The 57,671-nt window shown below is 35.3% G+C and carries 52 protein-coding genes (1 of these 52 running past the window's edge); 20 read left to right on the forward strand and 32 right to left on the reverse strand.

The window, feature by feature from the left end; all coding sequences use genetic code 11:
- The first annotated feature begins 45 nt into the window (after positions 1-45).
- Positions 46-1,407 carry an oxygen-independent coproporphyrinogen III oxidase gene (gene hemN, locus AC000W_RS01255; RefSeq protein ID WP_474745342.1) on the forward strand — a complete coding sequence of 454 codons (1,362 nt, stop codon included), beginning with the start codon at positions 46-48 and terminating at the stop codon, positions 1,405-1,407.
- Between the two features lie 25 nt (positions 1,408-1,432).
- Positions 1,433-2,254 (forward strand): universal stress protein, encoded by an 822-nt coding sequence (locus AC000W_RS01260; RefSeq protein WP_474745344.1) that lies wholly within the window; start codon positions 1,433-1,435, stop codon positions 2,252-2,254.
- A gap of 64 nt (positions 2,255-2,318) precedes the next feature.
- Here AC000W_RS01260 and AC000W_RS01265 read toward each other — a convergent pair whose 3' ends face one another.
- From AC000W_RS01265 to AC000W_RS01320, 12 genes are all read right to left on the reverse strand, one after another.
- Positions 2,319-3,581, reverse strand: coding sequence for an NAD(P)/FAD-dependent oxidoreductase (locus AC000W_RS01265; RefSeq protein WP_474745345.1), 1,263 nt, complete (start codon positions 3,579-3,581; stop codon positions 2,319-2,321).
- A gap of 94 nt (positions 3,582-3,675) precedes the next feature.
- Positions 3,676-3,951 carry a heavy-metal-associated domain-containing protein gene (locus AC000W_RS01270; RefSeq protein ID WP_474745347.1) on the reverse strand — a complete coding sequence of 92 codons (276 nt, stop codon included), beginning with the start codon at positions 3,949-3,951 and terminating at the stop codon, positions 3,676-3,678.
- A gap of 3 nt (positions 3,952-3,954) precedes the next feature.
- Positions 3,955-5,367 (reverse strand): MBL fold metallo-hydrolase, encoded by a 1,413-nt coding sequence (locus tag AC000W_RS01275; RefSeq protein ID WP_474745348.1) that lies wholly within the window; start codon positions 5,365-5,367, stop codon positions 3,955-3,957.
- A gap of 135 nt (positions 5,368-5,502) precedes the next feature.
- The gene (locus AC000W_RS01280) at positions 5,503-6,894 is read right to left on the reverse strand and encodes a Gfo/Idh/MocA family protein (protein WP_474745350.1); all 1,392 of its coding nucleotides are present in this window, start codon (positions 6,892-6,894) and stop codon (positions 5,503-5,505) included.
- A gap of 91 nt (positions 6,895-6,985) precedes the next feature.
- The gene (locus AC000W_RS01285; protein WP_474745352.1) at positions 6,986-7,690 is read right to left on the reverse strand and encodes a sulfite exporter TauE/SafE family protein; all 705 of its coding nucleotides are present in this window, start codon (positions 7,688-7,690) and stop codon (positions 6,986-6,988) included.
- Between the two features lie 2 nt (positions 7,691-7,692).
- Complete coding sequence (locus AC000W_RS01290; RefSeq protein ID WP_474745353.1) at positions 7,693-8,139, reverse strand: FixH family protein; 447 nt, start codon at positions 8,137-8,139, stop codon at positions 7,693-7,695.
- Between the two features lie 54 nt (positions 8,140-8,193).
- On the reverse strand, positions 8,194-9,609 hold the full coding sequence (gene ccoG, locus AC000W_RS01295) for a cytochrome c oxidase accessory protein CcoG (protein WP_474745354.1): 1,416 nt from the start codon (positions 9,607-9,609) through the stop codon (positions 8,194-8,196).
- A gap of 52 nt (positions 9,610-9,661) precedes the next feature.
- A complete protein-coding gene (locus AC000W_RS01300) occupies positions 9,662-10,612 on the reverse strand; it encodes a cbb3-type cytochrome c oxidase N-terminal domain-containing protein (protein WP_474745356.1) in 951 nt (316 codons plus the stop codon).
- Entirely contained in the window at positions 10,609-10,797 is a 189-nt protein-coding gene (locus tag AC000W_RS01305) for a CcoQ/FixQ family Cbb3-type cytochrome c oxidase assembly chaperone (protein ID WP_474745357.1), read from the reverse strand. The genes AC000W_RS01300 and AC000W_RS01305 overlap by 4 nt, the downstream gene beginning before the upstream one ends.
- Before the next feature lie 3 nt (positions 10,798-10,800).
- On the reverse strand, positions 10,801-13,002 hold the full coding sequence (gene ccoN / locus AC000W_RS01310) for a cytochrome-c oxidase, cbb3-type subunit I (protein ID WP_474745358.1): 2,202 nt from the start codon (positions 13,000-13,002) through the stop codon (positions 10,801-10,803).
- Between the two features lie 2 nt (positions 13,003-13,004).
- Complete coding sequence (ccoS, locus tag AC000W_RS01315; protein WP_474745359.1) at positions 13,005-13,211, reverse strand: cbb3-type cytochrome oxidase assembly protein CcoS; 207 nt, start codon at positions 13,209-13,211, stop codon at positions 13,005-13,007.
- A 72-nt stretch (positions 13,212-13,283) separates the two neighbouring features.
- On the reverse strand, positions 13,284-15,659 hold the full coding sequence (locus AC000W_RS01320; RefSeq protein WP_474745361.1) for a heavy metal translocating P-type ATPase: 2,376 nt from the start codon (positions 15,657-15,659) through the stop codon (positions 13,284-13,286).
- A gap of 99 nt (positions 15,660-15,758) precedes the next feature.
- On the opposite strand from AC000W_RS01320, the gene AC000W_RS01325 reads away from it, so the two are divergent.
- Positions 15,759-16,454 carry a Crp/Fnr family transcriptional regulator gene (locus AC000W_RS01325; protein WP_474745363.1) on the forward strand — a complete coding sequence of 232 codons (696 nt, stop codon included), beginning with the start codon at positions 15,759-15,761 and terminating at the stop codon, positions 16,452-16,454.
- Positions 16,455-16,461: 7 nt separating this feature from the next.
- Positions 16,462-17,172, forward strand: a complete 711-nt coding sequence (locus AC000W_RS01330) for an SDR family oxidoreductase (protein ID WP_474745802.1) — start codon at positions 16,462-16,464, stop codon at positions 17,170-17,172.
- Here AC000W_RS01330 and AC000W_RS01335 read toward each other — a convergent pair whose 3' ends face one another.
- From AC000W_RS01335 to AC000W_RS01345, 3 genes are all read right to left on the reverse strand, one after another.
- Positions 17,173-19,887 (reverse strand): PD-(D/E)XK nuclease family protein, encoded by a 2,715-nt coding sequence (locus AC000W_RS01335; RefSeq protein ID WP_474745364.1) that lies wholly within the window; start codon positions 19,885-19,887, stop codon positions 17,173-17,175.
- Between the two features lie 71 nt (positions 19,888-19,958).
- On the reverse strand, positions 19,959-21,299 hold the full coding sequence (locus AC000W_RS01340; protein ID WP_474745365.1) for an OmpA family protein: 1,341 nt from the start codon (positions 21,297-21,299) through the stop codon (positions 19,959-19,961).
- Positions 21,300-21,513: 214 nt separating this feature from the next.
- Positions 21,514-24,645: a UvrD-helicase domain-containing protein gene (locus tag AC000W_RS01345; protein WP_474745367.1), complete on the reverse strand. Its 3,132-nt coding sequence runs from the start codon at positions 24,643-24,645 to the stop codon at positions 21,514-21,516.
- A gap of 113 nt (positions 24,646-24,758) precedes the next feature.
- Between AC000W_RS01345 and AC000W_RS01350 the strand changes: the two genes are divergently transcribed.
- The gene (locus tag AC000W_RS01350; protein WP_474745368.1) at positions 24,759-25,367 is read left to right on the forward strand and encodes a superoxide dismutase; all 609 of its coding nucleotides are present in this window, start codon (positions 24,759-24,761) and stop codon (positions 25,365-25,367) included.
- A 659-nt stretch (positions 25,368-26,026) separates the two neighbouring features.
- Here AC000W_RS01350 and AC000W_RS01355 read toward each other — a convergent pair.
- The 4 genes from AC000W_RS01355 to purN form a co-directional block, all read right to left on the reverse strand.
- Positions 26,027-27,925: an amidophosphoribosyltransferase gene (locus AC000W_RS01355; RefSeq protein WP_474745370.1), complete on the reverse strand. Its 1,899-nt coding sequence runs from the start codon at positions 27,923-27,925 to the stop codon at positions 26,027-26,029.
- A 44-nt stretch (positions 27,926-27,969) separates the two neighbouring features.
- Complete coding sequence (locus AC000W_RS01360; RefSeq protein WP_474745372.1) at positions 27,970-28,899, reverse strand: PfkB family carbohydrate kinase; 930 nt, start codon at positions 28,897-28,899, stop codon at positions 27,970-27,972.
- 64 nt (positions 28,900-28,963) lie between these two features.
- The gene (locus AC000W_RS01365) at positions 28,964-29,599 is read right to left on the reverse strand and encodes a ribonuclease H1 domain-containing protein (RefSeq protein ID WP_474745374.1); all 636 of its coding nucleotides are present in this window, start codon (positions 29,597-29,599) and stop codon (positions 28,964-28,966) included.
- Positions 29,599-30,165 (reverse strand): phosphoribosylglycinamide formyltransferase, encoded by a 567-nt coding sequence (gene purN, locus AC000W_RS01370; RefSeq protein ID WP_474745375.1) that lies wholly within the window; start codon positions 30,163-30,165, stop codon positions 29,599-29,601. The genes AC000W_RS01365 and purN overlap by 1 nt, the downstream gene beginning before the upstream one ends.
- A gap of 160 nt (positions 30,166-30,325) precedes the next feature.
- Here purN and AC000W_RS01375 point away from each other — a divergent pair, with 160 nt between their 5' ends.
- The 7 genes from AC000W_RS01375 to AC000W_RS01405 all read left to right on the forward strand — a co-directional run bounded on the left by AC000W_RS01375 (position 30,326) and on the right by AC000W_RS01405 (position 37,215).
- Positions 30,326-30,559, forward strand: a complete 234-nt coding sequence (locus tag AC000W_RS01375) for an acyl carrier protein (RefSeq protein WP_167962949.1) — start codon at positions 30,326-30,328, stop codon at positions 30,557-30,559.
- 107 nt (positions 30,560-30,666) lie between these two features.
- A complete protein-coding gene (gene fabF / locus AC000W_RS01380) occupies positions 30,667-31,917 on the forward strand; it encodes a beta-ketoacyl-ACP synthase II (RefSeq protein ID WP_474745377.1) in 1,251 nt (416 codons plus the stop codon).
- A 6-nt stretch (positions 31,918-31,923) separates the two neighbouring features.
- Positions 31,924-32,661, forward strand: a complete 738-nt coding sequence (gene rnc, locus AC000W_RS01385) for a ribonuclease III (protein ID WP_474745379.1) — start codon at positions 31,924-31,926, stop codon at positions 32,659-32,661.
- Between the two features lie 99 nt (positions 32,662-32,760).
- The gene (locus tag AC000W_RS01390) at positions 32,761-33,228 is read left to right on the forward strand and encodes an IPExxxVDY family protein (protein WP_474745381.1); all 468 of its coding nucleotides are present in this window, start codon (positions 32,761-32,763) and stop codon (positions 33,226-33,228) included.
- A 3-nt stretch (positions 33,229-33,231) separates the two neighbouring features.
- Positions 33,232-34,674 carry a pyruvate kinase gene (gene pyk / locus AC000W_RS01395; RefSeq protein WP_474745383.1) on the forward strand — a complete coding sequence of 481 codons (1,443 nt, stop codon included), beginning with the start codon at positions 33,232-33,234 and terminating at the stop codon, positions 34,672-34,674.
- A gap of 127 nt (positions 34,675-34,801) precedes the next feature.
- A complete protein-coding gene (locus AC000W_RS01400; protein WP_474745385.1) occupies positions 34,802-36,400 on the forward strand; it encodes a solute:sodium symporter family transporter in 1,599 nt (532 codons plus the stop codon).
- Between the two features lie 2 nt (positions 36,401-36,402).
- Positions 36,403-37,215, forward strand: coding sequence for an inositol oxygenase family protein (locus AC000W_RS01405; RefSeq protein WP_474745387.1), 813 nt, complete (start codon positions 36,403-36,405; stop codon positions 37,213-37,215).
- Positions 37,216-37,246: 31 nt separating this feature from the next.
- Here AC000W_RS01405 and dinB read toward each other — a convergent pair whose 3' ends face one another.
- Complete coding sequence (gene dinB, locus AC000W_RS01410) at positions 37,247-38,347, reverse strand: DNA polymerase IV (RefSeq protein WP_474745389.1); 1,101 nt, start codon at positions 38,345-38,347, stop codon at positions 37,247-37,249.
- A 32-nt stretch (positions 38,348-38,379) separates the two neighbouring features.
- On the opposite strand from dinB, the gene AC000W_RS01415 reads away from it, so the two are divergent.
- Together AC000W_RS01415 and AC000W_RS01420 are read left to right on the forward strand one after the other, a co-directional pair.
- Positions 38,380-38,853 carry a CYTH domain-containing protein gene (locus AC000W_RS01415; protein WP_474745391.1) on the forward strand — a complete coding sequence of 158 codons (474 nt, stop codon included), beginning with the start codon at positions 38,380-38,382 and terminating at the stop codon, positions 38,851-38,853.
- Positions 38,850-39,335 carry a YciI family protein gene (locus tag AC000W_RS01420; protein WP_474745392.1) on the forward strand — a complete coding sequence of 162 codons (486 nt, stop codon included), beginning with the start codon at positions 38,850-38,852 and terminating at the stop codon, positions 39,333-39,335. The genes AC000W_RS01415 and AC000W_RS01420 overlap by 4 nt, the downstream gene beginning before the upstream one ends.
- An 8-nt stretch (positions 39,336-39,343) precedes the next feature.
- Here the strand turns inward: AC000W_RS01420 and AC000W_RS01425 are convergent, their stop codons facing one another.
- From AC000W_RS01425 to AC000W_RS01465, 9 genes are all read right to left on the reverse strand, one after another.
- Positions 39,344-40,363, reverse strand: a complete 1,020-nt coding sequence (locus AC000W_RS01425) for a phenylalanine--tRNA ligase subunit alpha (RefSeq protein ID WP_474745393.1) — start codon at positions 40,361-40,363, stop codon at positions 39,344-39,346.
- A 102-nt stretch (positions 40,364-40,465) separates the two neighbouring features.
- A complete protein-coding gene (locus AC000W_RS01430) occupies positions 40,466-41,224 on the reverse strand; it encodes a tetratricopeptide repeat protein (RefSeq protein ID WP_474745394.1) in 759 nt (252 codons plus the stop codon).
- Between the two features lie 3 nt (positions 41,225-41,227).
- On the reverse strand, positions 41,228-43,009 hold the full coding sequence (locus tag AC000W_RS01435; protein WP_474745395.1) for a BatD family protein: 1,782 nt from the start codon (positions 43,007-43,009) through the stop codon (positions 41,228-41,230).
- The gene (locus AC000W_RS01440) at positions 43,009-43,851 is read right to left on the reverse strand and encodes a tetratricopeptide repeat protein (protein WP_474745397.1); all 843 of its coding nucleotides are present in this window, start codon (positions 43,849-43,851) and stop codon (positions 43,009-43,011) included. Before AC000W_RS01440 ends, AC000W_RS01435 begins: the two co-directional genes overlap by 1 nt.
- A gap of 1 nt (position 43,852) precedes the next feature.
- Positions 43,853-44,899 (reverse strand): VWA domain-containing protein, encoded by a 1,047-nt coding sequence (locus AC000W_RS01445; protein WP_474745398.1) that lies wholly within the window; start codon positions 44,897-44,899, stop codon positions 43,853-43,855.
- Between the two features lie 3 nt (positions 44,900-44,902).
- Positions 44,903-45,901 (reverse strand): vWA domain-containing protein, encoded by a 999-nt coding sequence (locus AC000W_RS01450; RefSeq protein ID WP_474745400.1) that lies wholly within the window; start codon positions 45,899-45,901, stop codon positions 44,903-44,905.
- On the reverse strand, positions 45,902-47,551 hold the full coding sequence (locus AC000W_RS01455) for a BatD family protein (protein WP_474745401.1): 1,650 nt from the start codon (positions 47,549-47,551) through the stop codon (positions 45,902-45,904). It abuts the gene before it with no gap.
- Positions 47,552-47,557: 6 nt separating this feature from the next.
- Positions 47,558-48,424 (reverse strand): DUF58 domain-containing protein, encoded by an 867-nt coding sequence (locus AC000W_RS01460; protein WP_474745403.1) that lies wholly within the window; start codon positions 48,422-48,424, stop codon positions 47,558-47,560.
- An 85-nt stretch (positions 48,425-48,509) separates the two neighbouring features.
- A complete protein-coding gene (locus AC000W_RS01465; RefSeq protein WP_474745405.1) occupies positions 48,510-49,511 on the reverse strand; it encodes an AAA family ATPase in 1,002 nt (333 codons plus the stop codon).
- Positions 49,512-49,672: 161 nt separating this feature from the next.
- Here AC000W_RS01465 and AC000W_RS01470 point away from each other — a divergent pair, with 161 nt between their 5' ends.
- Positions 49,673-50,431, forward strand: a complete 759-nt coding sequence (locus tag AC000W_RS01470; RefSeq protein ID WP_474745407.1) for an SDR family NAD(P)-dependent oxidoreductase — start codon at positions 49,673-49,675, stop codon at positions 50,429-50,431.
- Positions 50,428-51,564 carry a DUF5929 domain-containing protein gene (locus AC000W_RS01475; RefSeq protein ID WP_474745409.1) on the forward strand — a complete coding sequence of 379 codons (1,137 nt, stop codon included), beginning with the start codon at positions 50,428-50,430 and terminating at the stop codon, positions 51,562-51,564. Before AC000W_RS01470 ends, AC000W_RS01475 begins: the two co-directional genes overlap by 4 nt.
- On the opposite strand, the gene AC000W_RS01480 is transcribed toward AC000W_RS01475, so the two are convergent.
- The 3 genes from AC000W_RS01480 to AC000W_RS01490 are packed head-to-tail and all read right to left on the reverse strand — an operon-like array spanning position 51,561 to position 54,086.
- Complete coding sequence (locus AC000W_RS01480) at positions 51,561-52,076, reverse strand: GNAT family N-acetyltransferase (RefSeq protein WP_474745410.1); 516 nt, start codon at positions 52,074-52,076, stop codon at positions 51,561-51,563. The genes AC000W_RS01475 and AC000W_RS01480 overlap by 4 nt on opposite strands.
- Before the next feature lie 32 nt (positions 52,077-52,108).
- Positions 52,109-53,116 (reverse strand): DUF2971 domain-containing protein, encoded by a 1,008-nt coding sequence (locus tag AC000W_RS01485; RefSeq protein ID WP_474745411.1) that lies wholly within the window; start codon positions 53,114-53,116, stop codon positions 52,109-52,111.
- A gap of 22 nt (positions 53,117-53,138) precedes the next feature.
- The gene (locus AC000W_RS01490; protein WP_474745413.1) at positions 53,139-54,086 is read right to left on the reverse strand and encodes a carbohydrate kinase family protein; all 948 of its coding nucleotides are present in this window, start codon (positions 54,084-54,086) and stop codon (positions 53,139-53,141) included.
- 120 nt (positions 54,087-54,206) lie between these two features.
- Here AC000W_RS01490 and AC000W_RS01495 point away from each other — a divergent pair, with 120 nt between their 5' ends.
- The 4 genes in view from AC000W_RS01495 to AC000W_RS01510 are tightly spaced (at most 58 nt apart) and all read left to right on the forward strand, a layout consistent with a single transcriptional unit that may run on beyond the window.
- Positions 54,207-55,343: an SPFH domain-containing protein gene (locus AC000W_RS01495; protein ID WP_474745414.1), complete on the forward strand. Its 1,137-nt coding sequence runs from the start codon at positions 54,207-54,209 to the stop codon at positions 55,341-55,343.
- A 58-nt stretch (positions 55,344-55,401) separates the two neighbouring features.
- Positions 55,402-56,484, forward strand: coding sequence for a TFIIB-type zinc ribbon-containing protein (locus AC000W_RS01500; RefSeq protein ID WP_474745415.1), 1,083 nt, complete (start codon positions 55,402-55,404; stop codon positions 56,482-56,484).
- Entirely contained in the window at positions 56,481-57,206 is a 726-nt protein-coding gene (locus tag AC000W_RS01505) for a metallophosphoesterase (protein WP_474745416.1), read from the forward strand. The genes AC000W_RS01500 and AC000W_RS01505 overlap by 4 nt, the downstream gene beginning before the upstream one ends.
- 29 nt (positions 57,207-57,235) lie before the next feature.
- Positions 57,236-57,671, forward strand: the start of a protein-coding gene (locus AC000W_RS01510) for an acyl-ACP desaturase (RefSeq protein ID WP_474745417.1). It continues 569 nt past the right edge of the window; the window shows 436 of its 1,005 coding nt (coding positions 1-436); it begins with the start codon at positions 57,236-57,238; the stop codon falls past the right edge of the window.

Raw genomic sequence — 57,671 nt, forward strand, 5'->3', positions numbered from 1 at the left:
TGTGATAATATGGAGCTTACTTTGTGTAACATAAAAGTAAAATCTATGTGCAATTTAGTCCAAAAGTATAATATCTCAGGACCTAGGTATACTAGTTATCCAACAGTTCCATATTGGGATATGAGCACTTTTTCTGGCAAAAAATGGGAGGAAACTTTAAAATATAGTTTTAAGGAGAGTAATGAAAAAGATGGCATTAGTCTTTATATCCATTTACCATTTTGTGAGAGTATGTGTACTTTTTGCGGTTGCCATAAGAGAATTACAAAACGGCATGAAGTTGAGATTCCCTACATTCAATCAGTATTGAAAGAATGGAATTTGTATTGTAGTCTTTTTGATGGTAAACCAAAAATCAAAGAACTTCATTTAGGGGGCGGCACACCAACGTTTTTCACTTCTGAAAATTTAATTATGTTGGTTGGCGGTCTTTTTGAGCACGCCACGAAGGACAAAGATGCTGTTTTTAGTTTTGAAGGACACCCAAACAATACAACAAAAAAGCATCTACAGACATTGTATAATGTGGGTTTTTCTAAAGTTAGTTTTGGAATACAGGATTATAATGAAGAAGTTCAAAAAGCAATCCATAGAACACAGCCTTTTGTTAATGTAAAAAATGTTACGCAATGGGCTCGTGAAATAGGGTATACATCTATAGGGCATGATATAATTTTTGGACTTCCTTTTCAAAAAACAAAGCATATAGAAGAAACTATTACAAAAACAAAGGAACTATTACCAGACCGATTGGCATTTTATAGCTATGCTCATGTACCATGGCTAAAAGGAAATGGACAACGGGGATATAAAGATGAAGATTTGCCAACCCCCAGCGAGAAAAGAAGGCAATATGAAAGAGGTAAAGAACTTTTAATTGATGCTGGCTACCATGAAATAGGAATGGACCATTTTGCTCTTGATAAGGACACCTTGTTTGAATCTATGATGAATGGCAGTTTACATAGAAATTTTATGGGCTATACGTCATCCAAAACGCAGTTAATGATTGGGTTGGGAGTTTCTAGCATAAGTGACAGTTGGTACAGTTTTGCTCAGAATGTAAAGGGTTTGGAAGAATACAATCATTTGGTGAATAACAATATAATACCTATTTATAGAGGTCATATTCTTACAGAGGATGACCAAATAATAAGGAGACATATCTTGAATTTAATGTGCAACTTTAAAACTTCTTGGCATCAAGAAAGTGAAGGTTTTTTTGGGTTGCAAGAAGTTCTTACAAGGCTTAAGGAAATGGAAAAAGACAACCTGATACAAATTCTGGAAAAGGAAATAGTAGTTAAGGAACAGGGAAGGCCTTTTATTAGAAATATATGTATGGCTTTTGATTTATTATTACATAAAAATCAGCCAGAAAAAAGGTTGTTTTCTATGACTATTTAAAGATTAACCTAAAATAATTTATACTATGAAATCAATAATTGTCCCAGTCGATTTTTCTGAACAATCAGAAAACGCTTTAAAAGTGGCAGCATCAATGGCCAAAGAGCATAAGTCAGAAATCATTGTTCTCCATATGCTAGAGCTGTCCACAGCTATGATTTCTTCTGCTGAAGGAGTACATATAGATCAATCGGTTTTTTTTATGAAACTAGCAGAGCAACAGTTTGATACTTTTTTGGATAAGCCCTATTTAAAGGACGTGCAGATTACCCCAATTATAAAGCATTATAAGGTTTTTAACGAGGTAAATGAAATTGCGGAAAAGCATAGTGCAGATTTAATAATTATGGGCTCCCATGGGACTGATGGGCTAAAGGAAATGTTTATTGGCTCCAATACAGAGAAAATGGTACGTTATTCCAATATTCCTGTTTTGGTGATAAAAGAGGACATGCCCAATTTTAAAATAAATAACATTGTTTTTGCCAGTAATTTTGAACAAGAAAACCTAATGGCCTATGAAAGGGCTGCTGATTTTGCCAATACACTTTCTGCAAAATTAGAATTGGTATATATAAATGTTCCTGGAGATAATTTTTTAAGTACGCAAGATGCCTATAAAAAGATTTCCAAATTCCTTAATTGGGTAGGTGTAGGGAAGTCTGTAGAAATTTATAATGATTATAGTGTAGAAAAAGGAATATTAAATTATAGTGATATGGTAAATGCAGACCTTATAGCCATACCCACACACGGTAGAAAAGGACTGTCACATTTCTTTATGGGAAGTATTGGAGAAGATATTGCCAACCATTCTAAAATACCAGTGGTAACTTTTAAAATTTAGTTGTTTATAGGTTAATAACGGGAATAGGGGATGCTTTTTATGGCATCCCTTATTTTTTAATTACCTATACATCTTTTCCCTTCATCATTTTATTCCAATACAAATAGGGAAGGCCATATTTTTTGAGCATCCATAGACGCCAATGTTCTTTGGCGCTATTGAACACCAACATTAATTTTAATTTGGGGTCGGGGATAAAATTATTTTTATAATCGAATTCTGCCAATACCATTTTACCATAACCGGTCACCAATGGACAAGAGGAGTAGCCATTATATGACTTATTTGTTGCCTCTTGACTTTTTAACAGCTTAAGAATATTATCTACTACTACCGGAACTTGTTTTCTAATGGCCGCTCCTGTCTTGGCAGTTGGCAAAGCCGCTACATCTCCAAGACCAAATATATTTTTATAGGAATTGTGTTGTAACGAGTGGTGGTCTACATCTAACCAACCAGCATCATTTACCAAAATGGACTCTTTTACAAATTTTGGAGCTGTTTGTGGTGGTGCTAAATGAAGCATATCATAAGGCATCTCAATTATTGCTTCTCCAGACATGGTTTCACCAAGAGAATTGTCTTCTGTAATTACACATTGATTTTCCCCTTTGGCAGTATTTTTAAAATAGATGATTTTCTTATCAGCATCAATTTTAAAAGGAGCGTAGAAAGGTTTAAAGTGAATGCCATAACGATCAATGACCTTCATTAAGGTATCTTTAATGGGCTTCACCCCAAAAATCACAGTTCCAGGAGTCGCAAAAATCACATTGGTTTTACGTGCTATTTTATTTTTTCTAAAATAGTCAGCCGCTAAATAGGCTATTTTTTGTGGTGCACCTCCACATTTTATAGGAGTTGTGGGTTGTGTAAAAATAGCATTTCCACCTTTAAAGTTTTTTATTACCTCCCAAGTATGTCTAGGGTTGGTATAATTACTACAGACTACACCTTTTCCTAATGCTTCTGGCAACCCTTCAATCAAGGAAAGATCCATTACAAGGCCAGGGGAAACAACCAAATAATCATACGTAATATTCCCATTTGATTTTGTGGCCACACTATTGTTTTCTGGGTCAAAACCTGTGGCATAATCCTTAATCCAAGTTACTTCTTTTGGAATAAGGTCTGCCATTGGTCTAGCAGTTTTATCATAGTTATATGTGCCAGCACCTACCAAAGTCCAAGCTGGTTGATAATAATGAGTTTCTGAGGGCTCAATAATGGCAATGCTTAACCTATTATTTTTTTTGAGCAGTTGCGAAACAGTCATTATGCCTCCTGTTCCACCTCCTATAATTAAAATTTGATGATGCGTATTCATGTTTAAGTATTTAGTAATTTACTAAATATACATATCAAAAATGATGGCTCCTGTAACCAAAGTTACAGAAGCCAAAATACAGGAAGTGAATATGTTATAATTTTTCTAAAAGTTTTCCAGCTCCACAACTGATATATGATTTTGCCTTTGTCAAAACACCGTTTTCATCATTAATGGATGGATATCCAATAGATTTTAAAGTGTTTTTTACCAATGAAACAGCTTCTCTTTCTTCACAATAAAATGAAATGGTTGAGGCTTCAATATTTATATCAATTTCGCTAACACCATCCATTTTTTCAAGATCTGTAAGAATGGTTTTGGAGCAACCGCCACATTTTAAATTTTGCACTTGAATAACAATTCTCATATCTTATAACATTGTTGTAGGAGCAACATAGTTTGAGAGTTTTACACTTCCTTTTTTTATTTCATCAAAACCCCCAATAATGTCTTCAAAGTTGTCCCAACCTCTTTGTTTTAATATTGATGAAGCTATCATGCTTCTATAACCTCCAGCACAATGAAGCACAAAGGGATTGTTTTTAGGAAATTGAGATAAATGTTGGTTAATTTCATTCAATGGAATATTGATGGCCCCAATAATATGCTCAGAATCATATTCACTTTTCTTCCTTACATCAAACACCAAAGTATTCTCTATTGATTTTTTTTCAAAATCTTCTGCAGAGATTCTATTTATGGTTTCGTATTCTTTTTTAGAGGCTTTCCAACTTTCGAAACCTCCTTTTAGAAAACCAATGGTATTGTCATACCCGACTCTGGATAGACGAGTTATGGCCTCTTCCTCTTTGTCTGGATAAGTAATTAATAGGATTTCTTGTTTTACGTCAGTAATCATTTCGCCTACCCATTGTGCAAAACTACCATCTAACCCTATATTTATGCTGTTAGGAATAAATCCTATAGCAAAATCTGCGGCATCCCTTGTATCTAACATCAAAGCTTGAGTTTCGTTGGCAACAGCTTCAAAAGCTTCAACAGATAAGGCTTTTGCGCCTCTTTCCATGACGGTGTCTAAACTTTCATATCCTTTTATATTCATTAATACATTTTGAGGAAAATATCCGGGAGGTGCTGTAAGACCTGTAAGAAGTTCTTTAATGAATTCCTCCTTTGTCATATCTGCTCTTAGCGCATAATTAGTTTTCTTTTGATGCCCTAAAGTGTCTGAAGTTTCTTTGCTCATCATTTTCCCACAAGCGGAACCTGCTCCGTGATTGGGATATACTATTAAATCATCATTAAGGGGCATAATCCTGTTCCTCAGAGAATCAAAAAGGTGTGCTGCCAACTTTTCTTCTGTAAGCTCAGATATTACATGCTGTGCTAAGTCTGGCCTACCAACATCACCAATGAACAAGGTGTCTCCTGTAATGATACCGTGCTCCTTTCCATTTTCATCAATAATAAGGTAGGTTGTACTTTCCATAGTATGCCCCGGAGTATGGATGACCTTAACTTTATAATCACCAATGGTAAATATCTGATTGTCTTCTGCAATTATGGCATCGTAACTTGGTTTTGCTGTTGGCCCAAAAACTATTTGCGCTCCGGTTTTGGCTTTAAGATCTAAATGTCCACTAACAAAATCAGCATGAAAATGTGTTTCGAAGACATATTTAATTTGTGCTTTGTCGTTTTTAGCTCTATCAATATAGGGTTGTACCTCCCTTAACGGGTCAAAAATGGCCGCCTCACCATTACTTTCTATATAGTAAGCTGCATGCGCCAAACATCCTGTGTAAATTTGCTCTATTTTCATAATTAGATACTTTAAAAAGTTATACACTAAAGATATAACCCATTAATAATGTGTACAGTAACCTATGTTACAGAGTAGAGCTTTTTAAAAATATTTATTGAATGAAATTCTAAAAGGGTTTTTAGTAAATTTTTTTTAAACTAATTTCATTGTTTTGGGATTCCAGTTCACAGGTTTTTGCTGGTAGAAACTTTCATTTGCCAAAAGGGCTGCTCCTGCAGCTCTTAATCCAAATGTGGCATTTTCAATAATTTTCTTTTTGCCACGAATTCCTTGAAAGAAATTATAGAAGTGGTCATAGTGCCCTCCTTTGTAATCTGATGGGGCTTTAAAAGTGGTTTCACCAAGGTTCAAAGAGGAGTTTCTATTATTTAGATTTTCAAGAGCATATGTTTCTTTTATTTTCTTTTGATTCTCCTCGGTATATGCTATTAATGAATAGCCACTTGGTTGCATACCCAATTTGGAACGCGTAAGCTTTACGGAGTTAGAACCCACCTCCATTACGCCCTCTGTACCCACCAAACGAAATCCACCACCACCACCAGAACCAGCAATAAAATTAACACGGAAAGAAGCATTAAAGGCCGCATGAGTTTCTGTTTTTGGATAATCGTAAAAAGTAAGGGTAACATCGGGGACATCTCGACCATCGTTCCAATATCTTAATCCACCTGTTGATAAAGCCCTATTTGGTCCTTCAGAGCTAAGAATAAAGTTTAAAGTAGAAAAAGCATGTACAAATAGGTCGCCAGCTACGCCTGTCCCGTAATCTTTATAGTTTCTCCATCTAAAAAAGCGTGTAGCATCATATGGCGTTTTTGGTGCACTTCCTAAAAAAGTGTCAAAGTCTATTGTATTAGGGTTGGCATCTGGAGGAATAGGATATTGCCAGGCTCCTTCAGAAGAGAAACGATCATTATACATATCTAACATAACCATTTCTCCAATAGCTCCATCCTCATATAATTGTTTGGCCTTTTCATTTCCTAAGGATGACATTCCTTGGCTGCCCACTTGGCAAACCATACCTGTTTCTTTTTGAATTTTAATAATTTCATGACCCTCATCAAAATTTTGAACCATAGGCTTTTCGCAATAAACAGCCTTGCCAGCTTTCATGGCATCAATCGTGATTTTTTTATGCCAGTGATCAGGTACTGCCACAATTACAGCATCAATATCTTTTCTTTCAAGAATTTTACGATAGTCACTTGTGGTAAATAAATCATTTCCCCAAAGTTCTTTTGCGCGGTCCAACCTTCCTGTATATAGATCGCAAACACCAACTAACTTAACACCGCTTACTTTTAATGCCGAGGATGTGTCGTATATTCCTTGGATTCCAGAGCCTATCAACGCCAAATTTATTTGGTCATTGGCAGTATATTCATTGTGCTCATATATTCTTTTTAGAAGTAATTCTTGTTTATATGAAGAGGCATATATGTTAGGGATTGATGTTATTGCTGCAGAACCTAGTGCTGCTTTTTTTAGAAAAGACCTTCTGGTTTTACCATTGCCCATATGCTTTCTGTATTATTTAGTTGGAATGAAATAGAAAAGTACACTTTTATTTACGGATGCCAAAATAATGGAAATCCAATGAATGTAAGAATTAGTGGCACTCCATAGAGCTAGATGCCATTTCCATTGTTGGAGGAGGAGGTGATATATAGGGAATGCCCAATCCCATTCCTCTTAGGATAAAAAGAGCACCAATAATAATTACAAAAACGGGAATTAATTTTTGGACTCTTTTACGAGTGACTCCTTTAAGGAATCCACTAAAATAAATTACAGATGTCATTAAAGGAATGGTTCCTAGACCAAACAGAATCATATATAGCGAACCTTTCCATGGGCTACCAAGTGCAACAGCCCCAAAAAGCGCCATATAAACTAAGCCACAAGGTAAGAATCCATTTAAAAAACCAATGGTCAAGAACGTATCTGGGGTTTTCTTTTTAAGCTCTTTTCCCAGCCTACTTTTTATTTTGGAGATAAGTTTATAAACTGGTTTTGAAAGATTGTACCTATTAAAGGTTTTTAAAGGAATTAACACAACAACAATCATAAGGACACCAATGATTATGGATAGTTTTTGCTGAATTCCAAAAACAAAAAGCCCTTTGCCCAACAAGCCAAACACCAATCCTATTACTCCATAAGACAATAACCTGCCAAAATGATAAATAAATATTTGTGCGCCTTTTTTTAAATTATTGGTCCTATCTAAAGGTAGCATAAATGCAATGGGTCCGCACATGCCCACACAGTGCAGACTTCCCATAAGACCTAATATTAGTGCTGCCCAAAACATTCTTAATATGTTATGCTTTCTTTGTATAGATAGTCTTTTCCGTTTTCTTGCCAGGATATTCTAATATCCCAACGACCATCCAATAAACGTTTGTCAGGTATGAGCAAATGTGTAGTGGATAAACTTACGGGTAAGTTAAAATCCAAGTGTTTATTAGATGGTCTATATAGGGATATTGTTCCTTTTATTTGTTTGTAGCCTGGACTATTGGGAAATGTCACCATCAATCCTTCATCGGTTTTTTTAAGGGTGATTTTTTCAGATAGCTTACTTGCGTTGTTTGAAGCATCAATTTCTTTTTGATACCCTAGTTCAGCCGTATAATATTCTTCGGTCACCAAATCATGGTTGGCACTATCATCAGTACTCATTTTAACCACAAAGAATAGAATAAACCCTATAAAGGCTATAAATGACAACACTATACCTGTTCCCCAATTTATTTTCATGTTAATTCTTTTTTATGTCATCACAAATCTGCGTAAACGGATTCATAATGGCAGTTATTTATAACTCCTAGGCGCCAAAAATCTCGCTGTGGTAGTTTCAATTAATTTATCACCGCTATAAACGCCAATTTTGAGTTTGTCTTTATCGCCGTTCAATGCTGAATTGTTAATTTCAATAAACAAGGTGCCCTCTGCCAGCTTTTCTGCTGGCACTATAAAGTTTTGATGTGTTACCAACTCTATTTCTCCTTTATGGGATAACAATTTAAAGTTCACATCCTCAACATCCTTTGTTGTTTTATTTATCAATTTATAAGTATATACATTACTGATAATGTTTCCTTCTTTGTGTTCATACAATTGCCCAGGCAACCTTAAAATATTTGCTTCTAAGTCATTTCTTAAGAAAAGCATACCCACTAAAATCCCTATTAGAATAAATAAAACAGCTGTATATCCTTTTAACCTTGGAGTAAACTTAAATTTTTCTTTTTTCTGGATTTCATCTTCACTGGCATAACGAATCAATCCTTTTGGCAAATTAATTTTCTCCATTATGGTATCACATTCGTCAATACAAGCGGTACAGTTTACACATTCTAACTGTGTTCCGTTTCTAATGTCAATACCCGTGGGGCATACATTTACACATTGGTTGCAGTCAATACAATCTCCATTGCCCAAGGCAGCTCTATCTTCATTTTTTCTAAATTTTTTCCGACCACTTTTCCCTTCTCCGCGTTTGTGGTCATAGGCCACGATGATAGATTTATTGTCTAACAATACACCTTGCAATCGTCCATAAGGACAAGCAATAATACATACCTGTTCTCTAAACCATGCAAAAACAAAATAGAAAACGGCAGTAAATATCAACAAGGAAATAAGGGTGCTAATGTGTTCTAAAGGACCCTCATAAATATATTCCAGTAGTTTATCGCTGCCAATGAGATATGCCAGAAATACATTGGCAATTAAAAATGAAATAATAAAGAAGATAATCCATTTTAATACCCTTTTTCTTATTTTTTCGGCATTCCAAGGCTGTCTGTCCAAACGTATTTGTGCGCCACGGTCACCATCAATCCAATATTCAATTCGGCGAAAAACCATTTCAAGGAAAATAGTTTGGGGACACATCCAACCACAGAAAATACGACCAAATGCCACAGTAAAAAGTGTAATAAATATGACACCAGTTATCATGGAGATTACAAAAAGGTGAAAATCTTGAGGCCAAAATGGAAAGCCAAAAATATTGAAACGACGCTCCAGCACATTGAACATTAAGAACTGGTTCCCATTTATTTTTACAAATGGAGCCAGCACCAGGAATAACAATAGGCCATAACTTACCCACTTGCGGTATTTGTAAAATTTACCACTTGGCTTTTTGGGATAGACCCAAGCCCGCTTACCTTCTTTATTGATGGTGCCTATCGAATCTCTAAAATTTTCTTCTTCTTCCATCTTCGTTTTTCGACTTAATGTAAGTTCGAAAGAATATGCGTTTTGAGTGTGTTTATTCTTCAACTACTGTTTCAATAGAATCGGTAACTTGTTCCATGGACTCTATAGCTTCTTCAACAGCTGGTGCATTTTCGTCTACCCAAATATCTCCTTCAGCTGCTTTGGGGTTGGCTGGTGTTGTACCTTGTAATGATAATACATAGCTTGCCACTTGAGCTATTTGTGCTGGCTTTAAGCTTTGTTTCCAAGCAATCATACCCTTACCATCTCGCCCTCCTTCAGAAATGGTGTTGAAAACATTTTTAATGCCACCACCTAAAATCCAATATTCATCAGTAATATTAGGACCAATTCCTCCACCTCCATCTGCCAAGTGGCAGGCTACACAATTTGCCGTGAAAACATTTTCGCCAACTTTTAAATCAGAAGCATCTGTCAATAATTCAACTGTATTAATATCAACTAGGTCTTTTGCAGTTTTTTTATATTCCTCAATTTCCAATTGGGCCTGTGCCACTTCCTGTTCATATTCCAATTTTTGGTCGTAATCATTAAAAACGTGGAAACGCACTAAATAAACTACTGCAAAAATGATAGTGGCATAGAACATATAGACCCACCAGGGAGGTAGCGTATTATCCAGCTCCCGAATACCATCATAATTGTGGTCTAATACTACTTCTCCCTCTTGCTCAATACGTTTAACACCAGTAAGTTTTTTATATAGATTTTTACCCCATGTCCATTCCCAATTTTCAGATTTTGAAGCCAAATACTTTTCTTTGGCCTCTTCGGAAAGGGTTTGAAACATGACATTTTCTATTGATTTTACAATAAGCTCTATTGCAACCAATATCATTAACACCAGGATTAAGAAAAACTGAGTTATGGGATATTCTATAAATGCGGGCTTATCGCCAGAGTCTATAAAGTATTCCATCAATCCAAAAATGACGAAAAAAAGAAGTGGAATGCGTATCCACCAAGGACCTAGATTTTTCATAATTGATCAGTTTTAGTATTATCGTTTAAGGGAAGTTCACTTACTTCTTTGATGTACTCTTTTTTTGCGGTAAATACCCACCAGAAAAGCAGTGCAAAAAAGACAAAGAATATTAATAATGATATCATGGGATAAGTTGCAACCCCATCGATACTTTCCATATGGTTTTTTACAAATTTTAGCATGGCTTAATTATTTTCTGATATTATTTCTCCAGTTTCTTTTATTTTGATATCGGTACCTAATCGCTGTAGGTAGGCAATCAAGGCTACAATTTCCCTATCCCTCATTTCTACAAAAGGTTCTCCGTTTTCCTGTGCATATTTTTTGTCCTCCTCATAACTTTTTGCAAAATCTGGATCAGAATACAGGTTTTTTTCTATCTGTGTGGCCTGTCTATCCATAGCCTCTTTTGCATTGGAAATATCGGCTTCCGTATAAGGGACACCCAATGTGACCATGGCATTCATTTTTGTTTCAATGTTGCCGCGATTGTGTTCATTGCGTACTAGCCATTGATAGGCAGGCATAATGGAACCAGATGAGGTGCTTTGTGGATCATACATATGGTTTAAATGCCAATTGTCTGAATATTTTCCTCCAATTCTAGCTAAATCTGGCCCGGTTCGTTTGCTTCCCCAAAGGAAAGGATGATCATAAACATATTCCCCAGCTTTAGAGTATTCTCCGTATCGTTCTACTTCACTTCGGAAAGGGCGAATCATTTGCGAGTGACAACCCACACAACCTTCACGTATATATAGATCTCTACCTTCCAATTCTAATGGGGTATAAGGTTTTACACTAGTAATGGTAGGAATGTTGGATTTCACCAAAATAGTAGGTACAATCTGAATGATTCCACCAATAAGAATAGCAACAGTGGCTAGTATGGTCAATTGCACAGGCTTACGCTCTAACCAAGTATGGAAAGTTTCACCAGCTGTCCTTTTTTTGGATACTTTGGTTAATGCAGCAGCCTCAGCCAATTCATCCTCTACTTTGCTACCAGAACGTATTGTTTGCACCACGTTGTAAAGCATTACAATGAACCCAACTATGTATAAGGAACCTCCAATGGCACGCATCCAATACATTGGAATAATTTGAGATACTGTTTCAAGGAAGTTACCATATACCAAAGTGCCATCTGGATTAAAATCTTTCCACATTAAGGCTTGTGTAAAACCAGCTACATACATTGGAAGCGTATAGAGAATTATACCCAAAGTGCCTATCCAGAAATGGAAGTTGGCCAAACCTCTAGAAAACAGCCTTGTTTTGAACATTTTTGGCACCAACCAATACACCATTCCAAAGGTTAGAAAGCCATTCCAGGCCAAAGCACCTACATGTACGTGTGCAATAATCCAATCACTAAAGTGGGCAATGGCATTCACATTTTTAAGAGAAAGCATTGGTCCTTCAAAAGTTGCCATACCATAACCTGTTATGGCCACAACCATAAATTTTAATGTAGGATCTGTTCTTACTTTGTCCCAAGCACCTCTCAACGTTAATAATCCGTTTATCATACCACCCCAAGAAGGAGCTATTAGCATAACAGAAAAAGCAACACCTAAATTTTGTGCCCAATCTGGAAGGGCAGAATATAATAAGTGATGAGGACCAGCCCAGATGTAAATAAATATCAATGACCAAAAGTGAACAATGGATAGTTTATAAGAATAAACAGGCCTGTTTGCAGCTTTTGGCACAAAATAGTACATAAGCCCCAAGAACGGTGTGGTCAAGAAAAAAGCAACAGCATTATGACCATACCACCATTGAACCAAGGCATCTTGTACTCCTGCATAAACAGAATAACTTTTAAAAGCACTTACCGGAAGCTCTAAACTATTAAAAATATGAAGTACGGCAACAGTTACAAATGTGGCTAAATAGAACCAAATGGCAACGTACATATGTCGCTGTCTTCTTTTAATAATTGTGCCAATTAAATTCCAGCCAAAGGCTACCCATACCAAGGCAATGGCTAAATCTATAGGCCATTCCAACTCAGCATATTCTTTAGAAGTTGTGTATCCCAATGGTAATGTAATGGCAGCGGCAACAATTATGGCTTGCCAACCCCAAAAATTAAAATTACTCAAGGCATCACTAAACATACGTGCTTTGAGCAATCGCTGTGTAGAATAATAAACACCAGCAAAAATGGCATTGCCCACAAATGCAAAAATCACGGCATTTGTATGTAGTGGTCGTAAACGACCAAAACTAAGCCATGATATACCATCCGTTACATTTGGAAAAAGAAACATGAATGCTAAGAGTAGTCCCACTAGCATTCCAATAATACCCCAAAAGAGGGTGGCGTAGAGGAATTTCTTTACGATTTTATTATCGTAATAAAACTGTTGTACTTCCATAATTACAATTTTTGACTTTTATTTAGTTGGATTTCTTTCTTATTCTTTTTAGGAGAGGTCGTTTTTACCAATTCATCTTCAAAAAGCATGCGCACAGATGGTGTATAGGAATCATCATATTGCCCATTTTTTACCGAAACGATAAATGCAACAAAAAAGATGACGGCTACAACAATGCTAATTGCCAGCAACACATAAATAACACTCATACCTACCTGAATTATATTGTAAAAATATTCCGTTCTATTTCCTTAAAAAATGACATTTATCAGCTTTTATATTTATTTCAATTTTCTTCCAATAATGTTAGTAGCAATAGTTGTAAAAGCCACAACACTAATAGAACTCAATGGCATTAAAATGGCTGCTACAACAGGTTGTAATTGCCCTGTGACAGCAAAATAGAGCCCTACTAAGTTGTACAATAGCGAAAGCATAAAACTTGTTTTTATGATTTTCATGGCTTTTTTAGAAGCCATAATATATTTGTACAGTTCTTTAAATTTTAAGGCATCTAGAATACCATCACAAGCGGGAGAAAACACATTGACATTTTCTGATATGGCAATACCTACATTACTCTGAGCCAAAGCCCCAGCATCATTAAGCCCGTCACCAACCATCATCACTTTTTTATCTTGGCTTTGTAATTCTTTTATGTAGTTTAATTTGTCTTCTGGTTTTTGATTGAATAAAAGAGGCGTGTTTTTTGGGAGTAATTTTGTTAATCTTGATTTTTCCCCATCATTGTCTCCAGAAAGTATGGCCACATTCATTTTTTTTGCCATAACCTTAAAAAAGGATGTGACCCCCTCTCTATATTCATTTTTAAAAACAAAACGCCCTTTATATTCTTCATTACTACTAATGTGTACAGATGTATTTTGTTGATTATCTGATAGATTTTTGCCTATAAAAGAGGCAGAACCAATCTTTATACTATCTTTTTCCTTTACTCCCACAATACCTTTACCAAGATATTCGTGATAATCATCTAAAGTCAAAATGTCTTGCTCTTTGAGAATACTGTATAAAGACCGACTCAATGGATGGTTGGATGCACGCAAGGTGTTTTTTAGCAGGGATTCTTCCTGGGGCGTAAGGGTTAACCCTTCATAAGAAACAGCATTTTTCTTGGCTGTAGTTATGGTTCCTGTTTTATCAAAAATAGCAGTATTTATTTGTGCTAATTGTTCAATAGTTGCTGTATCCTTGAGGTAAAACTTCTTTTTTCCAAGAATTCGAAGCATATTTCCCAAAGTAAAGGGAGCAGCTAAAGCAATTGCGCAAGGGCATGCAATAATAAGTACAGCGGTAAATACATTTAAAGCCTTACTACTGTCATTGAATAGCCAAAAAACGGTGGCAATAAAAGCAATGGTAAGCACAGCAATAGTAAAACGTTTTCCAATACTATCAGTTATAGTTTGGAACGTACTGGTTTTATTTTTTTGAAAAACAGCATTGCTCCAGAGTTGAGTTAGATAACTTTGGGAAATGGTTTTTAAAACACCAATTTCAATAGAGCCAGATAGTTGTTTTCCCCCTGCAAAAACCTTTTCTCCTAACTTTAAATTTACTGGCGCAGATTCTCCCGTAACAAAACTGTAATCTATTTGGGCATTTCCACGGATTAATATACCATCTACAGGAATTAATTCTTCATTCCTAATAAGCAGTTGATCTCCTTTTTTTATGTTGTAGACCTGTACATTCTCTTCCTTATTCCCTTTAATGATTCGGGTAACAGCAATAGGAAAATATGATTTGTAATCTCGCTCAAACGAAAGAAAAGAATAAGTTTTTTGTTGAAAAAACTTCCCAAGCAGTAGAAAAAAAACCAGTCCTGTAAGACTATCAAAGAAACCAGAACCCCAATCAAAAATTATTTCTAGGGTGCTTCTAATAAATAGAACCGTAATACCGAGAGCAATGGGCACATCAATATTTAAAATTTTAGAACGGAGCCCTTTGTAGGCCGAAATAAAATAATCTTGAGCCGCATAGAAAACCACGGGCAAGGAAAAGGCAAACATTAGCCAGCGAAAAAGTGTTTTGTACTGATCTATCCAAAAACCACTTACCTGAAAATATTCTGGAAAGGACAAGAACATCACATTCCCAAAGGCAAAACCTGCAACGCCTACTTTGTAAATAAGACTATGATTTGTTTTCTTTTTTGCTTTGCCATAATCATCCAAAGAGATATAGGGTTCATACCCAATTTTGGACAGTAGCAACACCAATTCTTTTAAAGACAGATATTGATTTTTATATGTAATTCTAATGGTTTTTTTTGGAAAATCAACATAAGAACTTACTATGGAACCATGCAGTTTATTGAGATTCTCTAATACCCAAATACAGGAACTACAATGAATATGAGGAATGTAAAGATTAATAATTTGTAAGTTACCATCATTAAATTCCAACAACTTTTCCTGTATAGTCTCTTCTTCCAGAAAGTTATACTTTCCTTCTACTATATTTGGTGTTGCGCCTGCTGAAGTTTGTAAATCATAATAATAGGATAAATTATTGCTTGAAAAAATGTCATAGACCGTTTTGCACCCATTGCAACAAAAGGGTTTATCATCAAAAATAATTGGGGTTGTATCACATTGGTCACCACAGTGGTAACATAGGACCTTATCCATAATTTTGCTCTTATACCTAAGAGCAAAGGTTTAGATTTATACTATAATAAAATATGATAATTATCAGGTTTTGTGCAGGCATATGTGTAAATTTATGGTATGAGTAAGTGTGAGCAATGTATTGTAAGACAGTTGAACGCTATGAGGGCTATGAACAAGGAGGAGCTCAAGGAAATCTCACATTCTAAAATAACCAAGACCATAAAAAAAGGAGAAATAATATTTGATGAAGGGGAAAAATTAAATGGTGTTTTTTGCGTACGTAACGGGGTTTCCAAACTTTCAAAATTAAGCCCTAATGGAAAGGATCAGATTGTTAAGTTGGTTGCCAAAGGAGAAGTGTTGGGGCAACGGTCTGTCATTGCTGAAGAACACACCAATCTTAGCGCTGTAGCTGTAGATGATATGGAGGTTTGTTTTATTCCCAAAGAGAAAGTGGTTAATTCTTTACGAAACAATCCGGAATTTGCTGTAGTTATGCTGAAGCAATTGGCGCACGACTTAAAAGATGCAGACGATGTAATTGTTAACATGTCCCAAATGAATGTAAAGCAGCGAATAGCTGAAGCTTTTATGTATATTAAAAATAATTTTGGAGAAGATGAAAATGGTTTTTTGCTTTTAACCTTATCTCGAGAAAATATTGGAAATGTTGTGGGAACAGCCACAGAATCTGCGATTAGAATTATTTCTGAATTCAAAAAGAAAGGTTGGATTAAGACTTCTGGAAAAAAGATAGGAATTACCAACTTACAGCAATTAAAAGAGCTAGTGGCGGGGTTTAAAAATGATTGAAGAGAAGATGAACTTAAAAAACAAAGTAGTTTATATTACAGGAGGGAGTAAGGGAATAGGACTTGGTGTTGCCAAAAAGTTATTGGAGGTTGGAATGAAGGTTGCCATAAGCGGTAGATCACAAAAATCTTTGGATGAGGCTATGGATTATTTGAACTCAGAAGATAATATTTTGACTTTAAGCTCTGATGTTTCAAAAATTGATGATGAAATTAACGCTATAGCACAAATTTTGGATAAATGGGGACAATTGGATGTGGTTTTGGCAAACGCTGGCGTGGGTCATTTTGCTCCAATAGATGAATTGTCTATTGATAATTGGCACCAAATGATTGATACCAATCTAAATGGAGTGTTCCATACCTTGAAGGCATCTATGGATGCATTAAAGAAAGCGCAGGGTTATTATATAACACTGGCAAGCTTGGCGGGGACAAACTTCTTTCCTACAGCTGCGGGCTATAATGCCACTAAGTTTGGTGTGGTTGGTTTTACTCAGGCCGCAATGTTGGATTTAAGAAAATACGGCATTAAGGTATCTACTATAATGCCTGGCTCTGTTGCCACACATTTTAACAGTCATGAACCGTCTGAAGCTGATGCTTGGAAGATACAACCAGAAGATATAGGGGATTTGGTGTTAGATTTATTAAAAATGCACCCAAGAACGTTGCCTAGTAAAATAGAAGTGCGCCCTACAAGACCAGATTTAAAGTAATTATACTTCTTTTTCTATAAATGGAATTTCTGGATTGCAGATTTCCATAACAAGCTCTTTTAAATATTTTTCAAAAGTATTTAGGGTATCCACATCAATAAAATTGCTTTCAGCCTTAAATTGAAGAAATCCGCTTTTTAAATTTTTAAAGGAAAAAATTCCAGCTTCAATCTCTTTAAAGGATTCTTTATCATTATACATTAAGGCATAACATAAAAGTTGAAAAGCCTTGCTTTTATTGTAACTAGTGGCAATTTCTGTCCAATGGGTTACTTTAACATCTCTAGCATCAACCTTTCCAGTTTTGTAATCAATGATTCTAAGTATTCCGTCTTTTTCATCTATTCGGTCTAATTTTCCTTTTAAGAGTACAGGAAAATCAAGTTCAGGAATGTTAAGCTTCATTTTTAGGTTTTTCTCTAATCCTAAAATTTTTATTTGATGCTTTTCCGCTTCGGTTATTTCCATATGGATAAACGTATCAACATACTTTAGGACAACATTATATGCGATTAAATTTTTACCACTTGTAATATCACCATCAGAATAATTTTTCTTAAAATGAGAGGTTACCACTTTTGGAATGGACGGCTTTAATCGTAACAGATTGTCCTTGGTTAAAAATGTACCTATAAAGGGAGTATATAGCTCTTCTAGGGTGTCATGGACAATGGTGCCAAATGTATTGGAAGCCACATTTTCTTCCACTTCTAGAGCATCGTATATTTTTAAAATACTTTGTTTGTAAAAATCAATGGGATTTCTGATATAATTAGAAAGAGAAGATGGTGAAAATCCTGATGCCGCTACTTCTTGTATACGGGTTAGTAAACCCTTGTTTTTTGGAATTTCCTTAAGGGAAATTAATGCGGGTTGTATTTTTGGGGATGCTATAATTTGTGTAATATCCTGTATTTTGTTTTCATCCGTCAATAATTGGGTGATTAATCTACTTTTTTCTCCACCTTCAAGAACGTCAGGCTCTGTATTATAGAGTATATATATATTCTTTGCACGATGTAACAGTCTATAGAAGTGATAGGTGTAAACAGCATCCTTTTCTTTATAGGTTGGCAGATCATATTCTTTTTTAACATCAAAAGGGATAAATGAATTGTTAGATTTACCTGATGGCAAAATACCCTCATTAACTGAAGTAATGATAACCGTTTCAAAATCTAAGTTTCTACTCTCCAACATTCCCATTATTTGAAGACCTTGCAATGGTTCCCCTTGAAAATCTAAAGTTTCTGAAGTGATTAATTCTTTATAGAGTCCGTAAAGCGTTTTTAAGTCTTGTATAAAAGAATGTTTAAGGACAAGTTCTCCCAGTTGATTGAACAACCTATGGAAGCGATATAAATACTCAAGGCCCAGCGAGTTTTCGTTTTCAATAAAGGCCTTTTTAAGTTCCTCAATAAAGAGCAAACATTTTTCTATAAACTCATAGGGAGAGTTTGAATGTGTAAAAAAAATGAAGGATGCGGGTGAAGATTGCTCGCCTATTATACGTCTTATTTTTTCAAGATTTATATACACCCAGTTTCTAAGGCTAATTTCCTCGCCAATTTTGGAGGAATTATTGATTTTTTCATTGGAAAGGAGAATTTGAACATATGGATGCGAGAGAATGTCTAAAACATTTTTATAGTACCACCCCCTAGGATTGTTGATTATGTACAATTCAAATAATTGAGAAAACAAACTAGATACTGGGGTTTTGTTTATAGGATAACCCATAGTAATGTTTATTCCCTCTATTTCTTTTGGAATAGAATTTATTATTGGGTTTAGCAGGCTTTCATCCCCCAAAACTACAGCTGTGTTTTTTAAGAAACCTGAATTGACTTCCTTTAAATTGTTTAGCAAAGTGCCTACATATTTTGTTTGCGAAACACTTTTTGGAACTCCAATGATTTGGATTTTCTTTTCGGACAAATAAATGTTGCTGAGCCCTTTAATGGGGTTTTTTCTAAAAAAAGGCCAATTCTTTTTATGCTCTCTAATAAAGTAACCAGCATCATGGACTGGATCTTCAAGAAAATAAGAATCAATATCCCAGTAAATGTCCCCATTTCCATTTTTCAGGATTTTTTGAATGATGTAGTCTTCTGCTTTGTTTAGCGCATTAAAACCTATGAAAATGAATTTCTGCGCATTGTATTCTTCTAAAAAACCACCTACATTGTATGTAGCTTGTCTATAAACCAATCCTTGATGACCTATTCCTTTTTCTAAAAGGCCAGTATTGAAATGTGTGTATAGTTGTTCCAAATTTTTCCAAAAGTGAATGTAGGATTTCATCATTGGAGTTTTATCCCAATAATCCAATTCTTTTATGGCTAAGAGGTAGGAAAATATTTGTTTTGGGTCAACTAAGTAACGGTCTATTTCATTGATATCTTGTAAGAGTGTTTGTCCCCACTTGGAAAAAGTGTAAAATTCATCCTTTTCACCATCAAAGGTTTTTAAATAACTATTATAGAGATCAAAGAGTTGTTGGGTATTGGAAGCATAAGAGACTCCTGCAATCTTCTCTACAAAACTTTCAATAGAATAAATTTTTGGGGAAAAAAAGGTTTTTTTGGCAGTTTTTGCCAAGATGCTTTTTAGGAAAGTGCCAGCACGTTTACTGGGTAGAATAAATACTATGTTGTCAAAGCTTTTGTATTTACGCCATATATCACTAAGTACTTCTTCTAAAAAACTTTGCATGTCTAAAAATAAAAAAAGCTCCGCATTATGCGGAGCTTTTAATTTTATTAAAAAGGTTTGTTACTTCTTGATTATTTTACCAAGTTGATTTCTACCCTTCTGTTTTGAGCTCTACCAGCTCTTGTATTATTTGTAGCGATTGGCTTGTCTTCACCGTAACCGATGGCAGTCAATCTATCAGCACCAATTCCTTCGTTGATTAAGAAATCTCTAACTGAATTAGCTCTTGAATCAGATAATTTCTGGTTCAATGTAGCACTACCAACACTATCAGTGTGTCCTTCAACAGTAAATTTAGCAGTTGGGTACTCACTCAATATTTGAATGATATCAACCATTACTGAAGTTGACTCAGCTTTGATAGAAGATTTACCTGTATCAAACAAGATAGTTCTTGCATAGTCATTCAATTGTTTTTGAACTTCTTCTGTTACTTCTGGGCAACCATTGTTAGCAACAGTACCAGCAACTTCTGGACAAGCATCATCTTTATCCAATACTCCGTCACCGTCAGCATCAGGCCAAGGACATCCTTTGTTTTCAGCAGGGCCAGCTTCGCTTGGACAAGCATCATCTTTATCAGCAACACCGTCACCGTCAGCATCAGGACAACCAGCCAATGCAGCTAAACCAGCTTCGCTTGGACAAGCATCATCTTTATCAGCAACACCATCACCGTCAGCATCAGGACAACCGTTCATTTCTTTAGAACCTGCAGCATTAGGACAAGCATCTTTGCTATCCTCTATACCATCACCATCAGCATCAGGACAACCGTTGAAAGCTTCTAAGCCCGCAACTTCTGGACAAGCATCATCCTTGTCGTAGATACCATCACCATCTGTGTCAGTTCCACCAAATTTGATTGCAAGACCAGCCAAGTGCTGAAAATGAGGAGCAAGATAATCCTCAAAAGCATGCTTGTATTGAGTTTGTAAAGTAAGTCCCATATTTTCTGAAAACCAGAAATTAAGACCTACACCACCATTTACAGTACCAGCACCAACTTCATCGATCCATGTGTAACCACCACCGATTTCAATAAATGGGTCAATAGTTGTGTTTTTTAGTAGATTGTACTTAATTGTACCGTCTACGGCATAATATGATAAATCATCTACTGCAACATCGCCCCATTTGCTGATTCTATTTAAAGAACCTCTTGCGCCTACAGAAAAACCATCACCTACAGACTTGGATACACCAACATAAGAGATAGAAGGCAAAATGTTCCAGTGGTCAGTTGCATTGAAGAATTCATTACCAAATGAACTTACATCACTAGTTGGGTAAACGTCAACTGCGTTTACACCAAAGCTAATCTGCCATGGGTTGTTTTCGTCTTGCGCTTGTACGTTGCTAAAACCTACAAGAAGTAAGGCAACAACTAATAATTTGCTAAGATGTTTCATGTTTAAAAATTTAAGTTTTAAGTGTTTATTAGCTGCAAATGTAAGTTGTTAAATATTATTAACAAAATCAATTTCCTATTTTTTTTAACGCATTTTATGCTATAAAAGATGCATTTTAACGATTTTTATTGCTTTTCTTACTTCAAAAAAGAGTGAATTTTGTCTTTTTAAAGTGTAACGTGATTATCTCTAAGGGATTAAAACGGTGAAATAATTATATAAATTCTGGGATAATCATATCATTTATATATACAATAATTTTATTCTCAATATAGAATCCCATATCCTCCAAGGCATCTGCATAAGAAAACAGCTGTTGTTTGTATTTAGGATTCTTAAGTCCAGTCTTATAATCAATGATAGTTGCTTTGTCATCAATTAGTACAACTCTATCTGGGCGTAGTACAATACCATCTTTAGTTATAATATCAGCCTCATTTTCAACTTTAATTCCCAGACTATAAAAATCTATTAATAAAGGATGATTTATAATTTGTAATACTCTGTGTCTGAGCAATTCAATATCACTATTTACTATATCTCCATTTCTAATCAAGGTTTCAAAAGCATCCTCTATATCATTTTCTGTTTTTATAAACCCCATAATATGATGGAGCATATTGCCTTTTGAGATAGCAGCTTCTCTATCTGTCCCCCACAGTGCACCAGATTTAGTTAGAATATTAAAACTTGGTCTTTCTTTATATGAGTATTGATAAGTGATATGCTGCTCTTGATTTTCTGACTTATTCACAACAAGCGAATCGTTTAAAGCCCCAAAAGAATAACTACCAATAGTATTATCCCAAAGCCCTTTATGTATTAAGTAGTCTATAAAGAGACCAGAATAGTAGTCTGTTTTATGTAAACCTTTAGTTGTTAAATCTTTTTTAGATATAATAATTAACCCTTTTATAGCTCTTGTTAAAGCTACATATAGAACATTAAATGCATCAAGTTCTAATTTGGCCTGCTCCTCTAAATACAATTCTTTGGCCACATCACTGTAATGTTCCATCTCTTGTTTTTTGTTTAACAGCAAATCTTTAAAACCATTCATATTATTATCTACTGTTGGAACCCAAAGTTTTTTATCAATCTCCTTATAAATGTGGGAATTGGCAAAAGGAAAAATTACAATGGGAAACTCCAACCCTTTTGCCTTGTGCACGCTCATTATTTGGACGGCATTTACATTTTCGGGAGAAGGAATGCTTAGTTTTTCATTTTTCTTTTCCCAATATGATAAAAAGGTATGGATGCCAGCCCCTTCTTTTTGTTCTACTTCAAGAACGGTGTCCAATAAATAGGTTACATGTGCATTAGACTCATTAATTAAGGAAAACTGTTTTATAGCATATTCCAACCCATCATAAACAGATGTTTGTTTAATCCATTCCATATTAAAATCAAAAGAATTTAATAAAAGGACCTCTAACTTATTTAAGTGTTCATATATATAAGTGTGTTTGTTTTCATCACCGTTTGCTAGATAATATAATACTAGGTAGGCATTGTTTAAATCATCTGGATTTGCAGAGTACTTTAATAGATTTATTAAAAACCGCACTTCTTTACTGCTGACCAACAAAAGAGAATCGGCTGAAATGATAGGAATATTATTTTGAACAAGAAAATCTGCTAATAAAATTCCTTTTTTGTTTTCTCGTACTAGAATACAGATATCTTTATAGGAATATTTTTTTTCTAAAATTGAATAAATAGTATTTAAAACTTCAAGACAATAAAGAGAATCCTCATTTTCTTTATCCTCATTTTCTAAAAATGTAAGTTGCACAAATCCCTTTTCTATGGAATTGAAACTTTGTTTATTTCCTTCAACAAACAACGAGTTGAAACTTTGCTTATTTAGGAAGGACGATGTATGTGTAAAGAAATCATTGTTGAACTTCACAATTTCTTTATGACTTCTATAATTTGAAGGAAGATTTTGTACGTTTGGGGCAACAACAAAAGGATTGTTCTTTAAAGTGATGAGGTTTAAAAATTGCTCAGTTTTCCCTCCTCTCCAACGATAAATGGCTTGTTTGGCATCCCCAACTAAGAAAAGAGAGCCTTTTTCACCTTTAAGGTTTTCACCTTCTAAGGCGTTACCAATTAGGGGAATTAGATTTTTCCACTGCATTTGTGATGTGTCCTGGAACTCATCTATAAAATAGTGACGGTGTTTTTCTCCCAATCTTTCATAAATAAATGGAGCAGGTTGGTTCTTTATTTCTTTTGAAATAATAGAGTTGAAGGCAGAAATATGGATTTGGTTTCTTTCTTCCTCAATTTCTTTAATCTCTTTTTGTATGGCATTTAGAACTGTTAATGGGACAATGTTCCCATATACGTTTTTTAAGAAAGCAATTTCACATATGTTTTTTTTGATGGACAAATAGGAATCCAATAATTTGGGCAGCATTTGGTCAATGATGCTTTTTTTTCCAGAATCCAGTGTTTTATTGTAAATACTTCCTTCAACTAAGTTTTCCTCTAACTTATTGTTATATAATGCTACATAGTCAACCGTATTGTTGGCTAGTTTTAAAAAATGGTTCGGCAAGGTTTTTCTGGTAAAATTTTCATGTTCCAAACCATTGTCTTCGATTGATTGCAGAACTTTTTTTGCTTTTTCAACACATTCTTTTTGACAGAAACTTATTTTGCCCTTCAACTTTTTTTGTAAACCCAAAAAATCTTCAATGCTTTTGTCTTTTATATCTTCAAGGTGGGAAGCATGTGTTTCATCAAATAATAATTTTCCTATTTTGTTTAAATCAAATGAAACATCCCAACTTTTATCACCATTAATTTTCTCCAATGTAAAATCAATTAAAACTTGGGTAAGTTTTTTATCACTACCAGCTTTGCTTATTAGTCTGTCGACAGCTTCACCTAGCAATAGCTCTGTGTCCATCACCACTTCAAAATTCTGGGGAAGATTTAGGTCTTTTGCAAAAGTTCTTATAAGTCTATGCGTAAATTTATCTATCGTGGAAATATCAAAAAAAGCATAGTTGTGCAGAATATCTTTTAATATCCTTTTTGACCTTTTTTTTAGTTCATCTGGCTGAATTTCCAAGTCCAGTGTAAGATCCTTAAATAAGGATGGAGCTTTATCATAATCAACAATCCTACTAAACCCATAAAGATTATCAAGAATTCTATTTTTCATTTCGCTTACCGCTTTGTTGGTAAACGTAATGGCCAAAATATATTGATATGCCCAATTGTTTTTTGATGAAAGAGCTATCTTAAGGTACTCCCTAACAAGAGTATAGGTCTTACCGGAACCGGCAGAAGCATTGTAGATTTTATAAGTACCTTCTTGCGCTTGCATGTATATGCAAATTAAGCATTCTCAGAGAGTTCTTAACAAAGAATTAGTGGAATTTATCTTATAAAAGTGTAAATTTGAGTTCCTATATTTTTTAATCTAAAAACACAATAATTATGTCTTTTGAATTACCAAAATTACCATATGCATATGATGCATTGGAACCACATATTGACGCTAGGACCATGGAAATTCACCATACCAAGCACCATAATGGATACACTAGTAAGCTTAATGGAGCTATAGAGGGAACCGATTTGGAAGGAAAATCTATAGATGAAATTTTAACTGGGTTGGATATGTCCAACGGAGCAGTTCGTAATAATGGTGGTGGATTTTATAACCATTCTTTGTTTTGGGAAATAATGTCTCCAAATGGTGGAGGAACACCCTCTGGAGAGCTAGGAGATGCTATAGATAGTGCTTATGGCTCCTTTGATGGATTTAAAGATGCTTTTTCAAAAGCTGCCGCAACAAGATTTGGCTCTGGTTGGGCTTGGCTTTGTGTTCATAAAGATGGTAAAGTAGAGGTTTGCTCTACACCCAATCAAGATAATCCAATTATGCCAGGAATTGGCTGTGGAGGTTCTCCAATATTAGGGTTAGATGTTTGGGAACATGCATATTATTTAAATTATCAAAATAGAAGACCAGATTATATTAATGCTTTTTTTAGTGTTATAAACTGGGACAAAGTTGCGGAGTTGTACAGCGCAAATAAATAAAGTAATAGTATATAAGCTATTAAAAAACCGCTTTCTTAACAAAGGCGGTTTTTTTGTGGATTTTACTTAAATAGAAAAGGGTGGAGAAGTCTCCACCCTTTTCGTCCCAAATCTTACCATAAACTTAACCTACTTATGCTATGGCAGGACTAAATTACTGGTATTGTGAGAAATAACAAAGAAATTTTAGGAAATTTTAATTTTTTAGGTGCGATTATTTAAATTATAATAACGTTAAATGGAAGGAAAATACTTACTAATAGGTTGATTTTCAGCAATAAAAAAGGCGGAAATTAATCCGCCTTTTTTCCCCAAATCTTACCATGAACTTAACCTACTTATGCTATGGTCCTCCAAAGATAAGGTGAGACTTAACGTTAATGAAAGTTTTCGGATGAATACCATTATAATTGGTTGAAATACCAATTAAAAATAATTGCATTATAAAAGGTGGAGAAAACGCTTACACAAAAAGAGGAGTAAATAAAAAAGGTGGAGAAGTCTCCACCTTTTTTGCCCCAAATCTTACCATGAACTTAACCTACTTATGCTATGGCAAGTCTAAAATAGTTGAGCTTGGTACAGTAGAAACTAAAAGTCCGATGAAATGCATTTTTTACCGATGAAATGCGTTTATTTAAACATTTCATCGAGCATCGTCAGTAAGCTCTTACGTTTTTTCCTTCATAAAAGTTAATGAAAGCTCTATTGACCACCTTATTTCCTCCTGGTGTAGGATAGTTTCCAGTGAAGTACCAATCACCTAAATTTTTTGGACATGCCAAATGCAGATTTTCAATAGTTTGATAGATGATTTCAACTTCAGCATTAATATCTTCTGGACTCAATAATTCTCCAATCTTTTTGGAGATTTGCACAGCTGTAAAGGGAGAATAGAATTCTTTTACATAATTAATGACATCCTTGTCTTTTGAGCTTACTTGCTCAATACACTTTTTGTAAATATCATCTACTAGGTTCATAGTATTGGCATCTTTGTGTAAATCCAAAGCTGCTCTAAAGGCTATAAAATCTTCCAATTTTGCCATATCTATACCATAGCAATCAGGATATCTTATTTGTGGTGCAGAAGAAACCACAACTATTTTTTTAGGAGATAATCTATCCAATATCCTTAAAATACTCTTTTTAAGCGTAGTTCCACGAACAATACTGTCATCTATAATAACTAAATTGTCATTTTCTTTTACAGAACCATATGAAATGTCATAGACATGCGTCACTAAATCATCTCTACTACTGTCTTGGGTAATAAAAGTCCTTAATTTGGCATCCTTGATGGCAACTTTCTCTATTCTGGGGCGAACATCCAAAATTTTATGTAATTCTTCTTTGGTTATTTTTGACCCTATAGATAATATTTGCTCTTCTTTTTTATTGTTTAAATAGTTTTGGGCTTCTTTTACCATGCCAAAGAAAGAAGTCTCAGCAGTATTGGGGATATACGAAAACACAGTATTTTTTATATCACCGTCAATGGAAGTGAGTATTTGTGGAAAAATGAATTTCCCTAAGTTCTTACGCTCTTGATAGATTTCTTTATCGCTCCCTCTGGAAAAATAAATACGTTCAAAGGAACAAGCTTTGCGTTCTACAGGAGGCAATATTTCTTTAATGTAAAAATCGCCACTCTTTTTTACAACGATGGCATGGCCTGGATCAAGTTCTTTAACGCTTTCATATTTTACATTGAATACTGTCTGTATTGCCGGTCTTTCTGATGCAACCACAACTACTTCATCATCTTGGTAGTAATACGCTGGCCTAATACCAGCAGGATCGCGGAGCACAAAAGCATCACCGTGACCCAACATTCCTGCCATGGCGTACCCACCATCCCAATTTTTGGAGGCTCTTTTTAAAATTTTGGAAAGTTTTAATCTTTCGGCAATCAAAGGGGAGGCGTCTTTTTTATTTACCCCTTCTTTTTTTATTTCCTTATAAAGTTTTGCAACGGCGTCATCTAAAAAATGGCCTATCTTTTCCATTACCGTTACGGTATCCGCCATTTCTTTTGGATGTTGTCCCAATTGTACAAGATTGTCAAAAAGCTCATTAACATTAGTCATGTTAAAATTACCAGCTACAATGATATTACGATGCATCCAGTTATTCTGCCTAAGAAAAGGATGAACACTTTCAATACTGTTCTTCCCAAAAGTACCATAGCGAACATGCCCCAAAAGTACTTCTCCTATATAAGGAATGTTCTCTTTTTGCAGTGCCACATCATCAATATATTCTGGATGTTCCTGTAATGTGCTACTTATTCTATTATTTATTTGCGCAAATATATCTTGAATAGGTTGTTGAGCTATAGAGCGAACTCTACTCATATATCTTTCGCCTGGATCCATGTCCAATTTAATACTTGCAAAACCAGCACCGTCTTGCCCACGATTGTGCTGTTTCTCCATCATAAGGTACATTTTGTTTACACCATAAAAAGCAGTGCCGTACTTTTCTTTATAATATTCTAGTGGTTTTAGCAACCTAATTAGGGAAATTCCACATTCATGTTTAATGGCGTCACTCATTTACTATCCAAATTAAAAAAGCCCTGAAAATTCAGGGCATGGGGTTATTCTAATTCTATATCAAACTGCGTCAATTGCTTAAATTGTAGCAGTCGTTGTTTTACTTCTTTTGAATCCAAATTTTCCAAACGTTCGGTACCAAATCTTTCCACACTAAACGATGCCAGGTTGGATCCGTGTATAATAGCATTCTTTAAGTTGTTAAAAGAAACGTTTTGAGTTGCCGTAATGTGCCCCACAAAACCACCAGCAAATGTATCACCAGCACCAGTTGGGTCAAAAACTTCCTCTAAGGGTAAGGCAGGTGCAAAAAATACATTCTCATCATGAAAGAGCAGAGCTCCATGCTCTCCTTTTTTTATGACTACATATTTAGGCCCCATTTTATGAATTTTTTCCGCAGCTTTCACCAATGAATATTCATTAGTTAATTGTCTTGCTTCTTCATCGTTTATCGTAATAACATCTATGTGTTGTATAACCTGTAACAATTCTTCCAATGCATTGTCCATCCAATAGTTCATGGTGTCTAGAGCAATTAGTTTTGGTTTTGTTGTCATTTGATTAATGACGCTCATTTGGGTATTTGGGTGCAAGTTTCCCAGCATTACCACATCTGCATCTTTATAGTTGTCTGGAACAATGGGATTAAAATCTGCAAGAACATTTAATTCTGTTGCTAAGGTATCTCTAGAATTTAAATCGTTGTGGTATTTGCCACTCCAAAAGAAGGTTTTGCCCCCTGCAACAATTTCCAAGGAGGAAATATCTATTTTTTTACTGATGAGCAAATCCAGATATTCTTGCGGAAAATCATCCCCAACCACAGATACTATAGCAGCATCTACATTTTGAAATTGTGAAGCGGCAAGACCAATAAATGTAGCTGCACCGCCCAATATCTTATCCGTTTTTCCGAAAGGAGTTTCAATGGCATCAAAGGCTACAGTGCCCACAATTACAAGTTTGCCCATGCAAAGATAATTTTGGTGCAAATATACGGTAATGAAAAGTCATTAGTCAAATTCAAAAGGGGAATTATTTCCTCCCAAAATCTGCGGGAATTTCTCCCCAAGCCTTGGTTTCCCATTTTACAATTTTAGTATTGTACGTATTGGCTTCTAGCCAATCAACAGCTCTTCGGACCAAATCAAAAATGGGTTTGTTTTTTGGACTTTCTTTAAGTTTGGTATTACAGTTTTTTTTTCGAATCCAGCTCATGGCAGTTCTAGAATCAGTATAAAGGATTCTATCGCTATGCTGTTTTTTTAAGAATGCCAAACCATGTACAAGTGCCAAGAACTCACCTATATTGTTGGTCCCTTGTTCAAAAGGGCCTTGTTTAAAAAGTTCTTTACCCGTTTTGGTGTCCACACCTCTATATTCCATAATACCTGGGTTTCCACTGGATGCTGCATCAACCGATATAGAATTATAATTTGGCTTCCCTATTTTAATTAGCTCTTCTTTTGAAAGTGTTGGCTTGGAGGTTTTTTTACCTTTATAATCATTATAATTGCCATTATAAGCTTTTTTAGCTTCGGCAAAGGACAAAAAGGATTTATACTCGGCTCCTTTATAACCTTCAATGGCGGCTTTGCAATCCGCCCATTTTTCATAAACGCCAGGTTTATTACCTTTCCATACGGTGTAGAATTTCTTTTTTTTGGACATTAGACGTCTAACAATTTTGCGATTGTTTTTGGAAAATGCTCATATTCTAATTGGTGTACCTTTTCAGCAATTGATTCTGCACTATCCTTTGGAGTTATTTTTGTTTTTACCTGATTAATTATAGCACCTTCGTCATAATTTTCGGTAACATAATGTATTGTTATACCTGTTTCAGTCTCTTTTGCCTCTTTTACAGCTTCATGGACATTCATTCCATACATTCCTTTTCCTCCATATTTTGGCAAGAGTGCAGGATGAATATTTATTATTTTTTTTGGGAAACGTTCCACTATTTTAATAGGTACTTTTAAGAGAAAACCTGCGAGTATTATTAAATCTGGATTCAGGGATTCAAGAACATTTAGCACACAGTCCGTGGTTGAAAAAGCAGTTTTGTTGAAATATAACGAGCTGATATTTAGCCTATTGCATCTATCCAAAACTTTGGCATCTCTTTTGTTAGTAAGAACACTGGCAATGGTAACGTTGGCATTATCTTGAAAGTAATGTACTATGTTTTCAACATTAGAACCAGAACCAGAAGCAAAAAGAACAATACGTTTCATGCGGTATAACAACGTTATCTTAGTAGAGAATTTGGGCTAAATTACTACTCTTTGAGGATTAATTTTATTAAATTACAATACATTTTATCGACAAATAGCGTTATTAATCCAAAGTTTTTTATTTTTGCCAACGATTAAATTTTTTAAAACAAATATTATTATGTCAGACATTGCATCAAGAGTAAAAGCTATCATCGTAGACAAATTAGGTGTTGATGAGAACGAAGTTGTAGCCGAAGCTAGCTTTACCAACGACTTAGGAGCAGATTCATTAGATACTGTTGAGTTGATTATGGAATTCGAAAAAGAATTTGATATTCAGATTCCAGACGATCAAGCAGAGAATATTGCTACTGTAGGTCAAGCTATAAATTATATAGAAGAAGCCAAGTAATTTTATGATATCTTGCTAAGATTATAAATTATCCATGCGGTAACAATGCTGCATGGATATTTTTTTTTAATTTCACCTGACTTAGGTTTTAAATAAAAGTAAGTTCCATGCAGTTAAAACGAGTTGTGGTTACAGGATTGGGAGCCTTAACACCTATAGGTAACAATATAGAGGAGTATTGGGAAGCATTGAAAATTGGAAAAAGTGGATGTGCGCCTATAACCTATTTTGACAATGAAAAGTTCAAGACCAAATTTGCTTGTGAGCTAAAAAACTATAACCCAGAGGATTATTTTGATAGAAAAGAGGGTCGTAAACTAGATAGGTTTGCGCAATATGCTTTGGTTTCATCAGATGAGGCCATCAAAGATTCCAATATGGATTTGGAGAAAGTGGACAAGTTCCGTGTAGGCGTCATTTGGGGCGCAGGTATTGGTGGCTTGGAAACATTTCAGAATGAGGTTTTAAACTTTGCTGCCGGTGATGGCACACCAAGGTTTAACCCTTTCTTTATCCCTAAAATGATTGCAGACATTGCCCCAGGAAATATATCCATAAAACATGGATTTATGGGGCCTAACTATACTACGGTTTCCGCTTGTGCGTCATCGGCAAATGCTATGATAGATGCGCTGAATTATATTCGCTTGGGCCATTGTGACATAATTGTTACGGGCGGAAGTGAAGCTGCAGTCACCATTGCTGGTATGGGCGGTTTTAATGCCATGCATGCCCTATCTACAAGAAACGAAAGTCCAGAAACGGCATCAAGACCTTTTGATGCAACTAGGGACGGTTTTGTACTAGGAGAGGGTGCAGGTGCATTGGTATTAGAAGAATATGAACATGCCAAAGCCAGAGGTGCTAAAATATATGCTGAGGTTGTTGGTGGCGGAATGTCTAGTGATGCTTATCATATGACTGCTCCTCACCCAGACGGTATAGGGGTAGTAAAAGTTATGGAAAATTGCTTGCGGGATGCTGGTTTAAAACCAGAAGATGTAGATGCAATTAACACACATGGTACTTCCACTCCGTTAGGTGATGTTGCAGAATTAAAGGCAATTACCCAAATTTTTGGAGAACATGCCCCAAACATTAATATAAATTCTACCAAGTCCATGACAGGGCATTTGTTGGGTGCTGCCGGCGCTATTGAGGCCATTGCATCCTTGCTTTCCATGAAATATGGCATTGTTCCACCAACGATAAACCATACAACTGTAGATGAAAATATAGATCCAAAATTAAATCTTACACTTAACAAAGCCCAAAAACGAGAAGTTAATGTGGCAATGAGTAATACTTTTGGATTTGGAGGACATAATGCTTGTGTCCTGTTTAAAAAAATGAGCTAGATTTATATGAATTTCCCACCAAAAATATTTAATTCCCATTCAAAGGAGGATGGGGATTTTTTTTTGGGAATAACAAAGATTTTAGGGTTTAAACCTAAGAACCTCCAGTTTTTTAAGAAAGCATTTCTCCATAGGTCTTTAAATATAAAAGATGAAGAGGGCAACCCCATGAACTACGAACGATTGGAGTTTTTGGGAGATTCTATGCTAGGTACCATTATCTCAAAATATTTATATAATATGGTTCCAGAAGGAGATGAGGGCTATTTAACTAAAATGCGCTCTAAAATAGTAAGTAGGGAACATTTAAATGAACTTGGCAAGGACTTAAACCTTATTAGCTATGTAGAAAGTAGAATACCAAAATCTCATTTTGGAAACAATATCCATGGCAATGTTTTTGAGGCTTTGGTAGGAGCAATTTATTTGGACAGAGGCTATAAGTATTGTGAGAAATTCATTAACAAAAGAGTTATTGAACCTTATGTGGATATAGAGCAGTTAGAGGGGAAAGTCATTAGTTATAAGAGTTTGGTAATAGAATGGTGCCAAAAAATGAAGAAGGATTTTGATTATAATGTTTATGAAGACACGGGGAATGATACCGTAAAGCATTTTGCCGTAAAACTCTCTATAGAGCATAATGTGATTGCCAAAGCAAGAGCAACATCCAAGAAAAAAGCAGAGGAGAGAGCATCTAAAAGAGCCTATTATGCCTTACAGCACCAAATTGATAAATTGTAACAAAGCACCTATATTTTATATAAAATACTATCTAAACCCATTGCAAGACTAGGCAGGTTGGGGGATTAGTTATATCTTTGCCGCTTGCAAAGACGAGATATGGCAACAGTGCACAAAATATCTGGAGATTTCTACGAAGATTCTTTTGCTTTAATTGCCTTGCACAGTAGCATGGAAGATTATGCACTTGCATACGCCATTAACTTAACGTTAAATTCTAGTTTTAAAAGGACAAAAGAAGATTTGGACGTATCCCAGAACATATCTTTTCCTATTTTTGAATGGAAGGATAAGGTGAATGATAGGGATTTTACTTTAATTGCAAATAGTAGTATTAAGGAGGAAAAAGAAGAACAAAATGGACTTTTTCAATTTGAACCCTCTTTTACAAAATACCATTTAATCCCAGAATATAAAGAAGTGGATTATTTGTTAAAAATAGAACAAGACGATAGTGATGATGTAGAAGTAGATATAATAGAATCAATTTTATCCATTCCCAGAGTAGTTACAGCATATGTACTGGATGTGGAAAATATAAAATCAAAAAAGAACTTAATATTTTAAATAATGCCGACCAATAAAAAGACTAAAATAGTAGCGACCCTAGGACCTGCAACAAGCAAAAAAGAGGTATTGCGAGATATGATTAATGCGGGGGTGGATGTCTTTAGAATTAATTTTTCGCATGCAGATTATAAAGATGTGGAAGAGCGTGTTAAAATGATTCGTGAATTAAGTAAAGAATTAGGGGTTAACACATCTATTCTTGGAGATCTTCAGGGACCAAAATTAAGAGTTGGTGTAATGGCAGGAGAAGTTGTTGTTGCTCCTGGAGACGAAATAACTTTTGTAACAGGTAAACCTTTTGAAGGGACTGCTGAAAAAGTTTATATGAACTATGCTTCTTTTCCACAAGACGTAAAGGCAGGTGAGAATATTCTATTAGATGATGGAAAATTGATGTTTGAGGTTGTTTCCACGAACGGGAAAGACCAAGTAAAAGCAAAGGTTATCCAAGGAGGGCCTTTAAAATCGAAAAAAGGAGTCAATTTGCCCAATACAAATATCTCATTACCAGCACTTACGGAAAAGGATGTAAAGGATGCTATTTTTGCTGTATCCATGAAAGTAGATTGGATTGCCCTTTCATTTGTTCGTTTTAGCCAAGATTTAATTGATCTGCAGAACTTAATTAAAGAGCATTCAGAATTTAAAATTCCTATTGTTGCCAAGATTGAGAAGCCCGAGGCAGTTGAAAATATAGATAAAATAGTTGCTTATTGTGATGGACTAATGGTTGCCAGGGGAGACCTTGGGGTTGAAATTCCCGCACATGAAGTTCCATTGATTCAAAAGCAATTGGTATTAAAGGCCAAAAAAGCAAGAATCCCTGTAATCATTGCAACGCAGATGATGGAAACAATGATTACTAGCCTTACTCCAACGAGGGCAGAGGTAAACGATGTTGCCAACTCCGTTATGGATGGTGCCGATGCGGTTATGTTGTCTGGAGAAACTTCTGTTGGAAATTACCCAGTGCAGGTTATAGAAAAAATGGCTAGTATATGTAAGAGTGTGGAAGACTCATCATTAATTCAAGTGCCACATGAGCCACCACATATTCGTACAAAAAGATACATTACAAAATCAGTATGTTACCATGCAGCCATTATGGCTAATGAAATTGGGGCAAAAGCAATTTCTACATTGACTAATAGTGGGTATACTGCATTCCAGATTTCGGCTTGGCGTCCAAGCGCGCATATTTTGGTGTTTACATCTAACCAGAGAATTTTAACGCAGTTAAATCTTCTTTGGGGTGTAAAAGCATATTATTACGACAGAGATGTTTCTACTGATGAAACTATAGAAGACGTAAATAAAATTGCTTGCCAAAAGGGCTTTTTGGATGTAGGTGATATGTTAATTAGTCTTGCAGCTATGCCTATGAAGGACAAGGGAATGGTAAACACCCTTAGGGTTACAGAAATAGAAAGCTGTAATTTTTAAATTGAACTTAGCAAGCCAAGTATCTTTATTCTCTTAAATTTTTTCAGCAAGGGCTAATTACTATTTAGTATTCTATTATTCATATTCATAACATGTTTTAGGACTATTATGATTATTTTTAGTAGCGATGGCTTTATTGACGTTTCTTTTATTTACAGGATTTGTGGCCTTTTATGCCACATATAAACTTAGAAAGGATAAACTGAACACCAAGGATGGTTATTTTCTTGGAGGAAGATCCTTAACGGGGATAGTAATTGCGGGATCCTTATTGCTTACAAATATATCTACAGAACACTTGGTGGGAATGAACGGCTCTTCCTATAAAAATGGAGCTATTGTTATTGCCTGGGAGGTAACATCGGCTTTAGCTTTGGTTATTGCGGCACTATATTTTGCTCCTAAATATTTAAAAATGGGATTGACCACTATTCCCGAGTTTCTTGAAAAAAGATTTGATGGATTAACACGAACACTTGTTGCTCTATTACTAATAATATCCTTTGTAGCAACATTACTCCCCATAGTTTTATATACTGGAGCATTAAATATCGAGGCCATTTTTGAGATTTCTGATTTATTGAATGTGAGCCAAAAAGAAGGAATTTGGATTACTATTTTAATTGTGGGCTCCCTTGGGGCTGTATATGCAATTTTCGGCGGGTTAAAAATGGTAGCCTATACAGATACAATAAATGGTTTTGGACTTTTGGTCGCGGGTTTGTTGGTTCCAATTATGGCACTTTTAAGCATAGGTAATGGAAACCTTTTTCAAGGGATGAATATAGTTTTTCAGAATAGTCCAGAGAAGTTTAATGTTATTAGTAAAGAATCTGGAGTTGGTGAAGGAGCAAGAACTGCTATATTGCCTTTTGAGGTTTTATTTACGGGTTTAATGGTAAATCAGATTTATTTCTGGACGATGCATCAATCTATAATTCAAAGAGTTTTAGGAGCGGTTAACCTAAAAGAAGCACAAAAAGGCTTGCTTTTTACTGGATTGTTAAAAATTTTAGTCCCCCTGATTATTGTTCTGCCCGGCTTAATTGGGTTCTATTATTTTGGGGAAGACCTTTACGATAACCCAGACAATGTATATCCTCTTTTAGTTAAGAAAGTACTTCCTTTATGGCTTACTGGGTTTTTTGTAGCAGTAATGATGGGGGCAATTCTAAGCACCTTCAATAGTGCTTTAAATAGTGCGGCCACTGTATTTAGTTTGGGAATTTTTAAAAGATATATACGAAAGGATGCCAACGAGAAGAAATTGGTAAAAATAGGGAAGTTAACGTCAGCCATATTGGCCATTTTTGCAATATCAATAGCACCTTTCGTTGCAAATGCTCCTGAAGGATTATATCAATTGCTGCAGCAGTTGAATGGTATATTTTTTATCCCCATTGCAAGTGTAATCATCGCTGGATTTTTATTTAAAAAAATATCTGCTGCGGGAGCTAAAATTGGATTGTTGTTTGGTTTGTTGTTCTATGTGATTATGTATTATTTGTTGGAAGTAAACCTACATTTTGTGCACATATGGGGAATAGAATTTGTCTTAAATATTGTGGTTATGCATATAGCTACTTGGATGCTACCTAAAGATGCTCCATTTATAATGGAAGATGTTGGCGTACTTAACCTTAACCCTTGGAAATATGCAAAACCCTTTAGTTTATTTTTAATTGTTGTCACCATAATTTTGTACTTTGTACTTGGAAATGTATAGGTATGGAAGAAAAAAAATTTAGGAATTATGAAGCTGCAGATGTATCCGTGGCAGTGAAAGAACATTACCGTAAAATGCGTAAGAATCAAACAGTGGATTTTGTAAAACGCATGCATAAAAAGTATCTCACTTTTGATAAACCAATGAATTTATGGGAGGCCATGGGTCATCTTAATGCATTGATTGATGTAAGTGACCCTGATTTAGACCTCCCCAATGTGCAACATTTAATTCAAAGCGCGGAAGCAATCCGATTTGAAGGGAGACCAGATTGGATGCAACTAACTGGACTTATCCATGATTTGGGCAAGGTAATGTACCTCTGGGGCAGTGATGAAGATGGCACAAGCCAGGCAGAGCAATGGGGTATGGTTGGAGATGTATTTGTAGTTGGTTGCGCCCTTCCAAATAGTTGTGTGTATCCAGAGTTTAATATGCTTAATTCTGATATGCAAAATAAAGAATATAGCACACCCACAGGGATTTATGAAGACGCTTGCGGATTGGATAATCTTAATTTGGCATGGGGTCACGATGAGTATCTTTATCAGGTTTTATTGAACCATAAAGAAAACAACTTACCAGAAGAGGCTATGGTAATGATAAGATACCATTCTTTTTACCCTTGGCATACAGGAGGCAGTTATAAGGAGCTTTTGAATGAAAAGGATCAAGAATATTTGAAATGGATCAAGGATTTCAACAAGTATGATCTCTATACCAAAAGCCCAAAAATATATGATTTGGAAGATGTAAAGGATTATTATACGCCAATTGCCGAAAAATACTTGGGAAAAGAACCTATTTATTGGTAATCAAATAGATTTGGCAGCAACGACTTAAATATTACAAATCAAATTTTAATTGTACGGTTACAGCCTCTTTTTGAGGCTGCTTCTCTTTTTTCTCTGTATTAAGATTGGCCAAGGAAATACCTAGCAATCTAACTGAGTTTTCCATTTTTTCTTGATAAAGCAGTTCTTTGGCAGTTTCCAGAATCAAGTTTTTATCGGATATAAAATAAGTCAACGTTTTACTTCTGGTCTTAAGTGTAAAATCACTGTATTTAATTTTAAGAGTTATTGTTTTTCCCGCAACTTTATACTTTTTTAAACGCCGTTCTAACTCATTGGCAATACTCTCTAAGCGTTCTAGCATAAAAATTTCACTGCTTAGGTTTTCATTAAATGTTCTTTCTGCACCAACAGATTTGGCAATTCTAGTAGATTTAACAACACTGTTATGAATGCCCCGGACTACATGGTAGAAATAACCTCCACTCTTACCAAAATGGTCTTCTAAAAACTCCAAAGATTTAGCCTTAAGGTCTTTTCCTGTAAAAACCCCTAGGCGGTACATTTTTTCAGTGGTGACTTTACCTACGCCATAGAATTTCCGAATTTCCAAATCTTCTAAAAATTGGATTACCTCTTCTGGATTTACAGTTTTTTGTCCATTGGGTTTGTTATAATCACTGGCCACTTTGGCTATAAATTTATTGATTGAGATTCCAGCTGATGCTGTTAATCCTAGCTCATTAAAAATACGCTCCCTAATTTCTTTGGCCAGTAAAGTGGCAGATGGATTTCCTTTTTTGTTTACTGTCACATCCAGATAGGCTTCATCTAAGGATAAAGGTTCTACCATATCTGTATAATCAAAAAAGATGCTTCTTATTTTTTTGGAAATTTCAGTATATCTAGAAAATCTGGGTTTTACAAAGATGAGTCCTGGGCAATTCTTTTGTGCCAAGTAACCACTCATGGCACTGCGAACCCCAAATTTTCTGGCCTCGTAGCTGGCAGCAGAAACAACACCACGTTTAGACCCACCACCAACGGCAATGGGCTTTCCCTTAAGGGTTGGGTCATCTAATTGTTCCACCGAAGCATAGAAGGCATCCATATCTACATGAATAATTTTTCGCAATGGCATATTCATTTCCATATGATAAATTTATAATAACTTAGTCAACATATATGATTGAAATAGAACGAAAATTTTTGGTGAAGTCAGACGCCTATAAAAAAGAGGCTACTTCAAAAAATCTTATTGTACAAGGTTTTTTGAACACACACCCAAGTCGTACTGTTAGGATTCGTATAAATGGGGATTTTGGATATTTAACAGTGAAGGGAAAGTCAAATAAAACTGGGACATCTCGTTTTGAATGGGAAAAAGAGATTGAAGTAGAAGAGGCAAAAGCATTATTGGATTTGTGCGAAGAAGGAGTATTGAAAAAAACCAGATATTTAATTCCCCGAAACCAACATGTTTTTGAAGTAGATGAGTTTTTTGGCCCTAATGAAGGATTGGTTATAGGAGAAATTGAATTGAATTCTGAAAATGAGCTTTTTGAAAAACCAGACTGGCTTGGTGAAGAAGTAACGGGAGATGTAAAATATTACAATTCACAATTAAGTAAAAACCCATATAAAGAATGGATAAAATGAGATATGCAATATTTATTTTAGGAATACTTTTCATAGTATCATGTAAAGAGCAACCAGTTGATAGGGTTGAAAAGGAGGTAGTAAAAAAAGCCAAAAGCATTTCTAAAATTAAAGAAGAACTATCTCAAAAAGGATATCAAATCTTTGATTATGTGGATGAGACAACAAAAGATACAGTTATTATGCAGGAGTATTATATTGCTTTTTTAAAAAGAGGCCCAAATCGTTCACAAAACAAGGAAGAAGCGGATAGCCTCCAAGCATTGCATATGGCTCATTTAGGGAAAATGTATGAAGAAGGTTGGGCAGATATTTCTGGACCTTTTGGTGATGATGGAGAAATACGAGGCATTACCATTTACAATACACCAACACAGAAAATGGCAGATAGTTTGGCGAATGCTGATCCTATGGTAAAAGCAGGTAGATTGGTTATTGAAACACACCCATGGTGGGCAGCAAAAGGATTTCCTTTAAGATGATATTGTTTTTATAGAGCACTTTTAAATTGCTCCAAAAAGCGGATATCATTTTCACTTAATAAACGAATATCAGAAATTTGGTGTAGCAATAAGGCAATACGGTCAATGCCCATTCCAAAGGCAAATCCTGAGTATTCATTGGAATCTATTCCACAATTGTCTAGTACATTTGGGTCTACCATACCGCAACCCATAATTTCTAACCAACCTGTTCCCTTGGTCATTTTATAATCGGTCTCTGTTTCAAGACCCCAATACACATCTACCTCCGCGCTTGGCTCAGTAAATGGAAAATACGAAGGTCTTAACCTAATTTTGGATTTTCCAAAAAGCTCGGTTGTAAAGAATTGTAACGTTTGTTTTAAATCGGCAAAAGAAACGTCTTTGTCAATGTATAACCCTTCTACTTGATGAAAGAAACAATGTGAACGTGCCGAAATGGCTTCATTTCTATACACCCGTCCAGGAGAAATAGTACGGATGGGAGGCTTGTTATTTTCCATATACCGTACTTGTACTGATGAAGTATGAGTACGTAATAGAATATCTGGATTGGTTTGTATAAAGAAAGTATCCTGCATGTCTCTTGCAGGGTGATATTCAGGAAGGTTCAAGGCAGTAAAATTGTGCCAATCGTCTTCAATTTCTGGGCCTTCAGAAACATTGAAACCTATTCTAGAAAAAATATCAATAATTTGATTTTTTACAATAGAAATTGGGTGTCTAGCTCCAATTTCTATTGGCTCACCAGGACGGGTTAAGTCTCCATAGATGCCTTTCTCCTCAGTCTTGTTCTCCAGAGCTTCTTTTAAGGAATTAATTTTTTCTGTAGCACTATTTTTTAAATGATTGATAGTTTGCCCAAATTCTTTCTTTTGGTCATTGGGAACATTTTTAAAGTCTGCAAAAAAGTCATTCAACAATCCTTTCTTGCCTAAATACTTAATACGGAAAACTTCAATTTCTTCAGGGTTTTTACTCTGAAACTCTTCAACTAATGCTATATGTTCCTTAATCTTGTTTATCATACTAAAAAACTATGGAAAAGCAAATTTAAAATAATTCTTTGCTACAAAGGGTAGATTTTGAACAATGTTTTAGTTGCAGATTACAAGGGAAGGAATTTAAATCTAAAAATCCTTTAATATTTTGATGTCGGAGGAAGGAACCCAACCTGTTTTGCCATCGAGAATCTTTATTTTTTTCCAATCATTCAATTGCTCAAGGACATTTACTTTAGTGCCTTGGTGCAATCTAAAAACCTCTTCACTTCTATTGTTGGGTTCGGATTGTATAATAGCTTCTTCTGCAAATACAATAGCTGGTTGATGGTTGTTAAAATCATTGTACTGTAAATATGCCATTACAATGGAAAAAACGGATAAAATTAAAGCAACAACACTTGTAATAAATGCAATGCGCTTGTGAGTGGCATATCTAAAATAGTAAAAAGCGACATACATCAAAACAAACAAAATCATTAAACCAACAGCAGCATAGGCCCATTGGTCAAAAGAAAGAAAACCGGTAAGTTTTTTATAAATTTTGGAAAACCCAGTTTCTGGCATTTCCTCAATGGCATCCAAAGTCATATTCTGGGCATAACCTAAATTGGCTTTAATTTCTGGGTCATTGGGTTTTAACAACAATGCTTTTTCATAATAATAAATACTTGGTGCTATTTGGTTTAGTTTATAATGGGCGTTACCAAGATTAAAATATAAAGCAGCTGAATGTTCACCATTTTCTAGAATTTTTTGATAATTCTCTATGGCTTTTTCGTAATTTCCATCATTATACGCTGTTGTGGCATTATTGAACAAGGCCTCACTTTGGGCAGTTACCAAAAGAGAAAACAATAGTGCTACTAAAGTCATTAATTGTTTCATTACCTATAATTGTTTATCCAAATAAGAAATTACCTCACTTGCTTTATCATAATCTTCTTGCATCTGTACATCAGAAAAAGGACTGTAACGAGCCATTTCACAGTTTTTCAATAAACCAATGAAACCTTCAGTGGTTTCTTCATCAACTTGTTTTTTTGTTAAGATAGAAGCTATTTTATCCTTACTGAACTCAGATGTTTCAATTTTCAATTTGGCCTTTAGATAGTTGTGTAGTGCTTTTTCCAAGGCTATATAAAAAGCCTCTTTTTTGCCTAGCGTTTTCTTTGCCTCAGATAAATATTTTTTGGCTAATTTATTCGCTTTTCTAACTTTATTTCCAGCTATATCACTTGTATATTCCTCTCTTTTTTTCCTAAATAGAATAAATAATGGAATTAACAATAAAGGAAGCAACAACCATAGGTAAAAGCATTTGGAACCAAAAAAGTAATTTGTTCCTATTGCGGAAAGATTGGGTTTCAACTTAATAAAACCAAATTCGTTTCCAGAACCAACTACAGTTTGCCTATTTGCAGCTGTAGGGATAGAAGATGTCACATTAGAATCCGTGGGCCCTTCCAATACATTAACCACAATTTCATTGGAATTTAGAGTGTGGTACTTTTCTGTTGAGGGGTTAAAATAACTAAAAGAGATACTTGGAACGGGATATTTTCCTTTAAATGATGGAACTACTGTATACGTGTCATTCACTTTTCCCTGCATTCCTGCTAAGGTCGTGCGTACACTTTCATCATGTTCTGGATCATATACCTCCAAGGAACTTGGGAAATTAGGTTTTGGCAATTGAAAAAGCTTTAAGTTTCCCTTGCCGCTTACCTCTACCTTTGCCTGTAAAGATTCACTAGCATTTAAATGTGTTTTACTGGTAGTTACAAAGAAATTAAAATCGCCTACTGCACCACTAAAATCTGCTGGTTTTCCTGTAGTGGGCAATGCTTTTACTTTGATAGTGCGCTTCCCAGCTGAAACAGTCTTATTGGTAGATTGATAGATACGACCCCCAAAGAAATCCCTTTTGTTGGTAGGAACATCTACAACTACATCTAAGGATAGAGGCTCTAATTCTAACTCTCCAGTTTTTTGAGGGTATAAAACCACTCTTTTTAGAATTACATATCTATAAGACTGCCCTCTATAAGTAGCATTTTCTGCGTTGTATTTTGTGACTGGCATATCCTGACTCCAAAAATTATTGTACTTGGGATTGTCCAATGCTCTAAAATTAGAGACACTAACATACGGGCTAAAGTATAATTTGTACACAACAGTCACCGCTTCATTTAAATAAGGATTCCCTTTTGAAACTTCAGCTACCAAGTGTAAACTTTCATCAGCAACATCATCCACTGTCATTTGGTCACTTGGTTTATCAACTGCAGCAGTAACTTCTATATTCTTTGCGAGTGACTTATAAGTTTTCCCATCAATTTCAATGGTAGCTTGTTTTATGGAAAATTTCCCCCTAGCAGTAGGCGCCAACGTATATGAATAGGTTTTTGAATATGATCTTTTACCATTAATCCAAGAGGAGCTAATGGCTTGGGAAGGTCCCATTAAAACTCTAAATCCTTCAAAATCAGGAGGGTTAAAATTATCTCCGTCTTTGTTCATGACAAAATCTACCCTTAGCCGTTCATTAAGCCCAAGCTTGGGCTTGCTGACTTTTAGCTCAAAAGTAATTCCTGAGTCTTGTGCTTTTACCACAAAGCAAAAAAGCAATAGGGGAATAAAGAATATATATTTTTTAATTGCCAACAACATTACCAATCTTTCTCATTTTTTGTTTTAACACCCTTTACCTTTTGGGCATCTATTTTTTCTTGCACCTTTTTTTCCTCATTCTGCATAGCTTCTAATAGGTTCTGTACTTGTTGAGGAGATAGTTGGTTAGGTCTTGGTTGATCTTCTTGGGGTTGTTTTTTCTCCTCTTCTTTTTTATCACCATCACCTTCTTTATTTTCTTCAGGCTTTTCATCACCTTTATCACCTTCGTCACCCTTGTCCTTATTTTCATCTTCTTTCTGCTCGCCCTCATCGTCTTTTTCTTGATTTCCTTCGTCTTTTTTATCCTCGTCTTGGTCTTTTTTATCTTCTTGGTTTTCGTCTTCCTTGTTCTCGTCGTTTTTCTTTTCTTCGTCCTGCTGTTTTTTTAGTAGCTCTTTAGCCAAAGCTAAATTATATCGGGTTTCTTCATCTGTAGGATTGTTTCGTAAGGCTTCTTTATAGGCTTCTACAGCTTTCTCATACTCTTTCTTTTTCATAAAAACATTGCCCATATTATGATAGGCCTGATGTTTTTCTTCCTTTGTTGATGCTAGTTCCCCAGCTTGTTTAAAACGGCCAAAAGCTTCACTATAGGTTTCTTTACTATAATAAGCATTCCCCAAATTATAGGATGCAGCAGAATTCTTATTACTTTTTGATATAGCTTTTCTGTAATTGCCTTCTGCATTTATAAAATCATTTTCTGCAATATCTTTATTGCCTTCCCATGTAAGATTTTGAGAAGCTTGCAATGTTTTTTTGTCTATTTTTTCCTCATCGGATTCTTGGGAGAAACCAAAAAACCCAAATACAAAAACAATGTAAAGTATCTTTTTCATTTTATTCAATTTCTTCCTCGTTAAACAAGTTTAATTTCTTTAACCACTTGGTTTTTCTGTCCAATAGAAAGATGTCTAAAAATAGAAATAATAAACCCAAGCCCAAAAACCATTGAAATTGGTCTTTATATTCTGCAAATTGCTTGGCTTCAAACTCCTTTTTGTCCATTTGCCCTAATTGCTCTTTTATAATTTCTACCGCTTCTTCTGTATTGGAGCCATTGATATATTCCCCATTTCCTTCATCAGCAATATCAGTTAAGACAACTTCATTCAATTTTGTAATAACAACTTCACCTTGTGCATCTTTTTTAAGACTTTCTACAACTCCGTTTCTTTTGATAGGAATGGGAGCGCCCTTTGGTTTCCCAACCCCTATGGTATAAACTCTAATTCCTTCTTCAACAGCTTTTTCCACAGCATCCAAAGTGGTGCCTTCCGAATGATCTTCACCGTCTGAGATAATAAATAAGACCCTATTTGTCTGTTCTTCGTCATCGTAATAAGTTGATGCCAATTCTATAGCTTCATTGATTGCTGTTCCTTGGGAGGATAACATATCTGTATTCATTCCTTGCAGAAACATTTTAGCGGCACCATAGTCAGTGGTGATAGGTAATTGGGGAAAAGCTTGACCAGCATAAGCAATAATCCCAATCCTGTCACTTGCTAATTGATTGATAATTTCTGACACCAAACGTTTAGATTTTTCCAATCGGTTGGGAGCAATATCCTCGGCTAACATACTTTTAGAAACATCAACTGCAAAAACAATATCCACACCCTCTCGTTTAACTGTTTCTAGTTTTGTGCCAATTTTAGGATTTACCAAAGCCAAAATTAGAAAGGACAGGCCCAATAAGAGGAATATCAATTTTAAAGTTGATTTAAAACTGGATTTATTCGGGGTTAACCGCTTTAAAAGAGACAAATCCCCAAATTTTTTCTGTGTTCTTACTTTCCAAATTTGATGTAGTACAAAAACCACAATCATTACGGGTATAATGAACAGCAAATAGAAATATATTTTTTCGTCGAATTGAATCATTGTTTATATAAAACTCTTAAATAATGTGTTTCTCAACACCCATTCTAATAATAGTAAAGCCCCTGCCAAAAGGACCCAAGGTCTAAATTTTTCTTCGTATTTATAATACTTAAATTCTTCTACTTCGGTTTTTTCCAGTTTATTTATTTCGTCATAGATTTCTTCCAGTTTTTCATTGTCCGTAGCTCTAAAGTATTGCCCGCCAGTAACTTTGGCGATATCTTCTAACAGCGCTTCATCTATTTCTACTTGTCTCATCCCATATCTAAAAGAACCATCAGCATTATAAGCAACAGGGGAAAGGGCGTTTCCATTGGTGCCTAACCCAATTGTGTATGTTTTAATGTCAAATTCCACTGCTAAATCTGCAGCTGTTTGTGGTTCTATAAAACCAGAATTGTTTACACCATCAGTAAGTAGAATTATTACTTTACTAATTGCCTTGCTTTCTTTTAATCGGTTTACCGATGTTGCCAATCCCATCCCAATAGCCGTACCATCATTTAACTGTCCATAAGTGATTTCCTTTAACGCATTAAGTACAATGGATTTATCGCTAGTGATGGGTGTTTTGGTATAACTTTCCCCAGCATAGGCCACTACACCGATTCTGTCATTTGGTCGCTGACGGATAAAATCTCCAGCTACTTCCTTCAGCGCAGATAGTCTATTAGGTTTTAGGTCACGTGCCAACATACTTGATGAAACATCAATGGCCATTACAATATCTATTCCCTTTGTGGTTTTTGTTCTGGTTGAAATATCTTCTGTTTGTGGGCGGGCTAAGGCTGTAATTACTGCTGCCAAAGCCAACAATCTAAGAACAAACAATAAAGGCTTTAGTTTTGGAAGGAAGTTGTTAATAGCAAATCCTTTTATACTTGAAATTTTAAGTGATGCCGTTTCTTCTTTTCGTTTAAAGAAGTACCATAGCAAAGCCAATGGAAGTATTAAAAACAACCAAAAGAATTGTGGGTTTGCAAATGAAATATCTTTAAACATTTAAACTTCGTTTTTTACTTCTACAGATTGTAATATTCTTTCTGCAATTTCCTCGGCATAGGTGTCACCATCCAACCAGGAAATTAATATTTGTTGTTGAAATCCTTTACCGCCAAAGCTCAGGATAACATACTTGCCTTTTATTAATTCTTTAGATTCTGGCACAGCAAAATTCCCCGAACCATAAGTTTTTAGACCTTTTGTGCCAGTAATTGTGCTGAATTCCTCTTGTTTGGTAATAATATTTTTAGCCCCCTTATCCTCAAAGCTTTTAATAATCTGTTCTATTGTTTTTTCAAAGTCGGGCTCTACTTCTTCCGTAAAAGAGGTAGAAGTGGTGGCAACAGTAAACAATGCCTCAGAATCACGGTACATAAAGGTTTGCAATTCTTTTAATGTAGCCATTGCCTCTGGAGGTAATTTAACCTCTTGTCTTAAAAGCACCTCAGGAGTTTCTATACTCACAGGAGGGAAACCGTACGAGCTAGAGACCCATTCTCCTTCTAACAACTCTTTGGACGGATGGCCGAATACGGTATCTTTTACATAAGTAAAGCCATATTTTGCCACGGCAAAAGCCAAGGTAAAAAAGAGAACACCCGTTACAATACTAGCAGCGAGATACCATTTTTTCTTTTGTTGTTTTTTGGCAAGTTCTTCCAAATATTCCTCATTCTGCAATAATTCCTCTTCTGTTGGTTCTGGCAGGGCATCATGGGTTTTTATTACGATTTCCTCTACCGCTTTTCTGTCTTGTTCCGCTACAGTTGTAGGAGGTTTGGATTTGGCAAATTTTACCAAATCTGCCGTCTGCAATATTTGTTTAAACTGTTGTATAGTTTCTTCCTCTAAATCCAATTCGCCAGCTTCCTTTAGCATTTCTAACCTATCAATCAATTGATCTGTGGTGCTTTCTAATGCAGAAACATGAACATCTTCCTCTAAATAAGAACGTACAATATCCGTAAGCTCAGAATAATACTGCTTATATTCATCTTGAATAAGATATTTTGAATTCTCTAACCGTTTTAATTCCAAAAGAGCTTTGTCAAATGGGGGCAATAGAGCTTCTTTTTCTTCTTCGGACAGGGGTTTTTTCCTAAAAACGAACCAATAAAGAAGTCCAGCTATAATCAATAATGGGATAAGTATCCATAAAAGAGTTTTCCAAAATTCAGAATTGCTTTTGTCCACATTGATCAGGGGTTTAATGTCGTACATCTTTTGGGCGATGGTGTCCACAGGAACTGTGGCAACATTTACTCTGACCGAATCCGTAAAGTAGGGCTTTTCATTGATAGTAATTCGCTGGGGAGGTATTGTATATGCGCCAGAATCAAATTGAGTAAGGGCATAAATCCTTTGCAATGTTATTCTATTCTTCTTCTTAGTAGTATCAATAGCCAGGGCTTCAACCATTTCCAATGGTGAGAACGTTTGGTCTTCAGGAAAAAATACGGTGTCCGTAGAATCTGCCTCAACGGTAATGGTGTATTTTATTTGTTCTCCAATTTTAATATAAGTAGTATCAATTTCTGAAGAAACTTGGGCATGGGAGAAAAAGGGAAACAAAAAGATACCGGCAAATAGGAGGAATATCCTTATTTGGAAAGAAATACAATTTTTATTTTTTAATTGATATTTGTTCATTATTATTTATCCTCTTCGCTTAAAATAACCCAACAGTTTTTTAACGTAACTCTCGTCTACCCGACAACTAATAACACCACAACCAGATTTTGTAAAGGTTTCATTAAAATAATCCACACGTTCTTTATGGTATTTACCATACCCTAGACGTACTTTTTTGGATTGGGTATTAACCAATTGTACATCACCAGTTTCTGCATCTAACATTTGTACCATGCCCAAATTGGGAATGCTTTCCTCTCTTTGGTCATAGACCCTAATCCCCGTAACATCATGTTTGTTTCCAGTAATTTTTAGCGTACGTTCATAATCTTCGGCAATAAAATCTGAGAGCACAAACACAATGGCTTTCTTTTTCATAACACTGGTTAAGTACTTTAATGCCTCTGCAATATCCGTTTTGTTACTTTTAGGCTTAAACTCCAACAACTCTCTAATGATACGGAGTACATGGCTTTTTCCTTTTTTAGGCGGAATAAAAAGTTCTACCTCATCAGAAAATAAAATGAGCCCAGCTTTGTCATTGTTTTGCATGGCTGAAAAAGCCAACGTGGCGGATATTTCGGTGATAATTTCTTTTTTAAACTGATTGCTGGACCCAAAAAGTTCTGACCCACTTACATCTACCATCAACATCATGGTGAGTTCCCGCTCTTCCTCAAAAACTTTTATGTATGGTTCATTATACCTGGCAGTAACGTTCCAATCAATACTCCTTACATCATCTCCATATTGGTACTGGCGTACTTCACTAAAAGTCATACCCCGCCCTTTGAAAGTAGAATGGTATTCTCCTCCAAAAATGTGATCGGAAAGACGACGTGTCTTTATCTCAATCTTACGGACTTTTTTAAGTAATTCTTTAGTATCCATTTTTTCAGTATGCAGTATACAGTAATCAATATACAGCAGCAAAATCTAAATTGTGCCAACTGTAGACTAAATACTAAGGACTGATTTAAGGCACTTCTATTTCGTTTACAATCTTATTGATGATTTCTTCAGAAGTAATATTTTCGGCCTCAGCTTCATAGGTAATGCCAATTCTATGACGTAATACATCATGAACAATAGCTCTAACATCTTCTGGCACTACATACCCTCTTCGCTTTATAAAGGCATAACATTTTGCAGCATTTGCCAAGTTAATACTTCCACGAGGTGATGCACCAAAACTAATAAGTGGTTTTAAGTTTTCTAAATTGTATTTTTCTGGATAACGAGTTGCAAAAACAATATCAAGAATATATTTTTCAATCTTCTCATCCATGTATACTTCTCTTACCGCTTTTTGAGCTGATAAAATTTGCTTGGTGGTCACAACAGGCTTTACTTCCTCGTAGGCACCTTTAAGATTTTGACGGATGATTAATTGTTCCTCATTCAATTTAGGATAATCAATAACTGTTTTTAACATAAAACGGTCAACTTGGGCTTCAGGTAATGGATATGTTCCTTCTTGCTCAACAGGATTTTGTGTTGCCATGACCAAAAATGGTTTATCTAGGATAAAAGTTTCGTCGCCAATGGTCACTTGTTTTTCTTGCATGGCCTCCAAAAGAGCGGATTGTACTTTTGCTGGTGCTCTGTTTATTTCATCTGCCAATACAAAATTGGCGAAAATGGGTCCCTTTTTAATGGAGAAATCATTCTCTTTAATATTGTAAATCATGGTTCCCACAACATCTGCAGGTAATAAATCAGGAGTAAATTGTATTCTGCTGAAACTTCCCTTTACAGCTTTTGCCAAAGTATTGATAGCCAATGTTTTTGCCAGCCCCGGCACACCTTCCAATAAGATGTGACCCTGACCCAAAAGACCAATTAAAAGACGTTCTACCATGTGCTTTTGGCCCACGATAACCTTGTTCATTTCCAATACAAGTAGATCGATAAAAGCGCTTTCTTTGGCAATTTTCTCGTTCACAGCACTGATATCAATTGTAGTGTTTTCCTCCATAGAAGTTATAGTTTGATTTTATGCAAATTAAATAAGCTTTTTAATAAAATGCAAAGTGAAAATTTATTTACTCATGGGCTGTTAATAATTGGTTAAAAAACGCATAAAGACCCAAGTTTTATGAATGATTTAAGGGATTTATTTTTTATTTTCACAAACCTATGAAAGAAAAGACTGCATTAATCACTGGAGCAACAAGTGGCATAGGAAAATCTACAGCAGAACTGTTTGCTAAAAACGGCATAAAATTGGTTGTCTGTGGTAGAAGAAAAGACAGGCTGGAGGAATTAAAAATGGAGTTGTCTGCCCAAACCAAAATTCACATACTAAACTTTGATATTAGAGAAAAAAAAGAAGTGTTCAAAGCCATTGAATCTTTGCCCAATGATTTTTCTAAAATTGATATTCTAATTAATAACGCAGGGAATGCTCATGGCTTAGAACCCATACAAGAGGGCAATACAGATGATTGGGACGCCATGTTGGATATCAATGTAAAAGGGTTGCTTTATATATCCAAGGCCATTATTCCAAAAATGGTAGAAAGGGAGTCAGGACATATTATCAATATAGGATCTACAGCTGGCAAAGAAGTATACCCCAACGGCAATGTATATTGCGCCAGTAAACATGCGGTGGATGCATTAAATCAGGCTATGCGAATAGATTTAAATAGGCACGGAATTAGGGTTGGTGCCGTAAACCCCGGGATGGTGGAGACTGAGTTTAGTAATGTACGTTTTAAGGGAGATACAGCACGTGCCGATAATGTGTACAAAGGTTTTCAACCGTTAAAGCCAATAGATATTGCAGATATTATACACTTTGTGGTTACACGCCCCTATCATGTAAATATTGCAGATTTAGTTGTTATGTCTACCGCCCAAGCAAGTAGTACTATTGTGAACAAACAACTATGATTAACAAACGCCTACTAGTTAAAAATCTACTTGCCCATAATGATGAAAATAGTTTTTATGATAAAAAACGCTTTATAGATATTGGGCAAAAAGAAGGGAAAGGCAAATTTTTAAAGCATGTTTGTGCATTAGCCAATAGCAATCCAAAAAACAATTCTTTTATTGTCATTGGTGTAGAAGATGAGGACAATAAAATTGTTGGAGTCGATTTTTTTGATGACAGCAAAATCCAAAATCTTGTAAATGCCTATTTGGATAACCCTCCCTTAATTTCTTATGAAAATATACCGTTTCCCAATTTACCAGAAGGCAAGGTTGTTGGTTTGGTGACCATAAAATCCAATGGAAAAATATGTTCTTTAAGGAGAAACATATGGAAGTATTATGGTGGTTCTGTCTTTTTTAGGGAAGGTAGTATAAGTATGCCCAAGGTATTTGATATTGAGATGAAGGACATTAACGCTGCAACAGTGGCTACCATTGAGCAACATGCCCGTAACAACATTCAATTTACTCTGGATGGAGTCATAGATTTTATTAATAATAGGCATGCAGATTTAAGTAGCAGTTACAAGGTTTTTAAGGAACAATTTGTGGTCTGTTGGGCCGGGAATCTTAAAAAGGTAAAAAAGCAAGAATATTATTCCAGATTGGATATAGAACTGATTAACGAACAGGTAAAACTATTTTATTCTGCGTTGGATGAGGTAACCATTGCTTTTGATGAAGACTCTTTTACTACCATGGAATATGTGCAATTGGGGCTAGGGAAACAACAAAAATATTACCCTTTGGAAAAGGTGGTCATTACTTTTTCAGAAAATGGGACATACCAGATTCAAAGCGATTTAATTTTTGAAGCCCCGCAGTATGACAAAAAAACGCTGCATCATATTTTTAATGCCAACAATGCGCTGTTGGACAAATTAAACAAAGGAATAACACTTGCCCCAACCGAAAAAGAGGATTTAAAGCACCTGCCAGCTACTTATTTAATATGTTTTTTAAATGGTTTTGAAGAAGCCAAAGAAAAACTCACCAACGCCAGAGCCATTCTTAAAAAGCACAATGAAAAAGTCTATCAATCCGTAAAGGAATCATTAAGGATTTTAAGGAAAGTACAGTATAATTAGTATTCTAAATAGACAATGTGGTTAGGATTGGAGCGTGTTTCGGATATTTTAAAATCATAGCTGCCAACAATTTTAAAACCGCATTTTTTGTAGAAATTAACCGCTCTATAGTTTTCTGTCCAAACATATAGCCAAAGACCTTTTTGTTCGTTATTTTTAGATAGCTCAATGTTGAAATCCATTAGCTTAGCACCAAGATTTTGCCCATAAAATTCCTTTAACAAGTACAATCTATCCAATTTGGTTATGTTTGGTTCTATTACACTGTTATTGGGAGCATTCAACACAATTTTGGAAAACCCGGCAACTTCATTATTGTAATAGAGAATATGATAATTAATGTTTGGATTGCTTAATTCTTTTTTTAATATTTCTTGGTTAAAATTTTTAGTTGCATAGGTGTCGATTTCATCATTATCGGCACCTCCTCCATAAGCATCTAGAAAGGTTTGTTGGGCTAGGGTTGCCAGCAATTCTAGATTTTTGAGGGTACATTTAACAATATTGGTCATTGTTTTTTAATACTAATCTTTGTTTTATGTAATTACTTTTCATAGTTAAACTGTATTTCAATTTTTTCTTCTTTTAATGATGCTGACACCCAAGGTAAATTTCCAATTTGGTTTAGGTTAGTATAGAATTCAAAAAATATTGTCTTTCCGTCACAAAATAAATTCTTTTTTAGATAATTGATTAAAATTTCTATTTCTGACCTATTTAGTTCTTGTTTCAACATAATTCCAAATTCTCCAATTTCTGAAAAGTTGTAAATCTTTTGTTTTAAGATTTCAAATGCTATAATTTTTCCATTTGTAATAGAAGTTGGCAATTGTTTTAAATAATTGGATTCCAGTCCTGTTTTGGTTTCAAGTTCTATAGCTTTAAATAAATAGCTATTTTTTTCTAATACAATTTGATAAAAATTAACACCTCTTTGTAATAGGTTTATGATTTGATTTTTGTCTGATTGCTTAATTTTTAAACCAAAATAGATTGATTTTAATGCTTTAGGATTATAGGAATTCAATCCAATTTTACTTGTTACAATTCTATGCTCTTGTTCATATTCCCATCTTTTTGATTTATGAAAAGCGAACTTTTTTATCATACTATTTTGTTCATTCCTAATAATGTCCAAAAAACCGATACTTTGGGGTTTTTTTGAATATAAAACAGGAAAAGAATGGATATGATTACTTCCGTCGTTTTTCAGTAAAACGTCTAAATCATATTCTATACAGAATCCTTTATGTGAATTAGCGTAATGAGCCCAAAGTAATTCATCTAATGGTGTTTTAGAAAGTGAATAAATACCCATTTTTTTGTCCATTGATAGAACCTCGTCGGTATTATTATTAAATAACTCAAAATCTTCTTTGGTTTTAGCTCCAACTTTTTGTCCAATATAATTCAGAAATCGTTTGACTTTTTTTGTGTCGGTAGTTGCTTCACAAGGGTCGTTCAATTGTTCAATAGAAGATGACCAATATTGATTGTTCTCAAGAGCTTTTATATCATTGGGAGTTCCACTTCTATATTTATATACGAGCATTGAATTCTTACGTTATGTGGAACTAAGGTAAGAAATCCTCCTTTGTAGGCAAAGAGTCTATAGCCCCATAACCAGTTGTGGTAATAGCCCCTGCCTTATTGGCTTTTGTGACCATTTGTAACAATAACTGGTTGTTTTCTAAAATGTCAAAAGGGCTGTTTAAAGCTGCTATTTGTAAAAGCAAGCAGCCAATAAAAGCATCGCCAGCACCTGTGGTGTCAAGAGGTTGTACCTTTATACTTGGCACCGTTAATTTTAGATTGGGTGCACTAATATAAGTGCCTTGACTTCCTAGTGTAACCGCAATAATTTTTGTGCCAACTTCATGTAAAACATCACAAGCATCGTCTAGGGTATTCTTTTCGGATAATAAATATGCCTCTTCCAAGCTAAATTTACATAGATGGGCTTTTTCAACAAAAATCAAGCTTTTTTTAATAAAAGTGGCTTCATCATCTTTCCATAAATCTGCCCTAAAATTAGGGTCAAAACTTATAAAGGCTTCTTGGGTCAAAGCATCAAAATAATAACGTCCATAAGCTTCTTCTAAATTGCCTCCCAAAAAGGCAGTGGCAGCCCCAAAATGAATCAAGCTGCCCTTAAATTCTTTTTTCAAGGATGAATCGTATTTTAGTTCTTTGTCCGCCCCACGGCTAAAGACAAAATCCCGTTCTCCTTCATCGCCAATAGAAACATAGGCCAAGGTGGTAAAGGTTTTGGATTGTTGTGCCAAGGAAATATCTACATCGTTTTTTTCTAAAACCTCTAACAAAAATTTACCAAAAGGATCTTTGCCCACACAACCCACAAAAAAACTTTTGCCACCAAGTTTTGCAATGGCACAAGCAACATTTGCTGGGGCGCCGCCAGCTTTTTTTGTGAAAATGGTTGCTTTTGACAAATCACTTCCTTGATTTTCGGCCACAAAATCTATCAAAAGTTCGCCAATGCAAAATACCTTGTTTGTCATAGTCCTTAAAAGTTGTTCCAAGGTAATCAGAAATGCACAGGTTTACCAAAAGTTTACTACAATTTATTAGCTATTACATGTAAATTTAGTACCTTTTTAAAAATTATAAACACTACTAAAATGAACCTATTTGATGAAATAAAAAAGAAACTCAGTCATGAATTTATAGACATAATTGAGTGGTTGGACAATACAAACGATACCATTGTCCATCGTTTTGAGCGCTATCAAAATGAAATAAAAAACAATGCAAAACTTGTAGTTAGGGAAGGGCAAACCGCCGTATTTGTAAATGAAGGACAATTGGCCGATGTGTTTACTCCTGGAACCTACACTTTAAACACCAAAAACCTACCTATTTTAACCACATTAAAAGGGTGGAAGTATGGTTTTGACAGTCCTTTTAAAGCGGAGGTGTATTATGTAAACACGCGTTTGTTTACCGATGAAAAATGGGGAACTAAAAACCCTGTAATGTTGAGTGATGAACGTTTTGGATTAACAGAAATAAGAGCTTTTGGAACGTATAGTTTTAGAATAAGTGATGCAGGGAAATTTGTCATAGATGTTGTAGGAACGGATGGGAACTTTACCAACTATGAGGTAAATGAACATTTAAAAAGTTTAATAGTTACTCGCTTTACGGATACCGTGGGTGAAGCCAACCTTCCTATTGAGCTGTACGCTGCAAATACAACAGAATTATCGGAGACTTGCCAAGAAGTAATGCAACCAGAGTTTGGCAGAGTGGGGATTGAGTTAGAGAAATTCTACATTGAAAATGTTTCCATGCCTGAAGAGCTTAAAAAGGAAATCTTTGAATATTCTCGTTTGGATAAACTAGACATGGGTAAATTGGCACAGTTTAAAGCTGCCAAAGCCATGGAAGAAGCTGCTAAAAATGAAGGAGGTACTGCAGGAGCAGGTATGGGAATGGGAATGGGCTTTGTGTTGGCACAGCAAATGGGCAATATGATGAATCCAAATGCAGCCCAGCAACCCTTTGCACAACCCGCTCAAGGAGCAGCTGTTCCGCCACCAATGCCAATACAGGTATTGTATCACTATGCTATGGATGGCCAACAATTGGGTCCCGTATCTTTTGATAAGCTTAAAGAGCTTTTTGCCAATAGAACCATCAATAGAGATACCTTGGTTTGGAAACAGGGAATGCAAAATTGGACTTCCTTAAAAGAAGTTGAAGAATTAAAAGCATTTTTAGGAGGAAGTACACCACCGCCTTTACCAACTGCTTAAATCAACTAATTTGTTTTATAAGGGGTTCCCATTTTTGTGGGAATGACACGTAGTGTTCATGGAAGAAACTCTAAAATCCGAAGAAAAAAGACCTTGTGCCAATTGTGGTGCAGAGTTAAAATTTAAGCCAGGCTCGCATCAATTAAAATGTGGGTACTGTGGTTATGAGGAATTTATTGAACAGACCAAAAGTAGTTTTGAGGAGCTAGAACTGGAGCATTATTTAAAAGTTGTTGGGGAGAATGCCTATACAGAAACCATAGACTTGCTACATTGTAAAAACTGTGGGGCAAACCAACATGTGGAAGAAAATTATAAATCTTTGGCATGCGTGTATTGTGGCGAACCATTAATAAAAGAAGATGTAGAAAAAGAGGGGTGGATTTTGCCCGGCGCCTTAATTCCTTTTCAAATGGATGTCAACAAAGCAAGGAGTATTTTTAAGAACTGGGTCGGCAAGATATGGTTTGCACCAGATAAATTAAAAAGAGCAGCTCTGGATCCAGAGGGAATACATGGTTTGTATCTTCCTTATTGGACGTTTGATGCACAGCTTTTTGCTTCCTACCAAGGGCAAAGAGGGGATTATTATTACGAAACCAGAACTTACAGAAGTAGAAAAGGAAATAGAACCCAACGCGTGCGAAAAACCAGATGGTCCCATGCTTCGGGTTCTGTAGATGGTTTTTTGGATGATATATTGATTAATGCATCAGAAAAAAAACGAAGGGAGATTCCATCTAAAATTGCATTTTGGAACTTAAAAGAATTGGTGGTTTTTAATACCAAATATTTGTCTGGTTTTGTAACGGAAAAATATACAGTTTCCTTAAAGGAAGGCCACCATCAATCTTTTCAGGAAGCAAAACATATTGGTTACAGTTGGATTCGTAGGGACATAGGAGGAGATACGCAGCGTATTCATAATGCAGATATCAAATTGTCCAAAGAGACCTTTAAGCACATTCTTCTTCCTATATATATAAGCTCCTATGAATATAATGGGAAAGACTACCACTTTTATATTAATGGACAAACAGGAACTATTAGTGGTACTCATCCATATTCTTTCTGGAAAATCTTTTTCTTAATATTGTTTATTGTGATAATTATTGCTGGAATTGCGATTTTTGCACAATGAGAACATTGGTAATTGGGGATATTCATTCAGGATTAAAGGCATTACAACAAGTTTTAAAAAAAGCGGAGGTTTCTACAAGGGATACCCTTATTTTTTTGGGAGATTATGTGGACGGTTGGAGCGAAGCCGTTGAAACAGTAAATTTTCTAATGGAGTTGGCAAAAACCCATACATGTATTTTTATTCGTGGAAATCATGATGATCTTAGTTATGATTGGCTAACTAAACGGGAAGACAATCCAACGTGGTTGGCACATGGTGGTACCGCAACATTGAACTCTTACGCAAAGATTGACAAGTCTGTATTGGAACACCACCTTTCTTTTTATGAAAACTTACAGAACTACTATTTGGATTCAGAAAACAGATTGTTTTTACATGCTGGGTTTACAAACCTTAAAGGAGTAGAGGCAGAGTATTTTTCCAAAACCTTTTATTGGGACAGGACCTTATGGGAGCTGGCATTGTCCGTACATCCAAAAATGGGACAAGACCATCAATTTTACCCAAAGCGATTATTGTGCTATAAAGAAATATTTATTGGGCACACACCCGTAACAAGAATAGGAAAAACAGTTCCTGTTAATGCCACTAATGTGTGGAATGTAGATACTGGCGCAGCGTTTATGGGCCCTTTGACAATTATGGATGTAGATTCTAAAGAATTTTGGCAAAGTGAGCCGGTATATACTTTTTATCCCACTGAAAGTGGTAGGAATTAATAACTATCTTTGCTTTTAAACACTAAAATATGTCTGCTAAGAATATTAGAATTGAAGTAATGAAGGCCATAGAGGGTAAAGTTGATGGGTTTATTGAAACCTATTTAACGCCTATTGAAAAAATATGGCAGCCCACAGATTTTTTACCAGACCCACAAAGCGATAATTTTTTAGAACATGTAGAACAAATTCGTGAAGAGTCCAAAGAATTGGGATACGATTTTTGGGTAACCATGGTAGCAGATACCATTACCGAAGAAGCATTGCCAACATACGAATCTTGGTTAATGGATGTTGAAGGAATAGATCAGCATGGTGGTTATGGAGAGAAACAGAACGGATGGTCTAAATGGGTTCGCCAATGGACGGCCGAAGAGAACCGTCATGGAGATGTGCTCAACAAGTATCTTTATCTGTCAGGGAGAGTAAACATGCGGGAGGTTGAAATTACTACCCAACATTTAA

This window comes from Saonia sp. (assembly GCF_056326165.1).

Excerpts from the sequence above, each read along its gene's own strand:
- hemN (WP_474745342.1), top strand. The coding sequence starts at position 46 with ATGTGCAATTTAGTCCAAAAGTATAATATCTCAGGACCTAGGTATACT.
- AC000W_RS01260 (WP_474745344.1), top strand. The coding sequence starts at position 1,433 with ATGAAATCAATAATTGTCCCAGTCGATTTTTCTGAACAATCAGAAAAC.
- AC000W_RS01265 (WP_474745345.1), bottom strand. The coding sequence starts at position 3,581 with ATGAATACGCATCATCAAATTTTAATTATAGGAGGTGGAACAGGAGGC.
- AC000W_RS01270 (WP_474745347.1), bottom strand. The coding sequence starts at position 3,951 with ATGAGAATTGTTATTCAAGTGCAAAATTTAAAATGTGGCGGTTGCTCC.
- AC000W_RS01275 (WP_474745348.1), bottom strand. The coding sequence starts at position 5,367 with ATGAAAATAGAGCAAATTTACACAGGATGTTTGGCGCATGCAGCTTAC.
- AC000W_RS01280 (WP_474745350.1), bottom strand. The coding sequence starts at position 6,894 with ATGGGCAATGGTAAAACCAGAAGGTCTTTTCTAAAAAAAGCAGCACTA.
- AC000W_RS01285 (WP_474745352.1), bottom strand. The coding sequence starts at position 7,690 with ATGTTTTGGGCAGCACTAATATTAGGTCTTATGGGAAGTCTGCACTGT.
- AC000W_RS01290 (WP_474745353.1), bottom strand. The coding sequence starts at position 8,139 with ATGAAAATAAATTGGGGAACAGGTATAGTGTTGTCATTTATAGCCTTT.
- ccoG (WP_474745354.1), bottom strand. The coding sequence starts at position 9,609 with ATGGAAGAAGAAGAAAATTTTAGAGATTCGATAGGCACCATCAATAAA.
- AC000W_RS01300 (WP_474745356.1), bottom strand. The coding sequence starts at position 10,612 with ATGAAAAATCTAGGTCCTTGGTGGATACGCATTCCACTTCTTTTTTTC.
- AC000W_RS01305 (WP_474745357.1), bottom strand. The coding sequence starts at position 10,797 with ATGCTAAAATTTGTAAAAAACCATATGGAAAGTATCGATGGGGTTGCA.
- ccoN (WP_474745358.1), bottom strand. The coding sequence starts at position 13,002 with ATGGAAGTACAACAGTTTTATTACGATAATAAAATCGTAAAGAAATTC.
- ccoS (WP_474745359.1), bottom strand. The coding sequence starts at position 13,211 with ATGAGTGTTATTTATGTGTTGCTGGCAATTAGCATTGTTGTAGCCGTC.
- AC000W_RS01320 (WP_474745361.1), bottom strand. The coding sequence starts at position 15,659 with ATGGATAAGGTCCTATGTTACCACTGTGGTGACCAATGTGATACAACC.
- AC000W_RS01325 (WP_474745363.1), top strand. The coding sequence starts at position 15,759 with ATGAGTAAGTGTGAGCAATGTATTGTAAGACAGTTGAACGCTATGAGG.
- AC000W_RS01330 (WP_474745802.1), top strand. The coding sequence starts at position 16,462 with ATGAACTTAAAAAACAAAGTAGTTTATATTACAGGAGGGAGTAAGGGA.
- AC000W_RS01335 (WP_474745364.1), bottom strand. The coding sequence starts at position 19,887 with ATGCAAAGTTTTTTAGAAGAAGTACTTAGTGATATATGGCGTAAATAC.
- AC000W_RS01340 (WP_474745365.1), bottom strand. The coding sequence starts at position 21,299 with ATGAAACATCTTAGCAAATTATTAGTTGTTGCCTTACTTCTTGTAGGT.
- AC000W_RS01345 (WP_474745367.1), bottom strand. The coding sequence starts at position 24,645 with ATGCAAGCGCAAGAAGGTACTTATAAAATCTACAATGCTTCTGCCGGT.
- AC000W_RS01350 (WP_474745368.1), top strand. The coding sequence starts at position 24,759 with ATGTCTTTTGAATTACCAAAATTACCATATGCATATGATGCATTGGAA.
- AC000W_RS01355 (WP_474745370.1), bottom strand. The coding sequence starts at position 27,925 with ATGAGTGACGCCATTAAACATGAATGTGGAATTTCCCTAATTAGGTTG.
- AC000W_RS01360 (WP_474745372.1), bottom strand. The coding sequence starts at position 28,899 with ATGGGCAAACTTGTAATTGTGGGCACTGTAGCCTTTGATGCCATTGAA.
- AC000W_RS01365 (WP_474745374.1), bottom strand. The coding sequence starts at position 29,599 with ATGTCCAAAAAAAAGAAATTCTACACCGTATGGAAAGGTAATAAACCT.
- purN (WP_474745375.1), bottom strand. The coding sequence starts at position 30,165 with ATGAAACGTATTGTTCTTTTTGCTTCTGGTTCTGGTTCTAATGTTGAA.
- AC000W_RS01375 (WP_167962949.1), top strand. The coding sequence starts at position 30,326 with ATGTCAGACATTGCATCAAGAGTAAAAGCTATCATCGTAGACAAATTA.
- fabF (WP_474745377.1), top strand. The coding sequence starts at position 30,667 with ATGCAGTTAAAACGAGTTGTGGTTACAGGATTGGGAGCCTTAACACCT.
- rnc (WP_474745379.1), top strand. The coding sequence starts at position 31,924 with ATGAATTTCCCACCAAAAATATTTAATTCCCATTCAAAGGAGGATGGG.
- AC000W_RS01390 (WP_474745381.1), top strand. The coding sequence starts at position 32,761 with ATGGCAACAGTGCACAAAATATCTGGAGATTTCTACGAAGATTCTTTT.
- pyk (WP_474745383.1), top strand. The coding sequence starts at position 33,232 with ATGCCGACCAATAAAAAGACTAAAATAGTAGCGACCCTAGGACCTGCA.
- AC000W_RS01400 (WP_474745385.1), top strand. The coding sequence starts at position 34,802 with ATGGCTTTATTGACGTTTCTTTTATTTACAGGATTTGTGGCCTTTTAT.
- AC000W_RS01405 (WP_474745387.1), top strand. The coding sequence starts at position 36,403 with ATGGAAGAAAAAAAATTTAGGAATTATGAAGCTGCAGATGTATCCGTG.
- dinB (WP_474745389.1), bottom strand. The coding sequence starts at position 38,347 with ATGGAAATGAATATGCCATTGCGAAAAATTATTCATGTAGATATGGAT.
- AC000W_RS01415 (WP_474745391.1), top strand. The coding sequence starts at position 38,380 with ATGATTGAAATAGAACGAAAATTTTTGGTGAAGTCAGACGCCTATAAA.
- AC000W_RS01420 (WP_474745392.1), top strand. The coding sequence starts at position 38,850 with ATGAGATATGCAATATTTATTTTAGGAATACTTTTCATAGTATCATGT.
- AC000W_RS01425 (WP_474745393.1), bottom strand. The coding sequence starts at position 40,363 with ATGATAAACAAGATTAAGGAACATATAGCATTAGTTGAAGAGTTTCAG.
- AC000W_RS01430 (WP_474745394.1), bottom strand. The coding sequence starts at position 41,224 with ATGAAACAATTAATGACTTTAGTAGCACTATTGTTTTCTCTTTTGGTA.
- AC000W_RS01435 (WP_474745395.1), bottom strand. The coding sequence starts at position 43,009 with ATGTTGTTGGCAATTAAAAAATATATATTCTTTATTCCCCTATTGCTT.
- AC000W_RS01440 (WP_474745397.1), bottom strand. The coding sequence starts at position 43,851 with ATGAAAAAGATACTTTACATTGTTTTTGTATTTGGGTTTTTTGGTTTC.
- AC000W_RS01445 (WP_474745398.1), bottom strand. The coding sequence starts at position 44,899 with ATGATTCAATTCGACGAAAAAATATATTTCTATTTGCTGTTCATTATA.
- AC000W_RS01450 (WP_474745400.1), bottom strand. The coding sequence starts at position 45,901 with ATGTTTAAAGATATTTCATTTGCAAACCCACAATTCTTTTGGTTGTTT.
- AC000W_RS01455 (WP_474745401.1), bottom strand. The coding sequence starts at position 47,551 with ATGAACAAATATCAATTAAAAAATAAAAATTGTATTTCTTTCCAAATA.
- AC000W_RS01460 (WP_474745403.1), bottom strand. The coding sequence starts at position 48,424 with ATGGATACTAAAGAATTACTTAAAAAAGTCCGTAAGATTGAGATAAAG.
- AC000W_RS01465 (WP_474745405.1), bottom strand. The coding sequence starts at position 49,511 with ATGGAGGAAAACACTACAATTGATATCAGTGCTGTGAACGAGAAAATT.
- AC000W_RS01470 (WP_474745407.1), top strand. The coding sequence starts at position 49,673 with ATGAAAGAAAAGACTGCATTAATCACTGGAGCAACAAGTGGCATAGGA.
- AC000W_RS01475 (WP_474745409.1), top strand. The coding sequence starts at position 50,428 with ATGATTAACAAACGCCTACTAGTTAAAAATCTACTTGCCCATAATGAT.
- AC000W_RS01480 (WP_474745410.1), bottom strand. The coding sequence starts at position 52,076 with ATGACCAATATTGTTAAATGTACCCTCAAAAATCTAGAATTGCTGGCA.
- AC000W_RS01485 (WP_474745411.1), bottom strand. The coding sequence starts at position 53,116 with ATGCTCGTATATAAATATAGAAGTGGAACTCCCAATGATATAAAAGCT.
- AC000W_RS01490 (WP_474745413.1), bottom strand. The coding sequence starts at position 54,086 with ATGACAAACAAGGTATTTTGCATTGGCGAACTTTTGATAGATTTTGTG.
- AC000W_RS01495 (WP_474745414.1), top strand. The coding sequence starts at position 54,207 with ATGAACCTATTTGATGAAATAAAAAAGAAACTCAGTCATGAATTTATA.
- AC000W_RS01500 (WP_474745415.1), top strand. The coding sequence starts at position 55,402 with ATGGAAGAAACTCTAAAATCCGAAGAAAAAAGACCTTGTGCCAATTGT.
- AC000W_RS01505 (WP_474745416.1), top strand. The coding sequence starts at position 56,481 with ATGAGAACATTGGTAATTGGGGATATTCATTCAGGATTAAAGGCATTA.